Annotated in this window: 47 protein-coding genes (1 of these 47 running past the window's edge); 24 read left to right on the top strand and 23 right to left on the bottom strand. The window is 44.4% G+C overall.

Annotated features, from left to right (window positions below; all coding sequences use genetic code 11):
• Positions 1-690, bottom strand: partial view of a universal stress protein gene (locus K7A41_RS02145; RefSeq protein ID WP_265712403.1) — the 5' portion only. Its footprint begins 153 nt before the window's first position; only the first 690 of its 843 coding nucleotides appear in the window; its start codon is at positions 688-690; its stop codon lies beyond the left edge, outside the window.
• Positions 691-702: 12 nt separating this feature from the next.
• Complete coding sequence (locus K7A41_RS02140) at positions 703-1,551, bottom strand: universal stress protein (protein ID WP_265712402.1); 849 nt, start codon at positions 1,549-1,551, stop codon at positions 703-705.
• A 428-nt stretch (positions 1,552-1,979) separates the two neighbouring features.
• On the opposite strand from K7A41_RS02140, the gene alaS reads away from it, so the two are divergent.
• The 6 genes from alaS to K7A41_RS02110 all read left to right on the top strand — a co-directional run bounded on the left by alaS (position 1,980) and on the right by K7A41_RS02110 (position 10,501).
• A complete protein-coding gene (gene alaS, locus K7A41_RS02135) occupies positions 1,980-4,592 on the top strand; it encodes an alanine--tRNA ligase (RefSeq protein ID WP_265712401.1) in 2,613 nt (870 codons plus the stop codon).
• Positions 4,593-4,605: 13 nt separating this feature from the next.
• Positions 4,606-5,703, top strand: a complete 1,098-nt coding sequence (locus K7A41_RS02130) for a TlpA disulfide reductase family protein (RefSeq protein WP_265712400.1) — start codon at positions 4,606-4,608, stop codon at positions 5,701-5,703.
• 103 nt (positions 5,704-5,806) lie between these two features.
• On the top strand, positions 5,807-6,502 hold the full coding sequence (locus tag K7A41_RS02125; protein ID WP_028069852.1) for a response regulator transcription factor: 696 nt from the start codon (positions 5,807-5,809) through the stop codon (positions 6,500-6,502).
• Between the two features lie 188 nt (positions 6,503-6,690).
• Positions 6,691-8,028, top strand: a complete 1,338-nt coding sequence (locus tag K7A41_RS02120) for a dihydroorotase (protein ID WP_265712399.1) — start codon at positions 6,691-6,693, stop codon at positions 8,026-8,028.
• An 11-nt stretch (positions 8,029-8,039) separates the two neighbouring features.
• On the top strand, positions 8,040-9,101 hold the full coding sequence (locus tag K7A41_RS02115; protein WP_265712398.1) for a S66 peptidase family protein: 1,062 nt from the start codon (positions 8,040-8,042) through the stop codon (positions 9,099-9,101).
• Positions 9,098-10,501 (top strand): M14 family zinc carboxypeptidase, encoded by a 1,404-nt coding sequence (locus K7A41_RS02110; protein ID WP_265712397.1) that lies wholly within the window; start codon positions 9,098-9,100, stop codon positions 10,499-10,501. The genes K7A41_RS02115 and K7A41_RS02110 overlap by 4 nt, the downstream gene beginning before the upstream one ends.
• Positions 10,502-10,548: 47 nt before the next feature.
• On the opposite strand, the gene K7A41_RS02105 is transcribed toward K7A41_RS02110, so the two are convergent.
• From K7A41_RS02105 to K7A41_RS02090, 4 genes are all read right to left on the bottom strand, one after another.
• Entirely contained in the window at positions 10,549-12,018 is a 1,470-nt protein-coding gene (locus K7A41_RS02105) for a RagB/SusD family nutrient uptake outer membrane protein (protein WP_265712396.1), read from the bottom strand.
• Between the two features lie 18 nt (positions 12,019-12,036).
• On the bottom strand, positions 12,037-15,243 hold the full coding sequence (locus K7A41_RS02100) for a SusC/RagA family TonB-linked outer membrane protein (RefSeq protein WP_265712395.1): 3,207 nt from the start codon (positions 15,241-15,243) through the stop codon (positions 12,037-12,039).
• Between the two features lie 196 nt (positions 15,244-15,439).
• Entirely contained in the window at positions 15,440-16,501 is a 1,062-nt protein-coding gene (locus K7A41_RS02095) for a dipeptide epimerase (protein ID WP_265712394.1), read from the bottom strand.
• The gene (locus K7A41_RS02090) at positions 16,502-17,728 is read right to left on the bottom strand and encodes an NlpC/P60 family protein (protein WP_265712393.1); all 1,227 of its coding nucleotides are present in this window, start codon (positions 17,726-17,728) and stop codon (positions 16,502-16,504) included. It lies immediately after the preceding gene.
• A gap of 354 nt (positions 17,729-18,082) precedes the next feature.
• On the opposite strand from K7A41_RS02090, the gene K7A41_RS02085 reads away from it, so the two are divergent.
• Together K7A41_RS02085 and msrA are read left to right on the top strand one after the other, a co-directional pair.
• Complete coding sequence (locus K7A41_RS02085) at positions 18,083-19,063, top strand: N(4)-(beta-N-acetylglucosaminyl)-L-asparaginase (RefSeq protein ID WP_416221943.1); 981 nt, start codon at positions 18,083-18,085, stop codon at positions 19,061-19,063.
• A 106-nt stretch (positions 19,064-19,169) separates the two neighbouring features.
• Positions 19,170-19,685 (top strand): peptide-methionine (S)-S-oxide reductase MsrA, encoded by a 516-nt coding sequence (gene msrA, locus K7A41_RS02080; protein ID WP_265712391.1) that lies wholly within the window; start codon positions 19,170-19,172, stop codon positions 19,683-19,685.
• Between the two features lie 87 nt (positions 19,686-19,772).
• On the opposite strand, the gene K7A41_RS02075 is transcribed toward msrA, so the two are convergent.
• Positions 19,773-22,478, bottom strand: a complete 2,706-nt coding sequence (locus K7A41_RS02075) for a DNA gyrase/topoisomerase IV subunit A (protein WP_265712390.1) — start codon at positions 22,476-22,478, stop codon at positions 19,773-19,775.
• Between the two features lie 242 nt (positions 22,479-22,720).
• On the opposite strand from K7A41_RS02075, the gene K7A41_RS02070 reads away from it, so the two are divergent.
• A complete protein-coding gene (locus tag K7A41_RS02070; protein WP_265712389.1) occupies positions 22,721-23,110 on the top strand; it encodes a hypothetical protein in 390 nt (129 codons plus the stop codon).
• Here the strand turns inward: K7A41_RS02070 and K7A41_RS02065 are convergent.
• Positions 23,107-23,232, bottom strand: coding sequence for a hypothetical protein (locus tag K7A41_RS02065; protein ID WP_265712388.1), 126 nt, complete (start codon positions 23,230-23,232; stop codon positions 23,107-23,109). The two genes, K7A41_RS02070 and K7A41_RS02065, sit on opposite strands and share 4 nt — an antisense overlap.
• A 12-nt stretch (positions 23,233-23,244) precedes the next feature.
• Here K7A41_RS02065 and K7A41_RS02060 point away from each other — a divergent pair, with 12 nt between their 5' ends.
• Entirely contained in the window at positions 23,245-25,548 is a 2,304-nt protein-coding gene (locus tag K7A41_RS02060; protein ID WP_265712387.1) for a TonB-dependent receptor domain-containing protein, read from the top strand.
• Positions 25,549-25,565: 17 nt separating this feature from the next.
• Entirely contained in the window at positions 25,566-26,978 is a 1,413-nt protein-coding gene (locus K7A41_RS02055; RefSeq protein ID WP_265712386.1) for an exo-alpha-sialidase, read from the top strand.
• A gap of 68 nt (positions 26,979-27,046) precedes the next feature.
• On the opposite strand, the gene K7A41_RS02050 is transcribed toward K7A41_RS02055, so the two are convergent.
• The 4 genes from K7A41_RS02050 to K7A41_RS02035 form a co-directional block, all read right to left on the bottom strand.
• A complete protein-coding gene (locus K7A41_RS02050; RefSeq protein WP_265712385.1) occupies positions 27,047-27,733 on the bottom strand; it encodes an ATP-binding cassette domain-containing protein in 687 nt (228 codons plus the stop codon).
• The gene (locus tag K7A41_RS02045; protein ID WP_265712384.1) at positions 27,730-28,644 is read right to left on the bottom strand and encodes a hypothetical protein; all 915 of its coding nucleotides are present in this window, start codon (positions 28,642-28,644) and stop codon (positions 27,730-27,732) included. Before K7A41_RS02045 ends, K7A41_RS02050 begins: the two co-directional genes overlap by 4 nt.
• Before the next feature lie 121 nt (positions 28,645-28,765).
• The gene (locus K7A41_RS02040) at positions 28,766-29,935 is read right to left on the bottom strand and encodes an MFS transporter (RefSeq protein WP_265712383.1); all 1,170 of its coding nucleotides are present in this window, start codon (positions 29,933-29,935) and stop codon (positions 28,766-28,768) included.
• 191 nt (positions 29,936-30,126) lie between these two features.
• Positions 30,127-30,876, bottom strand: coding sequence for a TrmH family RNA methyltransferase (locus K7A41_RS02035; protein ID WP_265712382.1), 750 nt, complete (start codon positions 30,874-30,876; stop codon positions 30,127-30,129).
• Positions 30,877-30,884: 8 nt separating this feature from the next.
• On the opposite strand from K7A41_RS02035, the gene K7A41_RS02030 reads away from it, so the two are divergent.
• Positions 30,885-33,236, top strand: a complete 2,352-nt coding sequence (locus tag K7A41_RS02030; protein WP_265712381.1) for a BamA/TamA family outer membrane protein — start codon at positions 30,885-30,887, stop codon at positions 33,234-33,236.
• Between the two features lie 75 nt (positions 33,237-33,311).
• Here K7A41_RS02030 and K7A41_RS02025 read toward each other — a convergent pair whose 3' ends face one another.
• The 4 genes from K7A41_RS02025 to K7A41_RS02010 all read right to left on the bottom strand — a co-directional run bounded on the left by K7A41_RS02025 (position 33,312) and on the right by K7A41_RS02010 (position 36,670).
• Positions 33,312-33,839: a hypothetical protein gene (locus K7A41_RS02025; protein WP_265712380.1), complete on the bottom strand. Its 528-nt coding sequence runs from the start codon at positions 33,837-33,839 to the stop codon at positions 33,312-33,314.
• Positions 33,840-33,966: 127 nt separating this feature from the next.
• The gene (locus tag K7A41_RS02020) at positions 33,967-34,845 is read right to left on the bottom strand and encodes a hypothetical protein (protein ID WP_265712379.1); all 879 of its coding nucleotides are present in this window, start codon (positions 34,843-34,845) and stop codon (positions 33,967-33,969) included.
• 176 nt (positions 34,846-35,021) lie between these two features.
• Positions 35,022-35,978, bottom strand: coding sequence for a hypothetical protein (locus K7A41_RS02015; protein ID WP_265712378.1), 957 nt, complete (start codon positions 35,976-35,978; stop codon positions 35,022-35,024).
• A gap of 89 nt (positions 35,979-36,067) precedes the next feature.
• Positions 36,068-36,670 carry an SMI1/KNR4 family protein gene (locus K7A41_RS02010; RefSeq protein ID WP_265712377.1) on the bottom strand — a complete coding sequence of 201 codons (603 nt, stop codon included), beginning with the start codon at positions 36,668-36,670 and terminating at the stop codon, positions 36,068-36,070.
• A gap of 165 nt (positions 36,671-36,835) precedes the next feature.
• On the opposite strand from K7A41_RS02010, the gene K7A41_RS02005 reads away from it, so the two are divergent.
• The gene (locus K7A41_RS02005) at positions 36,836-37,849 is read left to right on the top strand and encodes a PDDEXK nuclease domain-containing protein (protein WP_265712376.1); all 1,014 of its coding nucleotides are present in this window, start codon (positions 36,836-36,838) and stop codon (positions 37,847-37,849) included.
• 105 nt (positions 37,850-37,954) lie between these two features.
• Complete coding sequence (locus K7A41_RS02000) at positions 37,955-38,215, top strand: hypothetical protein (RefSeq protein ID WP_028069882.1); 261 nt, start codon at positions 37,955-37,957, stop codon at positions 38,213-38,215.
• Positions 38,216-38,513: 298 nt separating this feature from the next.
• Here K7A41_RS02000 and K7A41_RS01995 read toward each other — a convergent pair whose 3' ends face one another.
• Together K7A41_RS01995 and K7A41_RS01990 are read right to left on the bottom strand one after the other, a co-directional pair.
• Positions 38,514-38,927 (bottom strand): hypothetical protein, encoded by a 414-nt coding sequence (locus K7A41_RS01995; RefSeq protein ID WP_028069883.1) that lies wholly within the window; start codon positions 38,925-38,927, stop codon positions 38,514-38,516.
• A gap of 67 nt (positions 38,928-38,994) precedes the next feature.
• The gene (locus tag K7A41_RS01990; RefSeq protein ID WP_265712375.1) at positions 38,995-39,609 is read right to left on the bottom strand and encodes a SprT-like domain-containing protein; all 615 of its coding nucleotides are present in this window, start codon (positions 39,607-39,609) and stop codon (positions 38,995-38,997) included.
• A gap of 421 nt (positions 39,610-40,030) precedes the next feature.
• On the opposite strand from K7A41_RS01990, the gene recN reads away from it, so the two are divergent.
• The gene (gene recN, locus K7A41_RS01985) at positions 40,031-41,692 is read left to right on the top strand and encodes a DNA repair protein RecN (RefSeq protein ID WP_265712374.1); all 1,662 of its coding nucleotides are present in this window, start codon (positions 40,031-40,033) and stop codon (positions 41,690-41,692) included.
• 58 nt (positions 41,693-41,750) lie between these two features.
• On the opposite strand, the gene K7A41_RS01980 is transcribed toward recN, so the two are convergent.
• A complete protein-coding gene (locus K7A41_RS01980; RefSeq protein ID WP_265712373.1) occupies positions 41,751-42,179 on the bottom strand; it encodes a hypothetical protein in 429 nt (142 codons plus the stop codon).
• A gap of 136 nt (positions 42,180-42,315) precedes the next feature.
• Positions 42,316-44,844 (bottom strand): ATP-dependent Clp protease ATP-binding subunit, encoded by a 2,529-nt coding sequence (locus tag K7A41_RS01975; protein WP_028069893.1) that lies wholly within the window; start codon positions 44,842-44,844, stop codon positions 42,316-42,318.
• Positions 44,845-45,029: 185 nt separating this feature from the next.
• Between K7A41_RS01975 and ettA the strand changes: the two genes are divergently transcribed.
• From ettA to uxuA, 9 genes are all read left to right on the top strand, one after another.
• Complete coding sequence (ettA, locus tag K7A41_RS01970; protein ID WP_265712372.1) at positions 45,030-46,712, top strand: energy-dependent translational throttle protein EttA; 1,683 nt, start codon at positions 45,030-45,032, stop codon at positions 46,710-46,712.
• 9 nt (positions 46,713-46,721) lie between these two features.
• Positions 46,722-47,912, top strand: coding sequence for a PAS domain-containing sensor histidine kinase (locus K7A41_RS01965; protein WP_028069895.1), 1,191 nt, complete (start codon positions 46,722-46,724; stop codon positions 47,910-47,912).
• A gap of 27 nt (positions 47,913-47,939) precedes the next feature.
• Positions 47,940-49,007 carry a response regulator gene (locus tag K7A41_RS01960; RefSeq protein WP_265712371.1) on the top strand — a complete coding sequence of 356 codons (1,068 nt, stop codon included), beginning with the start codon at positions 47,940-47,942 and terminating at the stop codon, positions 49,005-49,007.
• A 165-nt stretch (positions 49,008-49,172) separates the two neighbouring features.
• The gene (locus tag K7A41_RS01955) at positions 49,173-49,583 is read left to right on the top strand and encodes a lactate dehydrogenase (protein ID WP_265712370.1); all 411 of its coding nucleotides are present in this window, start codon (positions 49,173-49,175) and stop codon (positions 49,581-49,583) included.
• Positions 49,584-49,589: 6 nt separating this feature from the next.
• Positions 49,590-50,960 (top strand): oxygen-independent coproporphyrinogen III oxidase, encoded by a 1,371-nt coding sequence (gene hemN / locus K7A41_RS01950; RefSeq protein ID WP_265712369.1) that lies wholly within the window; start codon positions 49,590-49,592, stop codon positions 50,958-50,960.
• A 10-nt stretch (positions 50,961-50,970) separates the two neighbouring features.
• A complete protein-coding gene (locus K7A41_RS01945; protein ID WP_265712367.1) occupies positions 50,971-53,373 on the top strand; it encodes a heavy metal translocating P-type ATPase in 2,403 nt (800 codons plus the stop codon).
• A 5-nt stretch (positions 53,374-53,378) separates the two neighbouring features.
• Positions 53,379-53,543, top strand: a complete 165-nt coding sequence (gene ccoS / locus K7A41_RS01940; protein WP_265712366.1) for a cbb3-type cytochrome oxidase assembly protein CcoS — start codon at positions 53,379-53,381, stop codon at positions 53,541-53,543.
• A 105-nt stretch (positions 53,544-53,648) separates the two neighbouring features.
• The gene (locus tag K7A41_RS01935; RefSeq protein WP_028069901.1) at positions 53,649-54,467 is read left to right on the top strand and encodes an SDR family oxidoreductase; all 819 of its coding nucleotides are present in this window, start codon (positions 53,649-53,651) and stop codon (positions 54,465-54,467) included.
• 11 nt (positions 54,468-54,478) lie between these two features.
• The gene (gene uxuA / locus K7A41_RS01930; protein WP_265712365.1) at positions 54,479-55,639 is read left to right on the top strand and encodes a mannonate dehydratase; all 1,161 of its coding nucleotides are present in this window, start codon (positions 54,479-54,481) and stop codon (positions 55,637-55,639) included.
• Between the two features lie 130 nt (positions 55,640-55,769).
• Here uxuA and K7A41_RS01925 read toward each other — a convergent pair whose 3' ends face one another.
• The 3 genes from K7A41_RS01925 to K7A41_RS01915 all read right to left on the bottom strand — a co-directional run.
• Positions 55,770-56,792, bottom strand: coding sequence for a LacI family DNA-binding transcriptional regulator (locus tag K7A41_RS01925; RefSeq protein WP_265712364.1), 1,023 nt, complete (start codon positions 56,790-56,792; stop codon positions 55,770-55,772).
• A 346-nt stretch (positions 56,793-57,138) separates the two neighbouring features.
• Positions 57,139-57,480 carry a hypothetical protein gene (locus K7A41_RS01920; protein ID WP_265712363.1) on the bottom strand — a complete coding sequence of 114 codons (342 nt, stop codon included), beginning with the start codon at positions 57,478-57,480 and terminating at the stop codon, positions 57,139-57,141.
• A gap of 3 nt (positions 57,481-57,483) precedes the next feature.
• Positions 57,484-57,671, bottom strand: a 188-nt coding sequence (locus tag K7A41_RS01915) for a hypothetical protein (protein WP_265712362.1), incomplete at its 5' end; no start/stop codon positions are given.

Here is a 57,671-nt window from a genome sequence, read left to right as displayed (position 1 = left end):
GTTTGCAATGTTCTCCCTGGAGCCGGCAAAATAGCTTGGTGATTTGACAATGTATGAGATGTCTTCAATGCCGGTCTCTTCGATAATCTGTTCGATCCAATTTTTTAATTTTTTATCTAAAATATTGATATCCAGTTCGTTTTTGTTGATATGGATGAGTTGTAAATGAAAATCTTTGCCATATAAAGGGATGGCTTGTTTCAGCACTTCCAGTTCACCGGGTTTAAAATTTGTTAATAATGCAACATTGTCTTTTCTTAATTTTACTGCATTTTTTGGGACGGCCAAAACCGGAATTTTGGACTCTTTGATGACGTCGTAGGTGTTGCTTCCAATCAATACGGATTCCAGTCCAGTGGCTCCTTTTGTACCCATAATTACCGTCTTGAAGGTATCTTTTATCTCTTGTTTCTCCAGAGATTCGGATAAAATTCCGTTTGCAAATAGGGTAGAAATTTTAATCGACGGATATTTTTGTAGCAGTTCAGCTACGAGGTCCCGCATCTTGGCATGTGCTTCTTCCTCGGTAGGATCCACTAAATGCTTCGCATTTGCAAATTTATTGACGTGCGATGTGAACGAATGCAACAGGGTGATTTCATCATCCGTTTCTTGAGCGATCTGGGCAGCATAGGCTGCAGCGACTCGTGCATTCTCAGAAAAATCTACGGGGATTAATAATTTTGACATAGCTTTGGCGTATTATGCTTTGGTGAAAAATATTGGAACTAAGGGGTGACTAAAAAGCGCTTTTGCCACCGATCTGGTAAACAGACGTTCAAAAAATGATTTTCTGGAGCGTGTTACCAGCAATATCTTGATCTGTTCTTCATGAACCATCTCATTGATTACTTCCGGAACTGTATCCAGATCTTCAACATCACCTTGTATGGAGTCCACCTCTATCGCAATATTGGTTACCCCGATATATTTTTTGATTTTGTATTTCCACACTTCCAACTTTTCCTCAATCCGGTTTTCAGACGAATGATCATAGTGTACGTGCAACAGTTTGAGTTCGAAATCTTTTCCAATAATGTTGACAAAATCCTGTACGGTTTGTACCTCTTCTTCTTTGAAGTTGGACAGCAGCCCGACTTTATCGATAGGTACGAATGTTGCTTCTGAAGGAATCGCTAATACAGGTATTTTCGCTTTTTTGCTGATTACGTAAGTTGTACTTCCGATCAGCTGGCTGTCATCGTTGGTGATACCTTTGGTGCCCATGACGACAAAATCAAAGTTTGCAGGCGTGGCCAGTTCAGGCAGTGTTTCGGTAATCATGCCACGCTCACATTGCGTAGTTACGGTGAGCTCGGGGTGTGCAGATCGAATACGGCCAGCAAGATTGTTGATCAATACGTCGGCTTTAAATGTTGAAGTTTGCTTTCCATTGGGACTGGTTTCCTCCTCAAAGACCGCGGATGCAGAAGTATAATTATGGTAGAGATGGATGGCATAACTCTTTTGAACCGCCAGGTCTACAGCATAGTCAACTGCATTGTTGGAGTGAGCCGAAAAATCTACCGGTAGTAGAATGTTTTTTTTCATTGGAAGGAATTTTAGCTACAATATCTTACTTTAATTTTTTCCATCGTTCAGGAACTGTGTTTGCGGAAATTATGTTTCCTGCTCCTATATACTATCAAATGTAATAAAACAAATGCAATAGTCAGTGGCAATAAGTCAAATTGTTTTTATTGTTTTGCGTGTTCAATCTAACTATCTGGGGGCAAAGATCTGCAGAAAATTATAGCTATAAAATGTTGTATTTAATCAGTATCTGTGATTTCTGTCATACACTTATGCTGACAGGTCTGCCATACTGTTTTTTTTATCCTGATTTTTTCGTTTGAAAAGTCAGCCAGCCTAGACTCCAAGACGGATCAAAATCGCCATATGCACGTCAATATCTGGAATTCCACATTGCATAACCTACCAATTTTGAGTAAGTTTGCACATATTTTTAGATAGATTAAATGACAAGTAGAGAAATTCGTCAAGCCTTTTTGGACTTTTTTAAAAGCAAAGGTCATCAAATAGTACCTTCAGCACCAGTAGTTGTAAAAAACGACCCCACATTGATGTTTACCAATGCAGGGATGAACCAATTTAAGGATCTGTTTCTTGGGGAAGCTCCAATTAAATTTCCCCGTGTTGCCGACACACAGCGCTGTTTGCGGGTCTCTGGCAAGCACAATGATTTAGAAGAAGTGGGGATCGATACCTACCATCATACCCTGTTTGAAATGTTGGGCAATTGGAGCTTTGGTGATTATTTTAAAAAAGAGGCTATTGCCTGGGCTTGGGAGTTGCTTACTGAGGTGTATAAGTTGGATAAAGACCGCTTATATGTAACCATTTTTGAAGGCGATGCGACTGAGGGTTTGGAGCGCGATAGGGAAGCTTTTGATTTCTGGAAGCAATGGATTGCCGAAGACCGTATCTTGCTTGGCAATAAAAAAGACAATTTCTGGGAAATGGGAGAGACCGGTCCTTGTGGTCCGTGTTCGGAAATCCACTTCGATATGCGGAGTGAATCTGAGCGCGCCGCTGTGTCCGGACAAAGTTTGGTCAATGCGGATCATCCTCAGGTGATAGAAATCTGGAACCTCGTGTTTATGCAGTTTAATCGTCTAAAAGATGGATCGCTGCAGAGTTTGCCAGCAAAACATGTCGACACGGGAATGGGATTTGAGCGTTTGGTCAGATGCATTCAGGGCAAGACTTCCAACTACGATACAGACGTTTTTACACCGACCATAGAATTTATTTCCCAAAAGGCCGGAGTGAAATATGGTGATGATGAGAAGACAGATATCGCAATGCGCGTCGTATCGGACCATATCCGTGCGGTTAGCTTTGCTATCGCCGATGGACAATTACCTTCCAATAATAAAGCGGGCTATGTCATTCGACGTATTTTGCGTCGTGCCGTACGTTATGCCTATACATTTCTAGGATTTAAAAATCCTTTTATTCATGAGCTAGTTCCGGTATTGGCAGCGCAGTTTGCAGGCGTATTCGACGAATTGATCCAGCAACAGGATTTTGTACAAAAAGTCATTCTCGAAGAAGAGGTATCCTTTTTACGTACCTTGTCTACTGGCGTACAGCGCTTTGAGAATTACGTCGAAGATCACGATGTAATTGACGGCGACTTTGCCTTCGAACTTTATGATACGTATGGTTTTCCCATCGATCTCACCGAGTTACTGGCCCGTGAAAAGGGACTTTTGGTCGACATGGACGGTTTCAATAAGGCCCTTCAGATCCAGAAAGATCGCTCACGGGCTGCGACAGCTATTGATACCGGTGATTGGGTAGTCGTGAATGAGGATGAGGGCTTTGAATTCGTCGGATACGATACATTGACAGCAACCACCGAAATCGTAAAATATCGTAAGGTGGTCATCAAAAACAAAGAGCAGTACCAGCTGGTGTTGTCGGTAAGTCCATTCTATGCGGAAGGAGGTGGACAGGTGGGAGATTCCGGCGAGCTGGTTTCCGAAGAGACGGGCGAGAAGATTTATATCACCGATACCAAAAAGGAAAATGGCTTATTTGTCCATTTCGCGAATAAACTTCCACTCGAACTAAAGGGTACCTTTGTGGCTCAGGTAGATAAAAACAAACGCCTGGATACAGAGAATAACCATTCGGCGACACACTTGCTGCATGCGGCATTAAAACAGGTGCTTGGTAGCCATGTGAATCAAAAAGGATCGCTGGTCAACGCCGATATACTTCGTTTTGATATATCCCATTTTGCCAAGATGACTGATGAGGAAATCAAGCAGGTGGAAGATATCGTGAATGCCAGGATCCGTGAAAATATCCCCTTGAAAGAGGAACGTAATGTCCCTTATCAGCAAGCTTTGGACTCGGGCGTGACGGCGTTGTTCGGTGAGAAATACGGTGACTTTGTCCGCGTTATTACCTTCGATGACCGGTTTTCGAAGGAGCTCTGCGGTGGTACTCATGTCAAAGCTACAGGGCAGATCGGGTTTTTTAAAATTGTCGGAGAATCTGCTGTGGCCGCCGGCGTACGTCGTATTGAAGCCATCACAGGGACAAAATCGGCGGCGGTGATCCGTGAACATTTCGAACTGGTGCAGCATCTCAAAGAACTACTGAATAATCCGAAGGATTTTGTGGCTGCACTGGGAAAAGTCCTCGATGAAAATGGTGCCTTGAAAAAAGAAATAGAGAAGAGCATCACAGAAAAATCACTTGCGCTAAAATCTGATCTTGAAGCTAAGATTCAGCAGGTGGGGGATATCAATTTCTTGGCAACAATCGTTGATCTGCCGAATGCTGAAGCCGTTAAAACTCTGGCTTATGCTATAAAAGGCGGTGTTGACAATCTATTTTTGGTGATCGGCGCTGAATTTGATGGTAAGCCCAGCCTGACCGTTGTGATTTCAGATGAGCTCGCAAAAGAGAAAGGACTGAATGCAGGTCATATCGTCCGCGATCTAGCCAAAGATATTCAAGGTGGAGGCGGTGGCCAGCCGTTTTACGCTACAGCAGGCGGTAAACATGCTGCAGGGCTGAAGATAGCCATCGAACGGGCAAAAGAGTTTATATAAAAAGGAAGAATAGATGAAAAAGGCAATTTATTTAGCACTTGGTGTAGTAGGATTAATGTTTAGTTGCCAGAATAAGGAACAGTTCACCATCGAAGGAAAGATAGAAAATCCAGGCAATATCAAAGTTATCTCCTTGTATGAAGGAGATAACAAGCTGGATTCGATGTTTTTTGGCGACAATAATAAGTTCCAGTTTGTTCGTCCGGCGAGCCAGTCAAGGCTGCTCTCGCTGCGTGTTGGCAAAAATCGCTATGATCTGATCGCCACTCCGGGCGAAACCATTTCGTTTCAGGCAGATTTGCACAAAGATGTCAACGACTATCATATCGAAGGGTCCGAACTGTCCAAGACAATACAGCCATTTGCCAAAGAGCGGAATCGTCGTGACTATATTCAGGATTCGCTTCAAACCGTCTTTTCCAAGTTAACGGCCAATTCAACTGCCGATGAAATTGAAAAGTTGCGCGCAGCATATAAAGCCAAATTCGCGGATGAACTGCGGGCGTATACGGCAAAAGCCGTGGAGTTCTCCAATAAGCACAACGATCTTGCTGGGTTTTATGCCATTTCGACCTTGGACCCTGAGGTCGCTGAAGCAGAAATCATAGCGTATGCCGACAAGATTAAAGATCAGTTTACTGAAAACAGGTATGTCAGCCAGTTTAAAGAAGAAACACAGAAGCTAAAAAAGATGGCCATTGGGCAGCCGGCGCCTGAACTGGTATCGTTTACCCCATCTAACAAGGAGGTCAGGTTATCGAGCTACAAAGGCAAATATACGTTGGTAGATTTCTGGGCCTCATGGTGTATGCCTTGCCGTCAGGAAAATCCTAACCTCGTCAAGCTATATAATACCTATCATAACAAAGGTTTTGATATCCTTTCGGTGTCTTTCGATGACAACCCGGGATCATGGATGCGGGCTATTGCAGATGATAAGCTGAATTGGACACATGTATCTGATCTGAAGGCCTGGAGCTCGCCTGTTGTCGTAGAATTTCGCGTGAAAGCTTTGCCTACTTCCTATATCCTGGATCCCAACGGTGTTATTATCGCTAAAAATCTCCGTGGAGAAGAGCTCGCTGCATTTTTGGAGAAAACAATTAAGTAATCTATATGTTATTGTTAATTGAAATATTACTTAATAATTTGGTAACATTAGATTAACTAATTATTATCATTTTGTTTATATTTTAGCAAAAAAAATAAGACAAATGAGTTCTTCGAAACAAAAGATTTTAATTGTTGACGACGAGAAGGATATTCTGGATTTAATTGCATTTAATTTAAACCGGGAAGGATATCAGGTCTCCACAGCGCAAAATGGGGAAGAGGCAATACAAGTTGCCAAACAAGTGAACCCGGATCTAATCATCCTGGACGTAATGATGCCCAAGATGGATGGTATCGAAGCTTGTCGCATTATGCGTGCGATGCCTGAGTTTAAAAGTACCTTTATGGTGTTTTTAACTGCAAGAAGCGAAGAATATTCTGAAATTGCCGGTTTCCATGTGGGAGCCGATGATTATATCGCCAAACCGATTAAACCAAGGGCTTTGATGAGTCGTATCAATGCAATTCTGAGACGAAATGCATCGGAAGAATCGGATGCTGCTGCACAGGACAAAATTGAAATAGCAGATCTGGTCATTGATCGGGACTCCTTCCTAGTCTACAAAGGGGAACAAAAGATTGTACTTGCCAAGAAAGAGTTTGAACTGCTCTATTTGCTGGCATCCAAACCGAACAAGGTTTTTACCCGTGAACAGATCTTAAAGAGTATCTGGGAAGATTCGGTGGTCGTCACCAATCGGACTATTGATGTGCATATCCGAAAACTCCGCGAAAAAATAGGCGATGATTATGTCACTACAGTAAAGGGGGTCGGATATAAGTTTGATAAAGAATAACAAAAGAGGCTAAAGCCTCTTTTTTTGCATACCCCCAGCTCCTGTTCATCAGAACGCACGACCATGTTATCGCTTGATGACTCCCGCGCTTGTATTCAGTATCACCACAGCAGAGATTCACAACGCACTTGTTAAGAACAGTGCAAATCTTTACTTTTGGTGTATATAGCAAAGTAAAAAAGATTAACATGTCATCTATTCTTATAAAATCCGCGCAGCTTGTCAATGAAGGCAAAGTTGAGGCAGCGGACGTTTACATCAGCAATGGCCGGATTGAAATGATTGCGCAAGAGATTAACCATCCTGCAGATCAAGAAATTAATGCTGAAGGGCTACATCTCTTTCCAGGCTTAATTGATGATCAGGTCCATTTCCGTGAGCCGGGATTGACGCACAAAGCCGACATTTGGCACGAGAGCCGTGCTGCTGTGGCGGGCGGTACAACCTCATTTATGGAAATGCCGAATACAGTACCCAACACATTGACCCAGCACCTCCTGCAGGATAAATATGATATCGCGGCAAAAAATGCCCTGGCCAACTATTCATTTTTTATGGGAGCGGCCAACGATAACCTCGAAGAGGTCTTGAAGACTGATCCCAGGACCGTCTGTGGTATCAAAGTATTTATGGGTTCCTCCACAGGAAATATGCTGGTCGACAATGAGAAGGCCCTGGAAGGTATATTCGCAAATGCCCCCACTTTAATTGCCACTCACTGTGAGGACGAAGCAACGATCAAGGCAAACCTTGCTCTCTTCAAAGAAAAGTATGGTGAGGATGGCCTGGCAATCGAAATGCACCCGCTGATCCGCTCCGAAGAAGCCTGTTACCTGTCCTCTTCCAAAGCGGTTGCACTCGCCAGGAAGCATCAGACACGATTGCATATCCTCCATATCTCGACGGCGAAAGAAATTGAGCTGTTCAGAAACGATATTCCGCTAAAGGATAAAAAAATTACAGCCGAAGCTTGTATTCATCACCTTTGGTTTTCGGATCAGGATTACGCGTCAAAAGGAAATTTTATCAAATGGAATCCTGCTGTAAAAACAGCTCATGACCGTGACCAGATCCTTAAGGCATTGCTCGATGGTCATATCGATGTGATCGCCACGGATCACGCACCACATACCATTGCCGAAAAAACGCAGGCGTATGCTTCAGCCCCTAGCGGCGGTCCTTTGGTTCAGCATGCATTACAGGCGCTACTGGATATGGTTAAAGCCGGCAAAATGACTTTAGAACAGCTCGTTCAAAAATCAGCCCATAACACAGCGACATTGTTTCAGATCGAAGACCGCGGATATATTCGGGAGGGCTACTGGGCAGACCTCGTCCTGGTAGACCTAAATAAATCTTATACCGTGTCAAAATCCAATATACTGTCCAAATGTGGCTGGTCTCCATTTGAGGGACATACATTCAGTTCGACGATCGAGCATACCATCGTGTCGGGTAAGCTTGCCTTTTCCCATGGAAAGATCATCGAGAAAGGGGCAGGGGAGCGTTTATTATTTAACCGATAGATTATTCATCCATGGAAAAAAGAGCCTTTATAAAGTCCCTGGCCTTGGGCGCTTTGTCTATTCCAGTTTTGGGAGTGGGGAATGGGGCTCAGGCCAGAAACCAGCTTGGCAGTCATGCGGCTCTGCTGGCCAGAAAGCTGCATTTGGGCGATACCGTTGGTTTAATCACACCTGCGGGCGCACTGGACGATGAAGAATCGATCAGCATCGCGCGCGAAATCTTCGAGGCGCTGGGCTTTAATGTGAAGGAGGGCAAACATATCCGGAGCCGTTATGGCAACCTAGCGGGTACCGATGAAGAGCGTATTGCGGATATGCATGCGATGTTTGGCGATAAAAGCGTTAAAGCTATTGTCTGTATCCGTGGTGGATCTGGTACATCGAGACTGCTTGACCGGCTAGACTATGGCATGATTGCCCGCAATCCAAAGATCTTACTTGGCTATTCTGACATCACGGCGCTGATCCTCGCTTTATATGCAAAAACGGGACTCGTGAGTTTTCATGGTGCCGTGGGAATCAGTACCTGGACGAACAAGCTCGCAGAAGCGTTCAGGGCACAGTTCGTTGCCAATAATCCCGCGATATTTGAGAATCCAAAATCAAAAGGTGAAAATATCGTACAGACCAAGGACCGAATTACCACTATCTATCCGGGGACGGTAGACGCTGTATTATTGGGCGGTAACATGACCGTATTGACAGGGCTATGCGGTTCACCCTATTTGCCCGATTTTAAGGATAAAATCCTTTTTATGGAGGAAGTGGATGAAGATATGGAACGTATGGACCGGATGTTCTGCCAGCTGAAAAATGCAGGGATACTAGGGGCAATCAAGGGGTTTATTTTCGGAAAATGTACCAACTGCAAACCTTCGGGTGGTTATGGTTCGGTGACATTGGATCAGCTCTTTCATGATTATATTGTACCCTTGCGTATCCCGGCGTATGCAGGTGCGATGATCGGACATATTGCCGAGCAATTTATTTTGCCGGTAGGGGTTAAAGTCCGTATGGATGCACGTCTGGGTACCATCACTGTATTGGATCCAGCGTTAACAGATGAACAATGATATTGACAAAAGAAGATTTTATCAACGCCTTTTCTTTACACGAAGAAAAGGCGTTGACACATAGGAGATTTAAGCATCGGGATATCCTGCCCTTGGTGAAAAAGCATGCTGCGGGCAAACGGTGGACGGTGGATGAGATTGGATGTTCGGTGGAAGACCGTGCTATTTTTCGGCTGAAATATGGCGAAGGGCCTATCAAAGTGCTCCTATGGTCACAGATGCACGGCGACGAACCTACAGCGACAATGGCTCTTTTCGACCTCTTTAATTTTTTTGAGGGTGAAGGGGATGGTTTCGACAGCTGGCGGGAAGAGCTAGCTTCGAAATTGACGCTGTATTGCATTCCCATGCTCAATCCTGACGGGGCTGAACGCTTTCAGCGCAGAACAGCGATGGATGTCGACATGAACAGAGATGCACGTGCGACAGCGACAGTGGAAGCGGCGCTGCTAAAGGAACAGGCGATGACTCTCAGACCTGATTTTGCTTTTAACCTTCACAATCAGAACAACTATTATAATATCCCCGGTACAGGCACTCCAGTGACAATTTCCCTATTGGCTCCTGCCTACGATTACGAACGCAGCATCAATACGGTGCGGGGAGATGCCATGCGTGTTATTGTGGGGATCAATAGGCTCTTGCAGGAGCTTATACCGGGAGCTGTCGCCAGATATGACGATGCGCATACCCCGCGCGGTTTTGGCGATAATTTTCAAAAGTGGGGTGCACGCACCATCCTGATCGAATCGGGAGCTTATGCTGGTGATCCGGAGAAGTTGACCGTACGCAGATGTAATTTTGTAGCGCTCTTACACGCGTTCCAGGAAATTGCGGCAGCAACCTATACGCGTTATGATATCGCGGATTATGCCGCCATTCCCTTCAACGACGAAAAGCTACATGACGTACTGATCCGGAATCTGGAGATCGTGCGCAATGGTAAAACCATGCAGGTAGATGTTGCAATCCGCCAAACCGAGAAGACAGTAGGAACTGATTATTATGTGGATGGCATCATTGAAGACATTGGTGATTTACAGGACTTCTATGGTTACACGGATGTAGATGTGAGGGGCTTGCAATTTATTCCGGCAAAGGTATATACGGAGCGACGATTTTTGCTCGACGAGCTTAACTTGCCACTTGTAAGATCATTGCTTAAAACAGGTTACGCAGCAGTAATGATCTCGGATCAGTCTCAGGAAACTCTGTTTCATCCCTTACCCCTCCGTTTGCTGTCGAGCGATACTTTTAAAGTCAGCGACAACTTGCATGTGGGGATGAACGCAGATTTTTTTCTCGGGAGCCGAGATAACGTACAATATGGAGTCATCAATGGTGACTTGATTGATCTAAAAAATATTGGGGATACAAACTATAAAGGGCGGGCGATGTAAGATTTAATTTATCCCCTAAAAGCTGTATTTTAGGGGATAAATTGCAATTAATAACCCGGATTTTGTTGATCTGCAATGGCCGGGTTGGCGTTCATTTCATCCAATGAAATGGGAAGAATAGTTTTGAAGAATGTACGGTCAATAGTTTTCGGCCTGTTGGTTGTACTTATATTACCCAAGTTATCGTCAAAGCTGATGGTCTTGTTCCAACGCATCATATCGAAGAATCGATGTCCTTCACCTAACAATTCCTTACTTCGTTCGTCCGCAATCATATCCAAAGTAATGTTAGAGGAATTAGCGGGATTCAATTTTGGAGATCGTTGGCGAATGGCATTTAAGTAACTCGCCGCGAGACTTTTGTCAGCTGACGCTTTTAATAATGCTGCTTCGGCTGCGATAAGGTAAACTTCGGATAGACGGATAACTTTAATATTTACCGCTGTACTATTGGAAGTGGAGTTTTTGTCACCTGCTAGAGTAGTACTTCCACTATATTTGTAGACCGCTCCAAGATGGGATGTGCCGACTTCGTCGTAAGCCATAATCCCCCACCTAACATCCGTTTCGTCTTGTTTAAGTTTCGCCAAAAATGGATCCGCGGCAATAAAGTTACCTAATATCGCTTTACTTCCATGTTCTTTTCTACGGAAAAGGGCGCCAAGAGAGCTTGTCCCTGCATCTGCTTCATTTGGATAGATTCCCAGTTCCAAAATGGATTCTGTGCCAAACATAGTTGTCCAGGATTTCACCCAATCCGCATTACTGTACAGCGTATATACTTTCGAATCGATCACCTCCTGAGCGGCTTTGAGCGCATTGTCATAATCATTCATATAGAGATATACTCGAGCTTGAAGCGCTTTATTTGCAAAGTAGTTGAAATAACCATTTGATTTGGTTTTGGGTAATAAGGACTCCGCGGCCTTAAGGTCCTGAAGTATCTGGCTGTAATTTTGTTCGACACTAACCCTTTTTTCTTGTGCATTGTACTCAAGTACTTTGGTAACATTAGGGATACCCCATGCGGATTTATCCATATTGTAAGGCTTACCATATAAGCGTACAAGATCAAAGTTGATCAGGGCTCTGGCTGTGAGAGCCTGTCCTTTATACGTGTCGAAGGCTTCGGTAGAACCAGCAGATATGAGTTTTTCTATATTCTCGAGAAGATTGTTGATTTGAACCATCGTATGGAAGCCTTGAGACCAGATGCCCGAATAAGGATTAGATGATGCCGAATGATTGAAGACGTATAGGTAATCATAACCCCTTCCTTGAGACGCTATCGTAAAGTCACCACCTTTGGCGTCAGCATAAAGCGGAAAGTTGCGCCCATAATAAGCCACGTCCGCCATTTTACTCATTAATCCGTTCATAACTACTTTCGCATCTGCAGCAGTTTGTATGGCGGTATTGGAGTCAGCCATATTTGTAGGCGACACGTCCAGGAAATTGCTGCAGGAGCTTACTGCAAGCGATATAGAGATGCATGAAGCAATAAAAAGCTTTTTCATATTGTTATTATTTATCCATTAAAAACTAAATTCGATCCCAAAGGTATAGGTTTTTGCCAGCGGGGTTTCCCAGCCGCGCGTTCCAAATTGGTTAACCTCCGGATCCATGTACTTATATTTGGAGAACGTAAGCAGATTGCTTCCATTAAAATAAAGGCGGGCGTTTGAAATACCAGCTCTTTTCAATATCGCATTTGGTAGCCTATAGCTTAACGATATGTTCTTTAATCTGAGGTAAGATGCGTTAAATAAATGCCGGCTGCTGATTTGGTTGACATCCTCGAGATCCCGTCCGGTCACCATTGGATAGGAGCCGTCCATATTTGTTGGCGACCAGGTATTGTCAGCAAAATATTCGGCATGGATCCGTTCCCAGTAGTAGCCATCATCGGCAACATCTTTGGATGTGGCATCATAGAGTTTGCCGCCAATTTTGTAGGCAAAATTCAGACCCAGGGAAAAGTTTTGGTAATCGATGTCCGAGTTTATACCACCATATAACTTTGGATTAGCACTGCCAATGATGGTTTGCTGTGCTTTTTTATAGTCATAAGTAGCGGCCTTACCGTTAAACATAAAATCACCTGCAGTATTGTCATTGGTGTACCACACATTCCTACCATTAGTCTGATCTGTTCCCGCCCATTCAAGTCCAAAAAAAGATAATGAAGACTCGCCTTCACGGTAAACAAACCTTGCACGATTGTCGGATCCTGTTGGATCATACCAAACAATATCCTGTCCACCATACAGCTTGTTTATTTTTGATGAAATAAATGCCGCGTTGGCACTTAATGTCCATTTCCAGTTTTCATTTTTGAGGATATCCGATCCAAGTTCAATTTCTATTCCCCTGTTGTTCATTTCGCCTACGTTTCTGAGGATGGAACCAAAACCCGTGACTGATGATATGGGCACATCTTGAAGTAGGTTTTTTGAATCCCTATTAAAGTATTCGACAGTACCGAAAACTTTGTTTTGGAATAAGCCAAACTCAAGAGCTAGGTTTGTCGAATAGTTCTCTTCCCAGGCTAGATCAGGGTTCCCGATATTATTCAGTCCTCCACCCGGCTGGGTCATGTATTTGTTGGAGTAACTGGTCAAATTTCTCCAGGAGTAAAGCTGGGTAGGTAAGGTTCCGTTGATACCATACGAACCACGCAATCTTAAATTGTCAACTTGTTCGATATCTTTGACAAAAGATTCCTTTGCGATATTCCATGAGGCCGCAACCGACCAGAAGTTACCCCAGCGCGGGCCTGGAGCCAATCTGGAAGACCCGTCACGGCGGAAGGATGCAGAAGCGAAATATCGTTCATCATAATTGTATTCGGCTCTCGATAGTATGGACATCATATTATTGCCCCATGAATAGGCTGAGGCGTCGAGGATACCTGCCGTAGCTACGGTATGGAGTGATGAAGAGGGAAGATCTTTCCCTGTCGCACGAATAAAATCCGTGGTGTTTTTCTCCGCTTCAAATCCAGCTAGTAGGTTCACATGATGTGAGCCAAATTGCTTATTGTAGGTTGCTGTCGTCGAAGAAACTAATTTCTCTATCGTTGTTGAAATCTCGGAGACACGACCATTGTCAGCTGTCCCATTATAATGTTTTGCGCTATAGTAGATATGATCTTTCACATCGGTATTATCATAGGAGAAAATAGTCTTTAAGGTGAGTTCCGGCAGTAGTTTTAACGTTAGTGATTCTATGGCCGATAGTTTGCTAGTCTTTGAACTGTTCTCCCATTCCTTATTATAATATAACGGGTTATAGGCTAGGCTACCATAACGGGCAGTATACTCCTGTCCTGTCTTATAATCTGTAGGCCAATAGAGTTGCCAAAGCAGGTTGCGTGATTGGTATAGGTAGTTCGTTCCGGTATTTCGGGTATCGTTGAAACCTTCCAGTTTGGTTTTAGCGTAATTGATATTGGAACCGAATTCTAAATATTTTCCTATCTTTTGGGTGAGGTTGACCCGTCCATTAATACGGTCATAATTGTTTTCGATGGCCCGACTTTTATCCTGTGTATAGCCTAAGGATGCATAATAATTCGTCTTTTCAGTGGCCCCACTTACAGCGATGTCATTACTATTGAAAATTCCCGTTCGAAATAAGGCTTTATCCCAATTGTAGTATTTCCCGTCACGGTTTTCTATACCGTCGGTTTTTCCTGAAATATGTACATTTTCCCATTGGGACGTGCCGTCAGTACTAAATTGGTATCCGTGTATACCAAATCCATAAGATGAGGTTGGTTTACCATAATTCGCCGAATTGGGGTTCCATTCCAAAGAATTCAGCCGGTAGAGCGTATTTTTATTGGCTTGCTCAGGACTTTGCCCAGCGGCTATTCTGGAATCATATAATATGCTATAAAGTAAATTAATCTGATCCTGAACGGAGGCAGGTTCGTTGTTTTTTGTTGCCCAAGATGGACTGATCCCAATAGAAGACTTGACGTTGATCTTCGGGTCGCCGTTTTTTCCTCTTTTGGTTGTGATGATGATGACACCATTTGCAGCTCTGGAACCGTATAAAGAGGACGCTGCTGCATCTTTCAAGACAGAGATGGACTCAATGTCACTGGGATTTAACGTGCTCATGACATTGTTGGTATTCACGATAAAGTCTCCCATTTGGCCTACACTTCCCGATACGACAGGAACACCATCGATGACGTATAAGGGCTCATTGGAAGCATTCATTGAGCCAATTCCTCGAATGCGAATGGCCGAAGTTGCCCCAGCTTGTCCAGACCCGTTTGACATCTGCAATCCCGCTACTCTGCCCGTCAACGCTTTTTCAAAAGAAGTAACGGGTTGTTTGTCAATGGCATCAGCCTTCACTTGTGCTGCCGATCCGGTATAGGTGCTTTTCCTGGCTGTACCATAAGCAACTACCATCACCTCGTCCAGTGCCTGTTCGCCGCCGACGAGCGTGATACTAATGGTGTTGCGGCCATTGACCTGAACGTCCTGCGTCTGGTAGCCAACGGCGGAGATTGTCAATGTTGCGTTTGCCGCGGCATGCAGGGTGAATAAGCCCTTTTCGTTGGTGGATGTCCCTTGGCTGGAGCCCTTGACATTGACGGTCACTCCGCTGACCGGATTGCCATTGCTGTCTACTATTTTACCAGCAAGCTGAATCTGTTGTGCATGTAAAGACTGCAGGGAGCCACAGGCTAAGAGGCACAACGTTGTGAGCACGTGTTGTTTCATAAGAATTATTGTCTTTAAAGGCCATACAGAATATCCGCTAGATCTACCTCACTGCTGGGCTTCTCTGGGACATTCCTTAGTTGTATGGAGTGATTAATTTAGTTTGTTAATATTGGTAGCTTACAGGCTGCTAAGAGCGTTGTAAACAACTCAGTACAATATTTTATTTAAGATAAATATTGTACTGAATTTAAGGTTATCTTCTTACAATTCCAATTCCGGGCCGATCCGCCAGAATACACCGGCCGTCGACCACGCTCATACCGTTATAGATGTCATTGTCAATCAGTAATGCTCCGTCCAGATCCGCCCAATCCGTCAATGGAGCAAGCTGCGCTGCGGCGCTGATGGCACAGGAGGTTTCCGTCATGCAGCCGATCATTACCTTCATATCGAGGGAACGGGCCAGTTCAGCCATGCGTTTTGCTTCCCGCATGCCGGTACATTTCATCAATTTGATATTTATGCCACTATACACCCCTTTTAATCCCGGTACATCCATCAGCCGCTGGCATCCCTCGTCTGCAATGGTCGGTATGGGACTGTGTTCGGTAAGCCAGGCGTTGTCATCGATTTGTTCTTTCGGCATCGGCTGCTCTAAAAACACGACATTCCGTTCGGCGAGCCACTGTGCCATTTCAAGAGCTTCCTCCCGTGTTTTCCAGCCTTGGTTGACATCGGCACAGAGTGGCCGGTCGGTCACCTGGCGGATCGTATCGATAATCATCTTGTCCGTATCGAGGCCTAATTTTACTTTCAGAATTTTAAATTGGTCCGCTTCAGCCACCTTTTTACGGATCATGTCTTCGCTGTCGATGCCGATGGTGTAGGAGGTGGGGGGGATCAGCTCTGGGTTCAATCCCCATATTTTATAAAAAGGCTGCCCCATAATCTTGCCGAGCACATCGTGCAAAGCAATGTCAATAGCTGCTTTCGCGGCAGTATTCTTCGCCGCCACCCGGTCGACGTAATGGAGGATTTCTTCCGTTTGAAAAGGCGAACCAAATGCCGAAAGGTCGATCTGGTTTAAAAAGGAGATCACACTTTCCTGAGATTCGCCAAGATAAGGAGGCATGCTCGCTTCACCGTAACCGATAATACCGTCATATTCGAGCTCCGTCAGAACGACAGGCGTGGTGCTCCGGCTATAGGAAGCAACGGTAAATACATGCCGCAAACTGAGCGTGTATGGGCGAAACCTTAACTTGAAGGCACCGAAGTCCTTGCTGATCCATTCAGATTGATTGCTCATCATCATTTATTTCTTAGTGTAATAATTGCTTTCGGCGATTTTTTGAATGGCACTGTCCTGTACGCCCAGGTAACGGCGGGCTGCCACAACGGTGCGCGTCTGGAAGTCGTCATAGTCCGGAGCGTCTTTTAACATGCTGTTGATGCGGACCAATCCGGCTGCGTGGATGAAGGTACCGTTGCCAATATACAACGCAACGTGAGTCACACGCGCATCGGGATTACTGTTTTTACCTGCTGCAAAGAAAAGTAAGTCTGCCGGTTTAAGGTTTTTAAGTGCTTTTTCCGGGTCGAAATGCCCTTCACTATCGAGAATATCGATCTGCTGGCCAGCCAGGACCTGTTGTGAGGCATCCCGGGGAATCACAAAACCGTTCATAAAGAAGCTGGTTTTGGTAAACCCGCTACAATCGACGCCTTTGACTGAAGTGCCACCCCACAGATAGGGTAGGCCAAGCATGGACTTGGCACTGGCAATGATATTTTCCGCCGTCGGATTACGGGAATCCAGCCAGCTCTTTAAGGTCAGGCTTTCTGATTTCCGGATATATCCCTTGCGGCCGTCAGGGTAAGCAACCTCATAAAAATTGCCTTTTTGTCCAGTAAGCTTTAATATATCGCCATATACCAGATCAGATACTCGCTGACTCTTTTCATTGGGTTCGGAGTATGACCGGCCAAACTCTGTTGTATAAATGACTTTCTCTGCCTGTCTCCAGCTTGCGATTTCTGTTTCGTCCATGGCAGCGATCGATGAGCTTGGTACCCAAGCAATGTAGCCGTCAGGCGTGCGGACACGGTACTCGCCACTTTTTTTCTGTAAGAGATCCACCTGGGTACCGAGTAAGACCTGACTCGTCAGCTCGGCGGCATTGTCCGGAAAAGTTCGCATATTGGCCACCGAAAGCCGGATCACACCTACCGTTTTGCCCTCGACACTGGCATCTGGTAACAATTTGACCTGGATATGAGCAGGTATGTCTTTCGCTTTTTGCTCAAGGACAAATTGGGCATCCTTTTCTGTGGTCTCCAAGATATACTGATTTTGCCGAATATCTGCGTGTTGAATAGCGACAATTTTTGTTCGGCGGTCGGGGGCAAATTCACGTTTTACGTTTTCTTGCAGCTCTTTGATTTTGAAATAAGTTGTCGAATCTACTTGCTGTGCATGGCCATGACTCGCGCCGATAAGGCTTGCACATGCTAAAATCGCGAATTTTAGTGTGTTTCTCATGCTGATTAGTTTGTTCCTAAAGATAGATTAATTCATAATATAAATCAATGTTAATTGTCGATTTTTAAGTGATTTGGTTGTGAGGTTGCTAAAAAACGAATTTTTAGGTCTAATTTTAATTAATTTGTCTATTTGCTAAAACCATTTTGTATTATTGTCTATCCGCTGTGGATTGTCCTATCCGTACCGTAGCATACGCGATGCATCCGGGTGCTGTTGTGATCAGGGTACGATGCGGCAATGCTGGGCAAGCTTATAGGTCAAGCTTGCTAAAAAATATAAATAAGTAATAATAACGTAGATATGAATTCGAGACGTAATTTTATAAAGCAGGGGCTTTTCGCTGCCACGGCTATGGGTGCCCTGCAGGCGTTTGATGCAAAGGGGATAACAGTCGCTACGGAACGTAAGTTGAAAAATTATCCGATCGTTATATCCACCTGGGACTTTGGAATAGCTGCCAACAAAGCTGCCTGGGAAGTACTGTCAAAAGGAGGGAAAGCGCTTGATGCGGTCGAGCAGGGCGTTCGTGTACCGGAAGCCGACTTAAAGAATATGACCGTTGGCAAAGGCGGTTATCCGGATCGGGATGGACATGTGACTTTGGATGCCTGCATTATGGACGCGGACGGTAATTGTGGTGCTGTGGCAGGCCTGGAGAACATCGGGCACCCGATATCGGTCGCCCGGCTGGTGATGGAAAAAACACCTCATGTGATGCTGGTAGGCGACGGAGCTTTGCAGTTTGCCTTGGAAAACGGTTTTGAAAAAGAGAATCTTTTGACCCCTGAAGGAGAAAGAGCCTGGAAGGAATGGCTGAAAGAAAAAAAATACAAACCAGTCGTCAATATCGAGAACAAGTCATTCGCTGCCGAACGGCTGCCGGGCAACCAATATAATCACGACACCATCGGTATGCTAGCCCTGGATGCTAATGGAAATATCGCTGGAGCTTGTACAACAAGTGGTATGGCATTTAAAATGCATGGTCGGGTGGGCGATAGTCCGATTATTGGTGCAGGGCTCTATGTAGATAATGAAGTTGGGGGAGCGACATCTACTGGAGTGGGAGAGGAGGTCATTCGCAATGTGGGCAGTTTTCTCGTGGTGGAGTTGATGCGTCAGGGGTATTCGCCTGAAGATGCCTGCAAAGAAGCCGTCATGCGTATTGTCAAGAAGAAGCCCGCCATAGCCAAAGAAATACAGGTAGGATTTCTGGCGATCAATAAAAAAGGGGAATATGGTGCCTATGCCTTGCAACAGGGATTCTCTTATGCCGTATGCGATGGTAAACAGCAGGACTTGCTGATTAAAGGCAAACATTATTATAAATAATCAGCCCGGACGATTGATCGCAACATCATAAAAACAGAGGATAATCGAAGTTTGGATATCTTTGCATAAATTTGTCGCAATACTCATTACTCAATACTAATAAAATATGAAAGCAACATTTGGAGGCGGATGTTTCTGGTGTACTGAAGTGATTTTCCAGCATACCGAAGGAGTCACATCGGTATTGCCGGGATATATGGGGGGACATGTGGACAACCCGACTTACGAACAGGTTTGTACCGGCACAACAGACCATGTTGAAGTTGTTGAACTCGAATACGATGAAGATCTAGTCAATTACGAGGATCTGCTGAAAATTTTTTTCAGGACACATAATCCGACGACGTTAAACCGTCAGGGCAATGACGTAGGGACGCAGTACCGTTCGGTGGTATTCTATCATAATGAAGAACAGGAAATACTGGCCAAAAATTTCATTGACGAGCTAGAGAACGAGGGAGTATACGATGATCCTATTGTAACGGCAGTGGAACCGGCTTCTACCTTCTGGCTGGCTGAAGACTATCACCATAATTATTTTAACGACCACCCCGAAAATCCGTTCTGTTCGGTAGTAATCGCACCGAAACTTCAGAAATTTCTCAAAGAATTTAAGTCGTAAAAAAAGGTGGAGTCCAACCGTTGGACTCCACCTTTTTTACGATTCTATAGGTCTTCTTACAGTATCATTCAGTAAGTCGATTCACCTTTAAAACATTTCCATCTGTCCATTATCATCAATCTGTATATCGTCCGGATTGGTGATTTCCAATTTGATATCATCTTCCTTTTTATCTTCTGTCCGTGCGCCTTCCGGTGCGGTAACGGTGGTCGTAGGTGTGTCTCCATTGCTTTCGGCTGTCGATTTTTCTCTTTCACTGAGGTCCTCATCAGGTGTGAGCAGTGAGACCGTTTTTACAGTATGGAAGGAAAGACGGTTGCCTTGTGCCTTCATACCTTTGATATCAATAATCTCCGTTAACGGCTGTTCCAAGGTCTCTTCCGTCTGAGATTTACCTTTCAGGATGTCCAGTTGGACTACCGGCTCGGCTGCGTTGCTCAGCAAGACCAGTTTGGAGCCGGGCTCTTCATTGATAAAAGAAATTCTTTTACCAATAGGTTGTTCGTCAAATTTAAAGCGTTTGACATAGTAGGTTCCGCTTTTACCGTCTTGATGAACAGCGGTATACACATGTTCGGGGTAATATTTCTCGATGCGGATCATCTTTTCATCGAAGTGATTGCTCAGATCGAAGTTGGACAATTCATAGCTACCATCGGACATGACGACCAAAATTTTGTCATCGCCGTCAAACTCACCTAAATATTGCCCTCGCTCATCTGCGTTCAATCGTTTCATAATCGCATCGTACCAGATTTTACGGCCAGCAAGTGTCGATACACCGGCACTTTTGAAAGTGATTTTCTTAATCGGGTATTTCGAAACGATGTTTCCCTGAGATGCACGCCCTTTGATGGCAATTTCTGCAAAATCCATGTCGAAATTCAGCTTCCGTAATTTCGTGTGCGGCTTGAGCTGTACATTGACGACTTCCGCTTCGCCGTTTGGATTTGCGGTAAAATATAATATCTTGGACCCTTTGGATCCTTTGGATACATCATATTCTTTATCCCGTGTGACGCCGACCACTGCAAAACGTTTGATGTAGCTGGTACCTGTTGCACCTTCCTTGTAAATAGCATTGTATATGGTACGTTCGTCTCCTTTTTTGAAAACAGCCACATGAATGATGCCCTTACCCACAAAGACCTTGTCCTGGATTTTGGTCACCACATATTTCCCATCTTCACGGAATACGATAATATCATCAATATCCGAACAGTCGCAGACAAATTCATCTTTTTTCATGCCCGAACCGATAAATCCTTCTTCACGGTTGACATAGAGTTTGGTATTTGCCAGAGCGACCTGAGTGGCTTCTACTTTGTCGAATACCCGCAATTCAGTCTTGCGTTGGCGATCTTTGCCATACTTTTCACGGAGTTTTTCAAACCAGGCAATAGCATATTCGGTAAGCTGACGTAGGTTGCGCTTTACTTCCTTAATGTCGTTTTCGAGCGCTTTCATCATTTCGTCTGCTTTTTTAACATCGAAACGGGTTATGCTGCTCATCGGTTTGTCGATCAATTTTTTGTAGTCTTCAGGACGAATCTCGCGATAAAACTGATCGAAAAACGGTTCAAACAGGCGGTTTAATACTACGACGACAGTGTCGAAGTCACCTGCGTTTTCGTAGTCAGCATGTTTGTACATGCCTTCTTGTATGAATATCTTTAACAAACTGCTGAAGAAGATCTTTTCCTGAAGGTCATTAAGACGGATCTCCAGTTCCTGCTTCAACAGATTTTTGGTGTTTTTGGTGTTCTCGATCAAGATGTCATTGACACTCATAAATTGAGGTTTTTCTCCCTTGATTACACAGGTATTCGGTGAGATGGAAACCTCGCAGGCGGTGAATGCATAGAGCGCATCAATGGTGACATCGGGGGATATTCCCGGAGCCAAATGCACGATGATCTCCACATTCTCTGCCGTGTTGTCCTCTATCTTCTTGATCTTGATCTTTCCTTTGTCGTTTGCCGTGACTACACTTTCTATCAGTCCACCTGTAGTGGTGCCGAAAGGGATCTCGGTGATCGCCAGCGTCTTTTTGTCGCGTTCTTCGATTTTTGCACGCACGCGGATTTTGCCACCGCGTTGTCCTTCATTATAGTTGGAAACATCGGCCATACCGCCCGTTGGAAAATCCGGGAAAATATTTGGGCGTTCGCCATTCAATACCTGAATAGATCCGTCGATAAGCTCAATAAAGTTGTGTGGCATGATCTTCGTCGCTAGCCCGACTGCAATACCTTCTGCACCTTGTGCTAAAAGCAACGGAAATTTGACGGGTAATGTAACCGGTTCGCGGTTACGACCATCGTAGCTCAGCTGCCATTCCGTCGTTTCAGGATTGAAGACAACCTCATTGGCAAATTTGGAGAGTCGCCCCTCGATATACCGGGGAGCCGCTGCCGAGTCTCCAGTAATGGGATCACCCCAGTTACCCTGGCAGTCAATTAGCAGGTCTTTTTGGCCCAGCTGCACCATCGCATCGCCAATAGATGCGTCACCATGAGGGTGATATTTCATGGTGTTACCGATCACATTGGCGGCCTTATTATATCTCCCATCGTCCATTTCTTTCAGAGAATGGAGTATCCGGCGCTGTACCGGCTTAAAGCCGTCATTTATATGGGGTACTGCTCTGTCCAGGATGACATAGGACGCATAATCTAAAAACCAGTTTTCGTAAAGCCCTGATAAAGGTATCGTCTGACTGCCACTTTCTGTTCTTTCTGATCCTAATTCTTCCGGATTATCTTCCGTTGGGAAGTTTGTTTCGTCACTCATTTACTCAGCAATAGATTAAATTGTACAATACAGAAATATTCAAATTTTATTTTATTCGAACGTGTAAAAATACAAAACCATTTTGTTTTATCCCAGTGAATCTGTGAAAAGTTAAAAAAATTAGCTTTCACAACTAACTATATTAGCTTTTTTCGATTAGGGAGCTTATATGCAGATCAGTATATGCGATATTTTTATTTTTACAGCCATAATCGGAAAAATTATTAATAGTTTTGTGGCAGGTGTTAAAGACGTTAATCACATACCAGAAGATAGGCATCCCGCTTCTGTTGATGGCATTGCTGCTGCAGGCATTCAACAAGACTTTGCTTGTGGGCGATTATTATCTCCATACGGACCGATATGCGAAAAACTGTGAAAACACGTTGAAGACCTGGATGCATTGCGACGGAAAGTGCCAGCTTTCCAAATTAATAAAAAAGCAGCAGGAAGACGAGAAAAAGCAACAGGAAAAAAGAAATGATCGGGGAAGTGAATATTACTGCTTTGTTTCGTACAGCTTTGGCGCTCCGTTTATTCCGGTTGATGAAGATGAAAAGCTCTTTAGCGCGCTTCCCGAAGTAAAAACAATAGAACAACCACGTTCCATTTTTAAACCACCCATCAGCTAGATTTCATTTGTGGCATCTCTATTGTTGCGCGCATTCGCGGGCAGGAATTCCGTGCCGGTTGTTTTTTCGAAAGGCATATCTGCCTGGCTTAAATAACAAAGGAAAGTATCTTTTTCTTTCACATACTATTTTTAATGAAATCACTAAAAGGCTATTTACTATGTGCCGTCGCCGTTATTGTTTGCGAATGGGCGACTGCACAGCAATATAACGTTAAGGGACGTGTTTATGATCTGCTGACACAAGTTCCATTACAGGGGGTATCGATCAAAATTTCGCAGCAGGAAATCATAACGTCTGACCATCTAGGGTATTTCCAGTTTAGCACAGACCGTACAGAAGGGATGTTGGGCATCTCCATGCTTGGCTATAAACAACAATCTGTGCCGTACGACGTAGGGGACAAGGAACTTAATATTCAGCTCGAGGCCGATGAGGTGCATCTGAATGAAGTCCGCGTTGGAGCTTTTCTGAGCAATAAATCCATAAAAGAAACCGCAGGAGCGATTGCCATTATTACCGACAATCAGATCCGTCAAGGCAGTGGAGTATCACTTCAGGGAGCGTTAAACAGTATCCCTGGCGTCCGGATGGACCAGAGTACTCTGTCAGAAGCCCGAATTTCCATTCGTGGAAATGGTGTGAGGGCCCAATACGGAATCCGCAATGTCAAAATATATGTCAACGACATACCGGTCACGGAGGCAGACGGGACTTCACGAATTGAAGCACTTGATGTAAATGATCTGGGCAATGCAGAAATTATCAAAGGCCCGGCCTCCAGTATATACGGCGGCGGTACGGGTGGCGTGATTAATTTTCAGTTGATGCGTTCGCCTTATCAGGAGCAGAGTCTCGAGGTTTCGGCCTTAGCGGGGTCCTACGGGCTCAGGCGCTTGGCGACAGCCTATCGTTCGGGAGGAGATAAAATGAATAGCTATGTTTCTTATGGCTGGCAACAATATAATGGCTACCGGGATCATAGCGAAGACAAGCGACGTTTCTTTACGGGTAACTTCCAGTTTTTCCCGTCTCCCAAACGTACAGTCACTGTTTTGCTCAATAGAACTTCCCAGGACTCCCAGATACCGGGTTCACTTACACAGGCACAAGTCGACGACAACCCGAAGCAGGCAAATGCCAGTAACCTGGATAAGCAAGCCGCACGTTACCAAAATTGGACCCGCATAGGTTTGGGGCAACAGTATCTCTTCAATGACCGTTTTTCAAATTCCACCAGTATTTTCACCTATTTCTACGATCTGGATCATCCATTGCCATACGCTTATTTAAGAAATTACTATCAGAGTTATGGCGGTAGAACCAGGTTTACCTATGATGCTGGAATAAAGCTTTTTCCCACAACCTTTACCGTGGGGGTCGAGTTCAACCGAGCACTTACCAAAGGGGTTCAGTATGTAAACGAACATGGTACCGAAGGGGCAATCAGCGGGAATAGCGATTATAAGAATGGCTTATATTCTTTGTTCTATCAATCGACTACCGCCATCGGTAAAAAGACTGCATTGACCCTGGGGGTAAGTTATACTGGTATCAGCTACAAGGTGAAGGATTACCTGATCTCCACACGAAGTGGTACCAAGCGTTTTAATCCGCAGGCCTCACCAAGAATAGCTTTAAGCCACAACTTTGGCCATGCGCTCTCCCTGCATGGAAGTATTAGCGCAGGGTTCTCTCCGCCTTCAAGCTCCGAGATACAAAATGAAGACCGGTCCATCAATACACGGATACAGGCCGAAAAGGGCACCAACTACGAACTGAATGCGAAAGGCAGTTTCTTTGACTCGCGGCTGTCGTATGAACTTGACCTCTTTAAGATGAACATGAAGGGTGAACTTATCGCACAGTCCATCCAGCAGGGAATCACGGTTTATAATAATTCTGGCCGGACAGACCACAAAGGAGCCGAACTGTCGATCGCTTACTTGCCGGTCAGAGCAAGCGATGGGCATGTGGTGACGCTGTTGCGTCCCTATGTTGCATTGACTTATTCAGACTTTAAATTCGTGGATTATAAGATACTCGGACCCCAAAATGAGGTAACCGCTGCGTACGATGGAAACGATCTTACAGGCATAGCGCCATGGGTAGCCAACGCAGGCCTACAGATGGAAACTAGATTGGGAATCTACTTTTTCGGAAGTTATTACTTTAACGACAGACTGCCTGTTAACGACGCCAATACGGTATTCAACGCTGCTTATCAGCTGCTCAACGCGAAAATCGGATGGAAAAAAGAATTTGCGAAGCATTTTGTAGTCAACGTGTATGGCGGGATGGACAATATCACCAATAGAAACTATAGTTCGCTGATTTCTCTGAATGCAAGCGGCTGGAATGGTGGACCGGCACCCTACTTTAACCCTTCGCCGCGAAGGAATGGATACGGAGGATTCAATTTAAAATACAGTTTTTAGTTATATATTTTTTTATCATGAAAAAGTTCCTTCTTTTATATACGGTCATCGCGAGCCTACTGCAGGCCTGTAATACGGGTGAGCACGAGAACACGGCACGGCACCCCGTTCTGATTTCGAAAGCTAATGCTGGAGCATCTTGTGTGTTTTTGACAAAGGACCATAGAGACCTGCCGGTTATCAGCTGGGTCGAACAGGATAGCCTAAAAAATAAACACTTTTATTTTTCAAGTTGGGATACAGTTACCGGCCGGTTTGGCGCAGCGGTCACCGTGCCCATCGAACCGAATACCAGCATACATGAGGAGGGAATGCCTAAAATCGCATTTAAGGCCGAGGGGACTATTGTTGCAATATACGAGACCTCTGTGCCTTCTTCCAAAAGTAAATGGGGCTTGAGCGATATTCAATATACGATGTCCTATAACGGTGGCATAACCTGGACGGAACGAAAATCAATTCAGTCAAATCCTGCCTTACTGGGATCCCGGTCCTTTGCAGACATCATACGTCTCGATGACGGGGAGGTAGCGGTGTCCTGGCTGGATACCGATCCTGTAAGATCTGAACTAGGCAGGCCTGTGAAATTTGCAAAAACCAGCGGACAGAGCGGTTTTAGAGAAGCTGTATTGGTGGATTCTGCAGCTTGCCAGTGTTGTCGTACCGCGATGAGCACAAATGGGCAAGGACAGGTCAATGTGGTCTTTCGGGATCTTCTACCGGGATCTGTCAGGGATATCTCCATCAGTGTCTCTTCAGATAACGGATTGAACTTCGGTAAGCCCCAACCTTTTAGTGGAGACCATTGGGTTGTGGATGGCTGTCCGCATAATGGCCCGTCCGTTGTATTCCGTAAGGATACAAAATATGTCACCTGGTATACAGGTGCCAAGCAGGGCGGGGTTTATTACGCGGCGCTGGATGGCAACAACAAAACGCTGGTGAAACGTGAGCTCAGCCGTGCAGGACGATTTGTGCAGCTCACCATGATGCCTAATGGAGACCGCGTGGCCGCATTCGATGTTACTTGTGAAGAAGGCGGGAAGACATTTAAGAAAATCATGCTCAATAAAATCCAAGATAAGGAATTTCTGGAAAAAGAAGTCTCCTTACCGTCATCACATGCTTCTTATCCGGTTATAACAACGTTGGGAAAAGATCAGGTAGTGGTGGCCTGGACAGATGATAGCAAGGTATACTATACACTTGAAAACAGCGCTGCGATCAATCGTGTTGTTCAGGAAGATGCAGCAGGGCATTCGGCCACAGGCGAAACAGGTACATCCGCAGCGCTTGCGACGTCAAAAGACCCCGTGTGCGGAATGATGGTCAGCGCAACAGCCGAATCGGAACAGGTGGTGAAGGATGGCCAGATCATCAGATTTTGCAGTCCTGCCTGTAAACGAACATTCTTAAGTAAGGTACATTAGCGTGCAGTACCGCAAAGGCGCATCTCGAAAAGCAACAATCTTCTTGAAAGGATGGTTGCTTTTCTTGTTTAGAAATCCTGCTGCCACAGTTTGTCAATGTCTTTCTTCAAGATCCGCTCTTTCATCTCCTCTTCAAAGTGATCAAACGCGTCGCTGCTCACCGATTGACTGATGCCGCCGGCTTCCAATAACAATATGTCATCGCAGGTATCCTTTAAAGTCGAAAAGATATGTGACGAAATCAATATGGTCTTTCCCATCCCTTTCAGCCGCAGGATGATTTCCGTCAGGATGACGCTGCTTTGTAAGTCTATGCCATTGAAAGGCTCGTCCAGAATGTAGCAACTGTTATCCTGTAGCAGAGTGGCCGTCAAGGCAAGCTTTTTCTTCATACCGGTCGAATAAGAACTGGCATATTCCCGTAGTGGTAGGTCGAAGATATTTCTTTCGTTGAGATTTCTGATTTTCTTTCCACGGGCATCCGTCAACAGATAGATATATTCCTCGCCTGTTAGTTTTGAAAGGAAATAAGGATCGGCAGTTAGGTACCCGAGATTATTTTTAAGGGGCCGTAGATCCGACTTAATGCCGCCCTCGGCACTTTCTAGCCCTGCAATACAGCGAAAGAGTGTTGTCTTTCCTGCACCGTTCTCGCCGACAATGCCATATGCCTTACCGCTGGCAAAGGTATAACTGATCTGCCGGAGAACACGATGCTGTCCAAAAGATTTGCTGAGGTTGTTAAGTTCGATCATAAATGATTTTTTAGGTTGCTGATTGCTTTGATATAATAAAACGGCAATAATGCTAATATCAAAGGATAAAAACTAAAGCATAATATCAGGACGAATACCTCTGGGAAATTGATCTCCCTTGGAAAAGCAACATACTTGAGTGTGATGGCAAAAGGAAGCAGAAGGAGTATGCCAGCTAAAACGATGCCGGCGTTAAACCAGTCCGCGGGAAAGAACAGCACAAAAATCAGCAGGAGCGGAAGCGTTAATATCAGACAATGCAGGATGCCCCTTCCCAATTTTCGCATCAGAAAACCTTTTGCTGTATGGTGGTCATTCCAGAGGTAGAAAATAGGTTCGGGCAGTTGATAGTAGCAAATGCAGGTGAGGGCAATACAGGCAACACAGAACAAGACAAGGTTGGGATTGGCTACATAAAATCCAATGCCGGCAAGTACATAGAGAACGAGCAGCAGCAGATAACTCCGTCTGAATCCAATAATAAATTCAAAAGGTTGTTTGGTGAATGGGGTCGGAATGGATCTGCCGAAGGTCCTAAAGGACAAAAAGGCAAAAACAATGGACAGTACCGCTAATAAACATACATACCACCATTGATCATGGAGCAGAAGAATGACCAGTGAGGGCGAGATCAGCAGGCTGTTTTCCCATAATCTGATTTTGTGAAAATCTATCTTACGAAATGTATTTTTGAGAAAATCATTTCTGTTTTTTTCTGTCAGGAGGAAAAGCATCTGAAAGTTGCCAAGCACGATAGCATAGCAGCCGAATATCGGGTATTGAGCCAGAGCGTGGTAGACTGCATAACCTAATGCGAGCAACAGGAGGAAAGCGGCCACAACAGGCAGGCCTGTATCCTTGATATGACGGGATAGTAACCTATACTGGAGTTTTAAATAGTTGCTTACCATGCTAGCAAAAGTAAAAAATCAAAGTTAAAAACAGGCGGCTATCAGGCCGAATTGTTTTCCGCACCTGGGCCAATCTTCAAATCTTTTACGTAAGCTGGTGCACAGTGCCGGTCCGCGTTGATTAAGCCTTGTGCCTTCTCTGCCACATGGCCATATACAGCAACGCAATGAGTAGGACGGCCGCGTTCGCATACATAATTAAGGGGATGCGGAGAATAACATCGCCATAGTAAAGTCCTGCGAGCAGGGCGCCGAGTCCGATGCCTGCCTCCAGCGAAATATACATGGTTGCCACCGCTTTGCCGCGGTGTTCGGGCAGGCTGAGATCGATGGTCCAGGCATTGACTGCGGGCGAAAGTATCCCGGTACCAATACCGTAAATACTGGCACCTGTCATTAGGCCGATGAAACTGTCACCCACACCAATGACGGCCAGGGAGATCGCAATGATGACCAGGCCCACGATAATGACTTTGGGCCTGCCATAGCGGTCGGACACTTTACCCGATACAAATCGGATCATCACCGAAGCGATCGTGAATGCTAAGAAGAACAGCCCCTTGTTTTTGAGCCCGAGGTGCTCGCTCCAGTCGGGTATCAGCGTTAAGATGACACCGTAAGCGGTATACGATAAAAAGGTAACGATACCTGCAGGGAGGGCGCGCCATTCAATAATGTCCTTGCGGTCGATCTTAAGCATGGAGAGGGTAAACTTTTCCTTTTTAATTAAAGTCTCTTTCATATTGATGACGATGACAATCGATAACAGCGCCATCAGCGAGGAGCAATAGAACATAACGTTGATACCAAAAGCTTCGAAAATAGCACTGCCTATCGCAGGTCCCACTGCCGTCCCGATGCTGAATGCCAGACCGTGCATGCCAAGCGCTTCACCCCACCTTTTCTGGGGAACAAGGTCGGCCACATAAGCGGAGGTCGATGTCGGCTTGAAGCCCGTGGAGAATCCGTGGATCAGGCGAAGAAACAGAAAGCCCGCCACCGAGGTGAGAACAGGATATAAAAAACCACAGATAAAGCATACACATGAGCCGATGGCCATGACCGGGACACGTCCCCAGCGGTCTGTCAATTTACCGCTAAAGGGTCTTGAAATTCCAGCGGTCAAGGTGAACAATGCAATGATCAGACCTTTATATTCTGCACCGCCCAGACTGCTGAGATAATTGGGCAGTTCGGGGATGATCATATTGAAACTCGACGAAAATAAGAGGGAGCTTAAGCAGAGTAATATAAATTGAAGTGTATAGATGGATTTCTGTTCAGCTGGCATGATATACTGTTCTGATGTATGATCGTCCGAAAGTGTAGGAATAGTAGCTATTCATACACGCTTTCGGACGGATGGTCAAAGGTACAGTTTTGCTGTGATAATTTTCGCTTTTGCTGGAAATTCAGATGACCCGTCGTGGGACACGGCGCCCCGGATCTCCCCCTCATTATAGCGCGAAAAAAGGCCTTTGTTCAGGATAGTTTTTGTCGCGCGATTTCACTGCAGAATACCGTTGTCGCCACAGCGACATTTAGGGATTCGGCCTGTCCGATCCGTGGTATCGTGACGGCATGGTCTACCAGGTTCTCGATAGCGGCGCTGATGCCATTCCCCTCATTGCCCATCACGATGAGCCCTTCATTTCCCCAGTCCATTTGGTAGATAGACTGGCCGCGAAGCAGCGCACCATATACCGGCAGTTGTGTTTCGGCAATGAGTTTTTGTATGTCCGTATAGTGTATCTGGATTCTGGCAAGCGAGCCCATGGTTGCCTGTACCACCTTGGGGTTGTACGCATCCACTGTTCCTACCGAGCAGATGATATGGCTGATGCCAAACCATTCGGCCGTACGGATGATCGTACCCAAGTTGCCGGGGTCCTGTACATCATCCAGGACAATAGTAAAGCTGTTTTTTAGATCCACGATATCCAGACGCTGCGCTGCCGGGAGTTTGACCAGCGCGAGAACACCCTGCGGTGATTTTAGCGTACTAATCTTTTGAAATTCAGCCTCGGGGAGTGCATATGATTTTATATTATGCGAGATTTTACCCACTTTTGTGTTTGCGTCGCCTGTATAGAAAATAGATTCGACCTGATAGCTGGAGGACACAAATTCTGCAACGGACTTTATGCCTTCAACGATGAATAGGCCATGCTGCTTTCTATACTTTTTATTTTGTAGAGACGTTATTAGACTGATTTGCGCTTTTGACAACATTTTTATTGATGATTAAGTATCCTCGTTTTATCGGAATTGCAAGTATACTGCTTTTGACGCTATTTTTTGCATCTTGCCGGTCTTCAAAATATATCGATGACGACCAGGCTCTGGTTACAAAAGTACAGATTTCTGGCGTTGAGCCAGCATTGAAGGAATCCGCTGAAATGTATATTTCCAATCAGATCAGGCCCAACTCGCGTGTCAATCTATTTATCTATAACACGTTCAATACCAAAAACGGACGCTATAAGACCAAAAACATCCGGAATGTGGGCGAACCCCCACATTTGCTGGATTCTGCCATGGTGGATCTGTCTGCCAATCAGATTAAACGCTTTTTGTTCACCAAGGGGTATTTTAATCCCAAAGTCGATCCGGAAATCCGTGTTGTCAAAAAAAAGGCCCGCATTGATTTTCAAGTAGCTGCTGGTAATGCTTACCAGATCAGAAATATCAGCCGCAAGTTTGATGACAACGACGTGAAAGCCTTGTTTGAGCGTGATATACTGCCTTCCAGCGATGTGAAGCCAAATACACAGTACGATGCCGCCAAGTTGCTGGATGAGCGGGAGAAGATGTACGTCGTGATGCGCAATAATGGCTATTACGACTATCTGCGGCAGTACATGCGTGTGGGGATTGATTCGGCGGTCAACGGTAGCCTGATTGATCTAAAAATTAACGTCGAAAATCCCAGTGATTCTACGATACATAAAAGGTATCAGATTGATAGTGTTTATATGACTATTAGGAATTATGGTTCCATCTCCAAGAAAGGCCCACGCCAGATTTTGGACACAGCCAAGCGTCTGCTCTTTATTGATGAAACCAATAGTTTCAGGTATAAACCACTGGAACGTTATATGTATCTGCGCGCAGGACAATATTATTCACTTGCTGAAGAGAATAAGTCTTATGATCGTCTCTATGAGATGAATGGTTTCCGGTCGGTGAAAATACAATTTGTGAAAAAGGACTCCAACAAGCTCAATGTGCATTATGATTTTGTGCCCCGTCCTCGGATGGGCAACCAGATTGAAGGCGAGTATACATTCAGTTCGGGCATGAGTGGTTTTAACATCGGAAATACCTTTTCACAGCGCAATATTTTTGGCGGATCGGAGCAGTTGGAAGTTAAGCTGCGCTACGGAGTACTGTTTGATCCGCGTCTGTCGGGCGGACTTTCCAGCAAGATCTTTAATAATGATTTTCAGGCGGGCGTCAATCTGGTCATCCCTCGTCTGATGGTTCCGTTTCACATCAATCCTGGTGGTAAATATGGTCTGCCCAAGACGACCTATTCGATGACTTTGCAGCTCTTTGACCAAGATAGGACCTATTCAAACCGTTACTTTATCACCTCCTTGAACTATTCGTGGTACGAAACCGAAAATAAGTACCATAGTTTTACGCCTATCGTACTGGAGTACCGGGACGGAAGACTGGATTCCAATTTTCGGAAAAAACTCGAGCAGGAGGGCTACCAGTTGTATGTGCGTAGCAACGACCGCCAGTATTTTGGTTTGGGAACGCAGTATAACTTTATTCTCAATGGCAAGAAGCTCAACAGTAAGGACGACTTTCAGTATTTTCGGGGGACGATAGATGTCAGTGGCAACGTGCTGGACCTGATTAGCAGTTTAGCTAAGCTGTCGACCAATGCTGATGGTGAAAAAAAGATCTTTGGTGTGCCTTTCCTTCAATATGCGAAGACCGAGCTTGATTACCGTCTGTACCGAAACCTGGGCGGCAACAGGCAATTTGTTTTTCGTTTTAATCCGGGGATTGCGATCCCTTACGGAAACAATTCGAAGCTATTGATCTTTGAAAAGAGCTTTTACAGCGGGGGGATGAACGGCATACGGGCCTGGCAGGCACGTACGTTAGGGCCGGGATCGTACAATAGACAAAACCTCAGTGAGGATCTTAGGCTCAATTTACGGAATCTGGATCAGCTGGGTGAAATAAAACTGGAGGCAAATGCCGAATATCGCTTCCGGCTGCTCAATAATTTTCTGGGCGCTAAGATGAACGGGGCGACCTTTGTCGATATGGGTAATGTGTGGCGGCTGAAAAAAGATGAAGAACTAAATCCCGGTGGTGAATTTAAGTTCAACAAATTTTTGGGGCAAGTGGCTATAGGTACCGGTTTTGGACTCCGTTTTGATTCCGACTACTTCGTCATCCGCCTGGATGCAGGTCTCAAGGTCAAGGACCCACAGTTTTCGGGTAGCGACCAGTGGGTGATCAAGCATTTCTTTGATTCCAAAGAGTTCAAGCAACAGTACTATGATACGCATAGGCCCGACCGATATAATTTCATCCAGTATAATTTTGGGATCGGTATGCCATTTTAGTGGGAGCAATTTTAGGGACAACTGGGCCTAGAGTAGTGAGGGCTTGATATTGTTTCGTTGGTTTCAGAGCAGCAGCTATCCGATAAGGTTTTTCAGGCTGGAAAAGATGGACTCAAAAATTTTGCTCAGGTCTAATCCCTGCGAATGGTTGAAGATAAAAAAAACGATTGCTAAAGCTATGGCGGTCATAATGACTTTTTTAAACATATAGGCGATACCCAGCACTATTGCCGGAATAATCAAAAACATCAGGCCGCTGATCGCGAAAGGGGACAACCCACTGTCACTTTTGAAGATATAAAATAGTCGGCCCTTGGATCCTTGCTGATTTTTGTGACTGAAGAAAACAAATGTCGACGACTCGATTTTCTGGTTGGGTACCGCAACACCATCGTGAAATTGCAGTGCCTGTGAAAAGCCATTGATCGTAAATGTATAGTTGCCATTGATCGTCTCGTTGGTATGGCCTAAAGAATCCAGGGCCACGATAGCAAGCTTGCCATTTTTGGATAGGTTTTCTTTGACGACGAAATTCTGGATATTTTGTTGCTGCGCAGCTGCCCAGAAAGGGATCAATAATAGAAAAAATATAATCTTTTTCATCCTATAAATTGTCTAGCGGATTTAACCTCATCCGAATAAACGAGCAGCTTAACCCCTAACACATCCATTCAAAATGAGATTGCAATTTTAGGAATTTTAATCTTGTTTCGGAAATGTTGTGCCAATTTTACTTGTGGGACATGTCTTTGATCAATTGTAATGTCACCGTCTGGTCCAGTATGCCCTTTGGATCATCAATCGTTATGTTTCCCAAGATATCTTTTTTTATCGAAGCTCGATTTCCCTTGTTATCGCTGGCTTCATAATTCCCAAATATATCCTTTCTTACGGAAACATGGCTCCCTTTGTTATCTTCAATTGTTTTGCCTCCCAATATGTCGGTTCTAATGGTTGTACGTTTGCCATTGTTACTTTCAATGGTGAGGTCACCCAAAATATTTCTGGATACTTTACTTGAATGGCCTTTGTCGTCACGGATATCCAAGCCCCCAAAGATGTCTTTCGATATTGTTGTATTGTTTCCCTTGGTATCTCGAACATCCAAACCTCCGAAAATATTTTTTGATACAGTAGTAAGGTTGCCGTGGCTGTCACGGATCTTCAAATTATTGAGGATATTTATGGAAGCAGTGGATGGACTCGCGTCCTGATCAGGAATATCAAAATCCCCACTTATATTTTTTCTGATCGTTTTTTCCTGTCCATTGTTATATTTTACGACTATATTGCCGGAATAATCTTGTTTTATCGATGTTTTAAGCCCGTTATTATCCGTTTTTGTATATCCGTCCCAGTGGTCTTTACGGTATTTGATACTTCTACCCCAGTTGTCTGAAACGATTACATCTCCCCAGCTATCAGTTTGTATTTTAATGGAGCCTTCATCTAAGCCTTCCGAAGCAGCTAATTTTGTAATATACTTTCGTATATCGTCAGAAAGTGTATCAGTCAACATTATATTGGGTTGCTTAATAGAAAGTTTGTTTTTGGCAATTACTGTAGACATGGACAGTACAAAACTGAATAGGATATATATGCGTACCATATGACTGTGATTTATGGTAAGATACGAATTTTTGCTTTTATTTTCTCCATCTTTTGATGAAGCTGAAAACTTTCTGTAACCATACTAGAATGAGTCACTTAAAATACCCAGATAGCTAATACCTCTATTCTGATAAAGCCCGGAGTGACGGATAGTATGGAAAAATGCGGTGTATGCTAATCGTTGTATTGTATTCTCGTAATTTCAACATGCTTGAGTTTTTCTTTTCCGAGTTGTAGTGCTCCTTCTCTTTTAGCTTCTATGAAATAAGGAATGCCAGGATTGTACCAATATTCCAGATGTTTGTTATCGTACATATCGAATCTCGATGTATTGGTTATTTCATTCATTTCATTTGCCTGAAGTCCCAGCTGAGGTAGCAGATCTAGTAGAAAAGCTTTGGCATCAGCTGGATTTATGGTCGTTTCTTGAGAAATGACACAAAAGCTGTTGTCTAAGTCTACGTCCTGCACAACAACCTTTATATCTGCGGGTATCGAAGTTTGGCCAAAAGGATTAGCCATTTCACCCTTCCACTGTAATGTGTCTTTTACGGGGTACATTGTGCCAAAAGGTGTATGAAATAGGATAATATCCTTCGCTACCATTTGTTCGACCATTTCCTCTGAACTGAATATCTTGTAAAGTGCCTGATTCATTTTTTCTGACTCTTGTGCCGACATTTTATTGGATTTTTTAGAGTGGTTTGACAGCGTATTGAAAATATTCAACATGCTGTTTTTAATGTCGTCAAAGTTTTCGATTGCTACATATTGGCCGATATCATCTGTCTTATAGATAACATTCATGACCATATCTTTTGCGATACTTTTTATCAATTCTGAAGTTGAACTGTCGGCAAATGAAAACTGTGACCAATCGATGTCATAAGCCCACTTGATCCTATAACCATCGGGCAACGAGTCCAGTACAGTAAAGCTGGCCTGAAAAGCTGCAGAATCATTTCGTATAAGCCGATCTTCCTGCCATTGTTGGTTTATTTTTGTGATTGTAAAGTCGTACGAATCACCAGCTGCCCAGTAGGCGGCAAAGGGGATAGTATCCACCTGTGCATAGGCTCCCGTCCTCATTAGGAAGAGAACGAGGAAGGTAAAGATGTATTTGATTTTCATTTTATCTAAGGTGTTTGAATACGGCTTTTGGTGCTAATTTATGGTTATTTTCTTGTTCCCCAATTATGTCTGGCTATTTGCTTGGTAATCTACTCCAGATAATCTTCGATAATGAAGTCAAATTGATTGTCGATCAATTTTTGAAGATATTCATCAAAGTTGTCTGCGATCACACGAAACTCATCGGGGTCATGCAGGAAGCGTACGATTTGGCCAGCTTTGCCTCTCTCCGAGGGACTGAAATCAATGAATAACTGTGAAGTTCCACCGTTATTCATACAATCAGAGAAATGAAGCCAATTTAAATGGACGCCATTATCCGTGATTTTCGGGTCGATCTCCACATGATCGTATTCTCGATTGATATAATCCCGATAGTAGGTTGTGGCCACCCCTTGATTCTCTATCATTTGCTCCGATGAAAGCAGATAATATGGGTACTCAAAGACATCGGATCCCAGGAAATACAAAGCAATTTTCTCGTCATTGTAGGTTCTCCAATAAGTGCCATCCACATAGAGGAGCAGGTCGATTAACGCGTCGGGTAGGGCTGGATAAATCTGCTTGAGTCTGTAGATATTCTCGTCGCTTGCGCCATGTTTGATTTTTTCAAAGTTGTCCCATATCTTTTTACCGCCATTCTCGTAGTACGCATTTCTGAGGGCGGAAATATAATTTACAGCTGTTTTCATTCGACTTGTTGTTAGTCGGTGAAGTTAAATAAACTTTCTGAAATAGCTTTTATATCCCAACGGTCATTATTTGATTTTTTACTAAAATATTTAGTATTTTTCATTGGTTTTGTTTATTTTTGTTTGATGCAAGTGCGGTAGTACACGAATTAAAAATAAGCAGATATGGTATCAGATAAAACGTTAGTGTCCGATATAAAAGCGATTATTGCGCGGTCCAAAGAGAATGCGATCCGTGCTGTCGATCATCAGCGTACGTTGATGTATTGGCATATTGGAAAGCGTATTTTCGAAGAGGAGCAGCAAGGAAAGGATAGGGCCGATTACGGTAGATATCTGACAGAATACATTGCTGAAGCATTGGAGCCTGAGTACGGGAGCGGCTTCTCTAAGCGACAAATTGAATTGTTTCGGCAGTTCTATCGGGTTTTCCCAATTGCGAACGCACTGCGTTCGCAATTGAGCTGGACACAATATAAGCTTTTGATGCGGCTTGATTCGGCAGCACAGCGTGAGTTTTATATTGCAGAAACGATTAAAAATAATTGGACATCGCGACAACTGGAACGGCAGGTCTTTAGCAATCTATACGAGCGCTTGCTACTTAGCAATGATAAGGAAAGTGTATTGGCTGTTGCAAAAAAGGAAAAGGTGCCTTCCGATGCTAGAGAAATTATCAAAGACCCGATGGTACTCGAATTTTTAGGCCTGAAGCGGGAGAGCGCCTACTATGAAAAAGATCTTGAAAGCGCGATTATTGCTCATCTTCAAGAATTCTTGTTGGAGTTAGGAAATGGCTTTTCCTTTGTTGCCCGGCAAAAACGTATCCACATTGAAGGGGATGAGTTTTTTGTTGATTTAGTCTTTTACAACCGACTATTGCAAAGTTTTGTGATCATAGAGATCAAGACACATAAATTAACCCATCAGGACATTGGTCAGTTACAGATGTATGTAAATTACTATGACCGTGTGGAAAGACTTCCACACGAGCATCCAACAATCGGCATTTTACTCTGCGCAAGTAAAAACGATGCAGTTGTGAAATTTACGCTTCCTGAAGGACAAAAGCAGATTGTCGCGAGTCAATACGAGCTTTACCTGCCTACTGAGCAGCAGCTGCTCGATGAAGTGAATAGAGAGTTGGACAGTTTTGAAAGCAAAGGGCGGGAAGATTAGACGAATCGTAACTTTATATCATTTACCAGATACCCGCTTTTTTCAATTTTATTTTTCATACATAGATTATTTTGTACATTTGTATCGAATAAAATCGAAATAGAAATGGCAGATACTGTACAACCAAGAGCTCCAAAGACAACAGATAATAACGCGAATCAAACTCATTACTACAAAACATTGGTAGTGGCTATCGCTTTAGGTTTAATAGGTACATTTATCCGTTTTGTACCGGATGTATGTCCAGCATTGGGACAACAAACATTTTTGTTCTCTGCAATCGCGAATATTGCGATGATCGTAGGATCTCTTATTGCTTTCAAAACCGTTTTCGGTATTTTGGGATTTGGAAAAAACCGCGACTAACGAACAGTTATTTAAGATATGAAAGCCTCACTTCCTGAGGCTTTTCTTTTGTGATTTACCTTTAGCAATACACTTAGCGATAAGACGCTACTGCTATTACATGTACAATAAGCTAAGAAAACCAACTGTAGGCCGTTCCTACGAATAAATGGCGTTTCGAGACACCATCATCCTGTTTTAATGGACATGGATCAATAGGAGCATAGCCAACTCATCGATGTACTAGAAGAAAAATACAGATCAATACATAAAAAAAGGCATCAATTTTTTTGATGCCTTTTTTTATGTATTGATTTGATTATGCAAAGAATGACCATGTACCCCAAGGAATACGTGCAAGCATCAGGATAAGACCAATGATGTAGAAGATTACAACAGTCTGATTTGCTTTTCTGGCATTTTCCATCTTTTTGGCTTTGGAGTAACCGATGGTGATCAGCACGATGGCAATAATCATCGTCAGCGGGTGCTCGATGATTTTAAGACGCAAATCCGCGTTTTTCATCACGCCGCCAGAAATCATGGATGGATATTTCAGATAGAAGTATAGGATCAGTCCTACTAATAACTGAATATGCGATACGATAAAACCTAACAAGGCAATCTTACGATTGTATGGTTTGTTGCCTAGGTAGTTCGTTAAGGTGATCACAATAGATATCACCAGGGCTAGCAATAAGACAATTGCTATTGTCGAGTGTAAGTGTAACATAAAACCTCTCTTTAATTGTTTCCTAAGTTAGCAAAGATAAAAATATAATGGTTGTATTTGTTAAAAATCATCGTTCGAGCGGAAATACTTCGGCTATCGGGTTAAAAAGATATATACGTCTAGTGCTCAGTTCCATGCATTTGTAGCGTTTGCGGATCTTGCCAATCCGTTGAAAAGAACGTCCGTTTTTCAGGGCAAAGTAATGGCCGTCCTCCAGGGACTCTACGGTGAGCGCGCTCGACTTTGCCGTATCATAAGCCTTTAACGTCCGGAAAAGATGAAGGTCAGTGCAGCTGGAGGCCGCCGGATTCTCCATATAATTGAGTATCGCCTGTTTAATATCGGCTGGAAAAATAGATAGTTTTAAAAACGGATCCATCAATTGTTTAAAATGATTCTTCCATTCGGTACCGTGGGGCTTGACACGGTGTTGATGCTTATTCCAGGTCTGCAGGTGTGCAAACTCATGAATAGTCGTTATCAGAAAGGAATAGCGGTTCAGATCATGATTGACCGAAATGCGGTGTGGGCTGCCCCTAAATGGAGCGCGGTAGTCGCCCAGTTTGCTGCTGCGTGAACGGGAGATTTTAAATAAGCAGCCCGTATCGTTTATCCAGTTGGATATAATCGGGGCAGCTTCTTCGGGCATATATTTTTTTAGGGTAGCACTGTAATCTTGCATGTCATAAAAATAAGGATTTATTCAGCTTTGCCTCATAAGCTGACAACATTATTTTGTCATGAGCAAACATTATTCTGTCAAAATGGTATTTTTATAGAGCAATAAGGGTGATGCATAGCCGATAAGAGGCACTATGCTCATGGTAGACGGGGTATTCCAATTTTGGTTTGTAGCGATATCAAGGTGATTTTCCCTTGCTCCGAATAGATAACTTTCATGACCTGAAGAGTTGTTTAACTATAAATGTTAGTTTAATTTGGAAAAATGATATTATTTTTAGTATTTAGTAGTCGGTTAATGGCTGACCCACCAAATAAATCGTCTATTATCACTAAAAAAACATTGAAATAGGCTGATTTTTAATTAAATTGGTTACATAAGCGGCGACGGGAGTTACAAAAAGAAATAGACCTTCAACAATATGCTAGATACCTTACATATTAAAAACTATGCCCTTATCAACGAACTGGAGATACAGTTTGATAAGGGGCTGAATATGATAACCGGGGAAACTGGAGCAGGTAAATCCATTATTATGGGTGCGCTCTCCCTGGTTTTGGGCAATAGGGCAGAGGGAAAGCATTTTTTTGATCAATCAAAAAAATGTGTGATTGAAGGCGAATTCAACATCGGCGCTTATCGGCTATCCGACTTTTTTGAGCGGAACGATCTGGATTATGCTGATCAGACTATTATCCGTAGGGAAATAACTCCCGATGGAAAATCGCGGGCATTTGTCAACGATTCCCCAGTCACATTAGTGGTTCTTAAGCAATTGGGCGAACAGCTCATTGATGTGCATTCGCAGCATGCGACTTTACAGATCAATACAGAGGAATTTCAATTTTTGGTGCTCGACAGTGTAGCTGGTACTTTTGGATTAAAGCAAATCTTCAAAGAAAGCTTCCAGGCTTATAAAAAAGCCAAAAGGGAGCTGGATGAACTCAAAGAAGCCGTCAAGAAGGCCGCTATAGAACAGGATTACTTCCAGTTTCAGTTTGATGAACTGGATGCAGCCAAACTGCTGGCTGATGAACAGGAGAGCTTGGAGCAGCAGCAGCGACAGCTCGAAAATGCGGAGGAAATCAAACGGGCTCTTCATACTGCTTCGAGCCTGTTGGAGAATCAGGAAGTTGCAGTATTAGGCCAGTTAAAAGAATCGCTGAATCAGGTGGAAAATATTGCAACATTTACACCGGAAGCAGCAGATCTTGCTGCCCGCCTGAAAAGTGCATGGATCGAATTGAAAGATATCGCAGGTGAGCTGACTTCTCTGGCAGATGATACGCAACTGGACGAGGGAACACTGTCGGAGATCAACGAACGTTTAAGTTTGTTGTATTCTCTGCAGAAAAAACATCACGTCGATTCGGTGGAAGAATTAATTCAGTTGCGGGATGATCTGGAATCAAAACTACTAGCCATCAGTTCGTCGGACGAACAGCTTGAACGTCTGGAAGCAGAGGTGGAGTTCAAACTTGAGGAAGCCCGCAAGAATGCTCAAGAATTGTCGGATAGGCGAAGATTGGTGTTGGATCAGATTGCGCAGGATGTGCAAGGTACATTGTCGAATGTAGGTATGTCTAATGCAGCTCTTAAGATTGTACTGGAGCCGCTTAAAGACGGCGATATGCGCGAGTCTGGGCTGGATACCGTCCAGTTCTTATTTTCGGCAAATAAAGGGCAGGCTTTGCAGTCCATCCATCGCGTAGCCTCCGGCGGGGAGCTTTCGCGTGTGATGCTGGCAATAAAATCGCTCGTGGCGAAGACTTCTGCCTTACCGACGATTGTCTTTGATGAGATCGATACTGGTATCTCCGGGGAAGTAGCCTTACGTGTAGGGGAGGTGATGGAAAATCTAGCTCAAAATATGCAGGTGATCGCAATTTCGCACTTGCCGCAAATCGCTTCGAAGGGCACAGCACATTTCAAGGTATACAAGGAGGATAAAGCTAATCGTACGATATCCAATATTGTCCGGCTAGATCAAGAGGGTAGGGTCAGAGAAATCGCTCAGATGCTCAGCGGGGCAAATCCTACGGATGCTGCACTCGAGCATGCGGAATTGTTATTGAAAGTTTAAGTCTGGTTAACATTAGAAAAAGAGTTTGCTGTCTAAACAGCAAACTCTTTTTCTAATGTTATTGTCCGCCATTATCAGCGTCCGTTAAAGTAACTTTCATTATCATTTCACCAGGGACAGCAGGAGTTCCGATACCAACATAATCAGCATATACAATTACTTGACCTATTTTGTAATCTACTCTATAATCATATGCACCAATGGCGGAAGGAATATTGCGAAAATAATCCGGTCTATCATTATTGAAAGAAATTGCAACATTTACGTGCCCTGTTTCAAAGTATTGCCTGTCTAATTCTGGAAATGGGACCTCTATCACGAAAGTATTGGTTCCGCTAATTCTTTTCCAGTCTCCGAAACTATCATTTGGTATGTCAAAGGTATAGCTCACCCCTGGTAGATAATTTGTAATATACTCCTTTTTACAAGAAGAGAATGAAACCAACGTTGCGGTTCCAATTAATGCTGCGAATAAAAGTCTTTTCATATTGTGTGTATTATTTGTGACGTTTTTTATTATATGACGATAAAATACTGCGATAGTTTAACGCTAACTTGGTATATAACAAAAAATGCACCAGTATGGTGCATTTTTTAAAATTATTTCGAATACAGCAGGCCAATTATTTCTCTGCCGTATCTTTTGAAGACTTCGGATCCGAGCTAGATACCTCTATATCTTTGGTTTCTGGGTTAATGCTTACGGTCAATACTGAACCGGCCTGCACGTTGCCTTTAAGGATCTCTTCAGCAATTGGATCTTCGAGATATTTTTGAATTGCCCGTTTTAGTGGACGTGCCCCAAAATTACTGTCGTAACCTTTATCCGCAATGAAATCCTTGGCTTCATCCGTCAAGTTGATCACATAGCCCAAGTCTGCGATGCGTTTGAACAGCGATTTTAATTCAATGTCAATGATCTTGAAGATATTCTCCTTAGTCAATGAGTTGAACACAATCACATCATCAATTCGGTTCAGAAACTCGGGCGCGAAAGCGCGTTTCAACGCTGTCTCAATCACACCTCGGGAATGCGCATCCGACTGCTGTGCTTTGGCTGCGGTAGTGAAACCGACTCCCTGACCAAATTCCTTCAACTGACGTGCACCAATGTTGGAGGTCATGATGATAATGGTGTTGCGGAAATCGACCTTACGGCCCAGACTATCCGTTAATTGTCCTTCATCCAATACCTGTAGCAATAGGTTGAACACGTCGGGGTGAGCTTTCTCAATCTCATCCAAAAGCACAACAGCATAAGGTTTGCGGCGTACTTTCTCAGTCAGCTGACCACCTTCTTCATAACCTACATATCCCGGAGGCGCTCCCACCAAACGGGAAACAGCAAACTTCTCCATGTACTCACTCATATCGATCTGGATCAAGGCGTCCTCCGTGTCAAACATGAAGCGCGCCAGCTCCTTCGCTAATTCAGTTTTACCTACACCAGTAGGGCCTAAGAAGATAAAGGAACCGATCGGTTTTTTCGGATCTTTCAGCCCAGCACGTGTGCGCTGGATAGCCTTCACTAATTTACCCACAGCATCGTCCTGACCGATGATCCGTCCTTTCATCAGCTCCGCCATGTTCAACAGCTTCTGGCTGTCCGTCTGGCTGACACGTTGCACTGGAATGCCAGTCATCATCGCGACCACCTCAGCTACATTTTCTTCCGATACAGTATAGCGTTTGGACTTGGTCTCCTCTTCCCATGCAATCTTCTCTTTTTCCAGTTCCTCGATCAGCTTTTTCTCCGTATCGCGCAATTTGGCTGCTTCCTCATATTTCTGGCTGCGCACCACCTTATTTTTCTCCAATTTGACTTCCTCGATTTTGTTCTCGATGTCAATGATGGACTGCGGTACATGAATATTGTTCAAGTGTACACGTGACCCGGCCTCGTCCAATGCGTCAATCGCTTTGTCCGGTAAAAAGCGGTCGGTAATATACCGTGTGGTCAGCGACACACAGGCCTCAATCGCTTCTGGTGTATAGGTCACGTTGTGGTGATCCTCATATTTCTCTTTGATGCGGTTCAGGATTTCCACAGTTTCGTCATGTGTCGCAGGCTCGATAGTCACCCGTTGGAAACGACGATCCAATGCGCCGTCTTTTTCAATGTACTGACGGTACTCATCTAATGTCGTAGCACCGATGCACTGAATCTCACCCCTTGCTAAGGCTGGTTTGAACATGTTGGACGCATCCAATGAGCCTGATGCTCCACCTGCGCCGACAATGGTATGGATCTCATCGATAAACAAGATCACATCTGGTGACTTCTCCAGCTCATTCATGACGGCTTTCATGCGTTCCTCAAATTGTCCACGATACTTTGTGCCTGCTACCAAGGAAGCGAGATCCAAAGTGACTACCCGTTTGTTGAATAGCACACGGGATACTTTACGTTGTACGATACGCAGCGCCAGTCCCTCCGCTATCGCTGATTTACCGACTCCCGGCTCCCCGATCAAAAGCGGGTTGTTTTTCTTGCGTCGTGATAGAATTTGAGACACACGCTCGATTTCTTTCTCGCGGCCGACAATAGGATCCAGTCTGCCTTCCTCTGCAGCTTTGGTCAGATCGCGACCAAAGTTGTCAAGTACCGGCGTCTTGGATTTGATATCCGAAACCTTCTTGGGCTGGATATATTGATCATCTTCCGCAAAATCGTCATCGCCACCAGTAGGAGAACCAGGAGCTTCATCCTTGATGCTTGTCCTGTTCTGCTCTACTTCAGACTTGAAGATGTCGTAAGTGACATTATATTGCTGTAATATCTGTGAAGCAATATTGTCTTCATCCCGCAGGATTGCCAATAATAAATGCTCCGTTCCAATAATATCTGACTTGAAAATCTTCGCTTCTAAATACGTAATTTTTAAAACTTTTTCAGCTTGTTTTGTTAATGGCATATTGCCAATCGGTGCGCGTGATACAGATGCCCCCTTCACTGCGTCCTCCACAGATTGACGTAGGGCTGTAGTGTCAATGCCTATGTTTTTCAGGATTTTGATCGCCATTCCATCGCCTTCACGAATCAATCCTAGCAACAAGTGCTCCGTTCCGATATAGTCGTGACGCAATCTCAAAGCTTCCTCTCTACTGTACGATATGACATCCTTTACGCGCGGTGAAAATTTTGCTTCCATTGAATACCTTTCTGTTTTATATTAAGGATATATAAATGTAGTAAATTCTACATTTCAAACCTTAAAATTATTTTAAATAATGTCATCAACAATTAAGCCATGACCATAATACGTCCAAAATGTCAGTATAAAAGATTACATTTGTATGTTAATATAACAAGAGTTTTCCATTTTTTTTAAATTTTATGTCAGACGAGAAGATTATTTTTTCGATGGCTGGTGTCAACAAAATCCATCCGCCCCAAAAACAAGTTCTAAAAAATATCTATTTATCTTTTTTCTATGGTGCCAAGATCGGCGTGATCGGTCTCAATGGCTCGGGTAAGTCTTCTTTATTGAAAATTATTGCGGGACTCGACAAGTCTTATCAAGGTGAAGTGGTGTTCTCTCCGGGTTATTCTGTGGGGTATTTGGCTCAAGAACCTGAATTGGATCCTGAAAAGACGGTTCTCGAAATCGTGCAGGAAGGTGTCGCTGAAATTACTGCCATCTTAAAGGAATACGAAGAAATCAACGAAAAATTCGGACTGCCGGAAGTCTATGAAAATCCGGACGAAATGGATAAGCTATTGGCCAGACAAGGAGAATTGCAGGACAGAATCGATGCGACAAATGCCTGGGAAATTGATTCAAAACTGGAACGGGCCATGGATGCGCTGCGCTGCCCTGAACCGCATGCTAAAATTGTCAATTTGTCAGGTGGCGAGCGCAGGCGTGTAGCATTATGTCGCCTTTTGCTGCAGGAACCAGATGTCTTGCTGCTCGACGAGCCAACCAACCACCTGGATGCTGAGTCTATCGACTGGCTGGAACAACATTTAAAACAATATAAAGGAACCGTCATCGCCGTTACGCACGACCGCTACTTCCTCGATAATGTGGCTGGTTGGATTCTTGAACTGGACCGCGGCGAGGGTATCCCTTGGAAAGGTAATTACTCTTCATGGCTCGATCAGAAGGCGAAGCGTCTGGCACAGGAAGAAAAACAGGAAACCAAACGTCAAAAGACCCTCGAACGTGAGCTGGAATGGGTGCGCATGGCGCCTAAAGCCCGTCATGCCAAATCGAAAGCGCGTTTGCATAACTATGAGAAACTGGCTTCCGAAGAAACGAAAGAGCGGGAAGAAAAACTGGAATTGTTCATTCCCCCCGGTCCGCGCCTGGGTAACTCTGTCATCGAAGCGACCAATATTTCCAAGGCGTATGGCGACCGTATTTTATTTGAAAATCTCAGTTTTATGCTGCCGCCAGCAGGTATTGTGGGTATCATCGGTCCGAATGGCGCGGGTAAGACGACCTTGTTCCGTCTTATCACCGGACAGGAGACACCGGACTCCGGCTCGTTTAAGGTGGGTGAAACAGTTAAATTGGGGTACGTGGATCAGATGCATCATGACCTTGATCCTGAAAAGTCGGTTTGGGAAAATATTACAGGCGGAAACGACAACATGTTGTTGGGCAACCGTATGGTAAATTCCAGAGCATATGTGTCTAAATTCAATTTTAATGGCGCCGATCAGCAAAAGAAAGTAGGCGTGCTCTCCGGTGGTGAACGCAACCGCGTACATCTGGCCATTACATTGAAAGAAGGGTCTAATGTACTTCTACTCGACGAACCTACCAATGATATCGATGTGAATACCTTACGGGCTTTGGAAGAAGGATTGGAGAATTTTGGTGGATGTGCTGTGGTCATCTCCCACGACAGGTGGTTTCTGGACCGTATCTGTACCCATATTCTCGCTTTTGAGGGCGACTCCCAAGTGTACTTCTTCGAGGGTAACTATTCGGAATATGAAGAAAATCGGAAAAAACGCCTCGGTGATGTCACACCGCACCGTATTAAATACAAAAAACTCGTAAAGTAGGAGACGTTTATGGAAAGCGGAAGACTTTTGGCCGCCATAATAGACCATGCAATTGATGGTATCATTACAATAGACAACAGGGGGAATGTGGAAAGCATTAACCCTGCTGCTCTTGAGTTGTTCGGTTACGAAGCCGACGAAGTGATCGGGCACAATGTCTCTATGCTGATGCCCGAACCTGATCGCAGTAATCACGACGGTTACATCCATAATTATCAGACCACAGGCCAAAAAAAAATTATCGGCATTGGGCGCGAGGTCATGGGGCTCAAGAAGAATGGCGAGACCTTTCCCTTCCGGTTGGCCGTAAGCGAGGTGTGGCTAAAAGACAAGAACATATTCACAGGATTTATTCACGATCTGTCCCGCGAAAAAGCCGCTGAAGATATGCTCAAACAGCATGCAGCGGAACTGGAACATAAGGTTAGTGAACGTACCCGGGACCTGATATCGCTGGTTTCCGAACTCGAAAAAGCAAAAGCCGAAGTCTCAAAATCACTGGAGAAGGAAATCGAACTGAACCAGCTCAAATCACGGTTTGTTTCTATGGCTTCGCACGAATTTCGTACGCCGTTAAGTTCGGTACAGCTGTCCGCTTCGCTGATTGAGAAGTATTCGGAACGTCCCGACGAAAGGGCCAACATTATCAAGCATACCAACAAGATCAAAGGAGCGGTGCAGTTGCTGACAAGTATTCTTAACGATTTTCTGTCCCTCGAAAAGCTGGAAGCTGGTATTGTAGCTGTAAACAAACAATATATTAATCTAGTTGAACTGGCGGAGGAAATTACCGAAGAAATGCAGTTGATCTGCAAGAAAAACCAGCATATTGTCTATCAACATACGGGGGAGTCGGGACATTTTTCCCTTGATCCAAACCTGCTGAAAAATGCGCTTGTCAACCTGATATCCAACGCAATCAAGTATTCGGGAGAGGATACATTGATCGAATTTACGACCTGCATCGATGGCAACGGATGTACGATATCGGTCAAAGATAACGGTATCGGTATTCCGGAAGAAGACCAGGTACATTTATTTGAACCATTTTTCAGGGCACATAATACGGGAAATATACCGGGCACAGGTTTAGGATTGAATATCGTCAAACGGTATATAGAACTCATGGAAGGAAATATGGAGTTTGAGTCGGAAGTACATAAAGGGACATCATTTCGTGTCAGTTTTAAACAAGATTAAGATCTGAGCAAAAAATATTGCATTCGAATGGAAAATAAAAAGACAATTCTGATCATTGAAGATAATAGTGATATCCGTGAGGGAACGAGCGAAATTCTGGAGCTTACGGGGCGCTATCAAGTGATCACCGCTGAAAACGGCCGGATAGGAGTCGATCTGGCAACCAAACATATTCCTGATCTGATTCTCTGTGATATCATGATGCCCGAACTGGATGGCTATGGTGTGCTATTCATGCTGAGTAAAATTGAACGTACCGCCAGAATTCCGTTTATTTTTTTAACCGCCAAGGCCGAGCGGGCGGACATGCGCAAAGCCATGGAAATGGGTGCCGACGATTACTTGACCAAGCCTTTTGATGATGTCGAACTGATGAATGCTATTGAAGTGCGACTTAAAAAACATGAACAGCTGTCGGCCGAATCAGCACAAGAGTTTGACCTGGGGTTAAGCGCGGATGAACAGGTGCTCGTGTTGGACGAATTGATTGCCAATTCTCGGGTCAAGACAGTGAAAAAGAAGCAGACGATCTATGAAAAAGACGACTCACCTACGTATATCTATTTTGTGAAATCTGGGCAAGTTCGCAGCTTCAGATCCTATAAGGATGGCCGTGAGCTGTCGACAGGCATTTATATTAGTGGAAACTATTTCGGATACGCGTCCGTACTTCTGAATGAGAATTACGAGGACTATGCCGAAGCGGTGGAAGCTAGCGAGATTGTGCTGATTCCCAAGGATAGCTTTCTGGAACTATTATGGAAAAAACCAGCTATTGCCAGCAAGTTTATCAAGCTGTTGTCCGTAGATCTTCGTGAGAAAGAAGAACAGCTGCTGGGATTTGCGTACCATTCCGTTCGCAAGCGGGTGGCGAATGCATTGATCAGTGTAGCCGAAAAAAGCGGTATCAACATCCATGAGGTCAATGCCTGTGCCATTGATGTCACCCGGGATGGTCTGGCGTCCATTGCTGGAACTGCGAATGAAACTGTTTCGCGTATGCTCTCCGATTTTAAAGAAGAGAAGCTGATTACCAAGGAAAAAGGAAAGATTTATATCAATTCCATCAAAAACCTGCGCGATGTGAAACAGTAGGGACTGCGGCGCTCGCCGCAGTACATCTCCTCCCTTCACGCTCACCTTATTACAAATAGTGATTTATATCATTTTAAGCTGTGGTTGTCTATCATCTTTTTGATGATAGACTTCGACTACTTTTGTCTTGGGATAGCCTTATTGAAGGCAATTGTAGAATTCAGCATGAAAGTAGTTGTATATAGTGTAAAATCATTCGAAACAGAATTCTGGGCGCTGGCAAATGCCAAACAGCATGATCTTACCTTGATTTCAAATGAATTAAATGAAGAGACGCAGCATTATGCCCGCGGAAAGGACGCTGTGGTAGTTACCCCTGAAGATATTCTGGACGCCACCATGCTACTTAATCTAAAGCAGCTGGGGATCAACAAAATCATGACAAGAAGCATGGATACCGCCCATATCGATCTGGTGAAGGCGGGAGAACTAAATATTCAGATTGCCAATGCACCATTTGAAGACCAGAGTCCCAAGGGACTGGCCGAACAAACCGTGCGGAATCTTAACCTTTGGGGCATAGAGAAATGCGTTGGCAAAGCATGCTGCTGCCTGAACGACTGTGCAAAAAAATAACTGACAATGAATAGATCAGAAGTTATCAGGGCGGAATTGGTTCGGAAATATAATGTGGCCGCTCCGCGATATACCAGTTATCCGACTGTCCCGTTTTGGGATCAGTCCACATTTACCACTGAAGCTTGGCGTGAACAGGTATATCATACTTTTCAGCGATCGAAAGAAAAAGGGATCAGCCTGTATATTCACCTGCCGTTCTGTGAAAGCCTCTGTACCTACTGCGGGTGCAACACGAGGATTACTAAAAATCATCAGGTAGAGCTGCCTTATATTGCCTCTCTTTTAAAGGAATGGGAGATGTACCTTGCGATTTTCAATGGCGAGCGACCACTGCTTTCGGAAATTCATCTGGGCGGGGGCACTCCGACTTTCTTCCGGCCGGAAAATCTGAAAGTGTTGATCGAAGGTTTATTGAATCATGCGGATGTGGCGCCGGACAGTTCCTTTTCATTTGAGGCACATCCGGCGAATACAGATATAGCTCATCTGCAGACCTTGTATGATCTGGGCTTCCGTCGGCTGAGCTTAGGGATACAGGATTTTGATCCACTAGTGCAATTTGTTATCAACAGACACCAAACCTTGGAAGAGGTTGAAACCGTAATGGTTAACGCCAGAAATATCGGCTTTGATTCCATTAATTTCGATCTGATCTATGGATTGCCGAAACAGACACTGAACTCTGTTGAAGATACGATCCTCCAGTCTATGAAGCTTTCTCCAGACCGCATTTCCTTTTATAGCTATGCGCATGTACCATGGATAAAGCCTGGGCAACGTCATTACACAGAAGCAGACCTGCCTAGTGGTGCATCGAAGCTCGCACTCTACAATCTAGGCAAAAAACTGATCCTGGAACAGGGTTATGAGGATATCGGCATGGACCATTTTGCAAAAAAAGAAGATGAGCTTTTTCTTGCGTTTCAGCAGGAAAGACTGCATCGCAACTTTATGGGGTACTCCGATCGCTTCAGTCCCTTGCTGATCGGTATAGGTGTGTCTTCTATCAGCGACGCTTGGGGAGCTTTTGCACAGAATGTCAAAACCGTTGAAGAATATCACCAACTTGTTGAATCGAGGCAGCTGCCAGTTGTGAAAGGTCATATGCTCAACGAGCAGGACCTGTTAGTAAGGCGCTATATATTGGATATGATGTGTAAAGGAAGAGTGCAGCTACAGCCGGAAGCAGCGCTGAGTGAGCGGATTAAAGCGGATTTGTCCCAACTTGCTGTGGACGGGCTGGTGGTCATCGACGATCATCATGTTCAGTGTACAGCTACCGGCCGTTCATTTTTACGTAATATCTGCATGGCTTTTGACCAGCGTTTGCGCAACGCTCAGACACAGAAACAGCTTTTTAGTCAGGCAATTTAATCGTAGGGATATGTCAGATATTAAGCAAGATGTACAGTTGGAGGAAAAATGTTTCCATTGTGGCGATAAAATCGAAGAAAGGGGATATCACCTCGATAACCACGATTTTTGCTGTCTGGGATGCCAGACCGTTTATCAGGTCCTGCACGAGAGCGGGATGCAGCAGTACTACCGTTATAATCAGCACCCTGGAAAATCGAACCGCACAGAAAAAGAAGATTTTTCCTATCTGGACGAGCCTCAGATCGCTGAAAAGCTAATAGACTTTAAGGATGACAAAATCACGATCATTACTTTTTATATACCGGCAATTCATTGTAGTTCCTGTATATGGCTGCTCGAAAACTTGTACAGACTCACCCCACATGTGCTGCAATCCCGTGTGGACTTTATGAAGAAGCAGGCCAGCATTACATTCAGCCACGGTCAGCTTCCGCTGAAAGAACTGGTTTATCTGCTGAGCAATATCGGCTATGATCCAAAGATCACTCTTCAGGATGTGGTCAAGGAGGGGAATAAACGCAATTTGAACCCCTTGGTTGCCAAAATAGCTGTTGCAGGGTTTTGTTTCGGTAATTCCATGCTGTTTAGCTTCCCGGACTATTTCGGCATGGGAGCGTTTGAAAAAGAGTATGCCAGCTTTTTTGGCTACGTCAATTTAATGTTTGGCCTACCGGTCTTGCTCTACTGTGCCTCCGATTATTTTAAATCCGCAATTTTTAGCCTGAAACAGAAACGGCTAAACCTCGACGTGCCTCTGGCTCTGGGCATTCTGGTTCTGTTCATGCGCTCGGCATTTGAAGTGATTACACAGACAGGAGCTGGGTTTACGGATACACTCTGCAGCTTGGTGTTTTTTATCCTGATCGGCAAATGGGTGCAGCAGCGGACCTATTACCACATATCCTTTGAACGCGATTATCGCAGTTACTTTCCTGTAGCGGTAACGGTCTTGACTGAATCTGGCGATAAGCCCGTGCAATTGGCGGATGTGCGTATCGGTGACCGTATTCTGGTGCGCAATAACGAAATTATACCTGCGGATGCCATGTTGCTCAAAGGCGAGGCTGCTATCGATTTTAGCTTTGTGACTGGCGAATCCAGTCCCATACATAAAATTCTGGGCGAAATTATCTATGCTGGAGGACGGCAGATCGGGGAAGCTATTGAACTTGAGGTTGTTAAGCCGGTTTCGCAATCCTATTTGACCAGATTGTGGAATAACGAAAACTATAAAGATTACGATAGGCATTTCCAGACCTTCGTCAACTTTATCAGCAAATATTTTACTGTTGTTTTATTGGCAATTGCTTTTTTTGCCGCAGCAAGCTGGGCTATTGATGGTAATGCCAATAAGGCTTGGGGAGCTTTTACGGCGGTATTGATTATCGCCTGTCCATGTGCGTTGGCGCTAAGCTCCCCATTTACACTTTCTGCAGCCTTGAGTATCTTCGACCGGAATAAGTTTTATGTGAAGAATACCGCCGCCATCGAACAAATGGCATCAATTGATACGCTCGTGTTTGATAAAACCGGAACAATTTCTTCTCCTAAAGCAGCTTCGATTTATTTTGAAGGCAGGTTGTCGGCAACAGAAAAAAAAATGCTCAGTGCTGTTTGCCGAAATTCGAGTCATCCATTGAGCCGTGAAATCGTCAAGTGGCTGGGATCCGCGCATGGCCTATCGAATTCCCTGGTGGCGGATTTTAAGGAATTTCCGGGTAGGGGAATGCTCGCCAATGTGGGAGGGCAGCAGGTGCGAATCGGGAGCGCCACATTTATGGGAATTGGAAATATAAAGTCTGATGGTTCGGTTGTCTTTATCCGCATAGGGGAGGACCTTAAAGGCTATTTTACAGTGGAGCAGTCCTGGCGTGAGGGCTTATCGACATTAGTTGAAGATTTAAGGGAAGATTACGGTCTTCATTTGATATCTGGTGACAATGACAGACGCCTCGACGCGCTGAAGCTTATTTTCCCATCAGATGCCACTCTGTTGTTTAACCGGTCGCCGATGGAAAAGCTTGACGCAATTCAGCAATTTCAGGGTGCTGGGAAACATGTCTGTATGGTGGGAGACGGACTGAACGATGCGGGAGCGTTGCGCAAGGCAGATCTGGGGATCGCCGTGAGTGATGATATCAATAACTTTTCACCGGGTTGCGATGCGATACTCGACGGCGACTCTTTTGCTAAGCTGCCCCGTTTTTTTGCATTCAGCAAAGATGCGGTGAAAGTGATACATATGAGCTTCGGCATATCGCTTTTATATAATATCATTGGGCTGAGCTTTGCTGTGCAGGGAACTATGTCGCCACTCTTTGCGGCGATCTTGATGCCTATCAGTACGGTTACAATCATATCCTTTACCAGCCTTATGACAAGATGCTATGCAAAACGGCATAAACTATAATAATTATGGAAATCATGTATATCTTGATTGGCTGCAGTGTCTTTCTGGCTCTGGTCTTTCTTTGTGCCTTTTTTTGGGCAAACGAAACCGGACAGCATAATGACACCTACACGCCTTCGGTACGGATTCTGTTTGATGATGACAGAGCGGATGAAGCGAATCCGGAATGACGTACGATAACTAAAACGTTATCGTAATTAAATCAATTGCTTTTTTTTGTAATTAAGGTTATTATCAATAAAATTGGGAATAAATACCAATTTGAAATAAAAAACATGAATAATAATCCATTTTCATTAAAAGATAAGGTTGTCGTCATTACTGGGGGGACAGGCATTCTGGGCGAAGCGTTCGTCGAGGCTTTAGCCGAAGCGGGAGCAAAAGTTGCGATCCTGGGCCGCAATGCGCAGGCTGGAGCCGAACGTGTTCAACAGGTTGAAGATCTGGGAGGGCATGCCATATTTGTCGAAGTTGACATCATGGACGAACTGGACGTTAACCGGGCGAAGGATGAAATTCTCAAAAAATGGGGGCGGATCGACGGTCTTGTGAATGCAGTAGGAGGAAATATTCCCGGGGCGACCATTGGAGCGGATCAGGACCTGTTTGCCAGCAATATTCAGGATACGATTAAAGCCATTGAGCTAAATCTTTATGGTACGATGATACCTACACATGTCATTGGTAGAGTAATTGCTGAAAGCGGTAAGGGAGTGATCGTCAATATCTCTTCTCTAGCAGCGAGCCGTCCCTTCACGCGCGTGCTTGGCTACACCGTTGCCAAACATGGAATTGACGGCTATACCAAATGGATGGCTACGGAGCTCGCACAGCGATACGGTGATCAGGTCCGTGTCAATGCCATTGCACCAGGAGTGTTCCTGACGAAACAAAACAAAACTTTGCTGACAAACCCTGACGGTACGTATAGTGACCGTACCAAGCGGATCCTCAGTGGCACGCCTTACAACCGCTTGGGTGACCCGCGTGAGCTAAAGGGAACTTTGGTTTATCTTTTGAGCGATGCGTCGGCCTTTGTGACCGGCGAGACCGTTTTTGTCGACGGAGGATTTAATGCATGGTGTGGCGTTTAATTATACTTTAAATGAATAAATTAGAACAAACCTGGCGTTGGTATGGCCCCAATGATCCAGTAACCTTACAAGATGTTAAGCAAGCAGGGGCAACCGGCATTGTCTCCGCTCTTCATCATATTCCGCATGGTGAGGTATGGCCATTAGCAGATATCCAAGAACGTAAAAGAATTATCGAAGAGGCCGGACTTACCTGGTCCGTAGTCGAAAGCGTCACTGTACATGAGGAAATCAAAACAAAGGGGCCCAAAGTCGATGAGTATATCCAGAAATATCGCGAGACCTTGAGCAATCTTGCAGAATGCGGTATCAAGACAATCTGTTACAACTTTATGCCGGTACTCGACTGGACGCGTACACAGCTTGATCTGCTTATGACAGACGGATCTAAGGCGCTTTATTTTGACTGGATTGATCTGGCTGTTTTTGATATTTTTATATTAAAGCGTGAAGGTGCTGATAGAGAATATTCAGAAGATATTGTCAAACAGGCGGCCGGGCGATTTGATCAAATTTCAGAACAGCAAAAACAGGACTTGGCCAATGTTGTGTTGATGGGCATTCCCGGGGAGAAGAGTGTGGAACTCGATGCGCTGAGAGCGAGCATCGATACCTATAAACACATAGGGAAAGAAGGATTACGTGAAAATCTGGTTTATTTTTTAAACGGAATTGCGGCGACCTGTGAGTCGAACGGTATTCATATGACAATTCATCCGGATGACCCGCCGTATCCTATTTTGGGGCTGCCGCGTATTGCGAGCAATGGCGAAGATTTTAACTACTTTTTGAATGCGGTTCCGCAACAATTTAACGGCGTTTGTTTTTGTACGGGCTCTTTGGGGGCTAGTCAGACAAATGATCTACCGGCAATTTTGGAAGAGATTAAGCATCGGGTGAATTTTGTTCACCTGCGCAACGTGAAGAAAGATGCTATCGGTAGCTTTTACGAAGCGGATCATCTGGACGGCGATGTTAATATGTACAAGATCATGAGAATTCTTGTCGCTGAAAATCAGCAACGTTCCAAAGCGATTCCGTTTAGGCCAGATCATGGACACCAGATGCTGGATGATCTGCATAAAGTGACGAACCCGGGGTACTCTGCGATCGGCCGGTTAAGAGGCTTGGCTGAATTACGCGGTTTAGAATACGGAATAATAGGCGAGTAGGAGGAAGCTTATCAAGTCGGATGGCTAATATCCTCTGCTGGACAACAAAAAACGGCCTGGAGAAATGATGTTTTGACATCTATCTTCGGCTGTTTTTTTGTTGCTGTATCGATCGGCTATTGGTACAACCTTATAAGGATGATTTTCGGATAATAAGCTGTGTAGGCAGCTCAATCGTTTCAAATTCATGGACGGGCCTCGTTCGGTTGATGGTTTCGATCAGTTTTTTTGTCGCCAATTCCCCTATTTCTGTTGCTGGCTGTACGACTGTTGACAGAGCTGGGTTCAACGAAGCTGCGATTTGCGTGTTTGAAAACCCGATGACAGCTATTTGTGCAGGTACCTCGATCTGAAGTTCGGCTAAGATGCCCAATGTTCTTGTGGTGATGACATCGGTTGCACCAAAAATCGCGTCTATATTTTTATGTTCGATATATTCTTTGGTTAAGATTTCTTTTATTGTACGGTCTAACTCAGCTGTATTATTAAAACTGCACTCAATATAATGCTTTTCGTCAAATGGAATGGCTGCGTCGGCTAGAGCGGCTTTGAAACCATTGAGCCGTTCCTGTGCAACCCCCAGGTTTTTTCCGGTGATGTGTAATATACGGCGTTTCCCCCGTTGGATAAGATGCTGCGTCGCGCTATAAGCGCCCTGAAAATTGTTGACCCCGACCTTGAAGGTGTCCAATGCATGGTTGATACGGTCGAAGATTATCACCGGTATTTTGGCTTTTATCAGTGCTTTAAGTTCTTCGATGTTTGAATCGAAACTGACAGGAGCAATCATTAAACCATCGATGCCTCTCATTTTTAACACATCAATACAATTCTTTTCGATACGTTCGTCCTCACGGCTTTGCATAAAAATGATGTCATAGATCGTTTGTTGTGACGCAATCTGTATTCCATCGAGGATTTGTGATACGAAAGTATTACTGATATTGGAAACGATAACGCCGATTGTGTTCGATTTTCCGATTTTTAGGCTTCGTGCTAATTTATTTGGATGGAAATTATGCTTTTTTGCATATTCTTGAACCATTTTTTTTGTTGCTTCGCTGATTTCATAGCTGTCTGACAGTGCTTTGGAAACAGTCGAAACGGAGATGTTCAATTCTAAGGCAATATCTTTCAGGGTGGTTCTGCTCATCGCTATCGGTTATTGAGAAGATAAATCTACATAAAAAAATAGATAAACAAGTTTTTTTAATAAGTATCAAAGAATTATTACCTGATCTTTTGCACATCGGGAGCGGCAAGAGCGCCAGGATGTAGAATTGGTTTGGTGTTTTTACTATTGTCCGATTTAGGGTCTGGATAACGTATGTTCAACTTGTTACCAACTTTATTAATAAACTCGGATTTCTAGACATCTTAAAAGGGTATAAGCGGGGATTAACAAGGGTATACCCCTATAATACCCCTGTTACCCCCCTGTTAATCCGGTGTTATCTCCCGGTTAGTTTCAAATTTGATCATAATTTGATGAAAGTTAGTCAGGAGTACGAACGGTAGGCACATCTTGACGCACCATTAAGCGGCTTCCAGGTCCTCACTTTGCTTCCGCACAGGTTTCCTTCTGTCGGCCTGCGGATTCGCTTATTGTCTGTCCGGAGTGCGTGTGTCGGTACTGCCCCATGTTTTCTCCGGCTGCGGTGCACCGGGGATCCACTGCTGCTCCGTGCGCTATCCGCATCCGGGGCAGGATGACCGTGGAGTGAGAACAGGTCCGGGGGGCGCTGAGAGCGTGCAGGACACGGACTCAACACGGACTCAGCACGGAAACAGGGCGGAGCCACCATGCTGATGGCATGCTGCTGTCCTGCAGTGAGAGTCAAGCATTATCGGAGTATTGCCGGCTCTGGTAATCCGTCTTCAGAATCTGTTTCCTGGGCTCCGGGGGGCGTCGCTGTTGGCCATGGTCTGCGGAAGCTGTCCGGTCTATCACCGTCCGGCGGATCATGCCGATGTACCATAGGTTTGCTGTCTCCAATGCTGCAGTCCGAACGGGCATACTTCCGTTCCCCTT

It is taken from the genome of Sphingobacterium sp. InxBP1 (genome assembly GCF_026191775.1).
In the GTDB taxonomy this organism is placed as follows: domain Bacteria; phylum Bacteroidota; class Bacteroidia; order Sphingobacteriales; family Sphingobacteriaceae; genus Sphingobacterium; species Sphingobacterium thalpophilum.
Note: the sequence above shows the minus strand (reverse complement) of the source record. Positions and strands in the feature narration are given on the sequence as shown.

Coding starts and splice junctions, on each gene's coding strand:
- K7A41_RS02140 (WP_265712402.1), bottom strand. CDS start 1,551: ATGAAAAAAAACATTCTACTACCGGTAGATTTTTCGGCTCACTCCAAC.
- alaS (WP_265712401.1), top strand. CDS start 1,980: ATGACAAGTAGAGAAATTCGTCAAGCCTTTTTGGACTTTTTTAAAAGC.
- K7A41_RS02130 (WP_265712400.1), top strand. CDS start 4,606: ATGAAAAAGGCAATTTATTTAGCACTTGGTGTAGTAGGATTAATGTTT.
- K7A41_RS02125 (WP_028069852.1), top strand. CDS start 5,807: ATGAGTTCTTCGAAACAAAAGATTTTAATTGTTGACGACGAGAAGGAT.
- K7A41_RS02120 (WP_265712399.1), top strand. CDS start 6,691: ATGTCATCTATTCTTATAAAATCCGCGCAGCTTGTCAATGAAGGCAAA.
- K7A41_RS02115 (WP_265712398.1), top strand. CDS start 8,040: ATGGAAAAAAGAGCCTTTATAAAGTCCCTGGCCTTGGGCGCTTTGTCT.
- K7A41_RS02110 (WP_265712397.1), top strand. CDS start 9,098: ATGATATTGACAAAAGAAGATTTTATCAACGCCTTTTCTTTACACGAA.
- K7A41_RS02105 (WP_265712396.1), bottom strand. CDS start 12,018: ATGAAAAAGCTTTTTATTGCTTCATGCATCTCTATATCGCTTGCAGTA.
- K7A41_RS02100 (WP_265712395.1), bottom strand. CDS start 15,243: ATGAAACAACACGTGCTCACAACGTTGTGCCTCTTAGCCTGTGGCTCC.
- K7A41_RS02095 (WP_265712394.1), bottom strand. CDS start 16,501: ATGATGATGAGCAATCAATCTGAATGGATCAGCAAGGACTTCGGTGCC.
- K7A41_RS02090 (WP_265712393.1), bottom strand. CDS start 17,728: ATGAGAAACACACTAAAATTCGCGATTTTAGCATGTGCAAGCCTTATC.
- K7A41_RS02085 (WP_416221943.1), top strand. CDS start 18,083: ATGGGTGCCCTGCAGGCGTTTGATGCAAAGGGGATAACAGTCGCTACG.
- msrA (WP_265712391.1), top strand. CDS start 19,170: ATGAAAGCAACATTTGGAGGCGGATGTTTCTGGTGTACTGAAGTGATT.
- K7A41_RS02075 (WP_265712390.1), bottom strand. CDS start 22,478: ATGAGTGACGAAACAAACTTCCCAACGGAAGATAATCCGGAAGAATTA.
- K7A41_RS02060 (WP_265712387.1), top strand. CDS start 23,245: ATGAAATCACTAAAAGGCTATTTACTATGTGCCGTCGCCGTTATTGTT.
- K7A41_RS02055 (WP_265712386.1), top strand. CDS start 25,566: ATGAAAAAGTTCCTTCTTTTATATACGGTCATCGCGAGCCTACTGCAG.
- K7A41_RS02050 (WP_265712385.1), bottom strand. CDS start 27,733: ATGATCGAACTTAACAACCTCAGCAAATCTTTTGGACAGCATCGTGTT.
- K7A41_RS02045 (WP_265712384.1), bottom strand. CDS start 28,644: ATGGTAAGCAACTATTTAAAACTCCAGTATAGGTTACTATCCCGTCAT.
- K7A41_RS02040 (WP_265712383.1), bottom strand. CDS start 29,935: ATGCCAGCTGAACAGAAATCCATCTATACACTTCAATTTATATTACTC.
- K7A41_RS02035 (WP_265712382.1), bottom strand. CDS start 30,876: ATGTTGTCAAAAGCGCAAATCAGTCTAATAACGTCTCTACAAAATAAA.
- K7A41_RS02030 (WP_265712381.1), top strand. CDS start 30,885: ATGATTAAGTATCCTCGTTTTATCGGAATTGCAAGTATACTGCTTTTG.
- K7A41_RS02025 (WP_265712380.1), bottom strand. CDS start 33,839: ATGAAAAAGATTATATTTTTTCTATTATTGATCCCTTTCTGGGCAGCT.
- K7A41_RS02020 (WP_265712379.1), bottom strand. CDS start 34,845: ATGGTACGCATATATATCCTATTCAGTTTTGTACTGTCCATGTCTACA.
- K7A41_RS02015 (WP_265712378.1), bottom strand. CDS start 35,978: ATGAAAATCAAATACATCTTTACCTTCCTCGTTCTCTTCCTAATGAGG.
- K7A41_RS02010 (WP_265712377.1), bottom strand. CDS start 36,670: ATGAAAACAGCTGTAAATTATATTTCCGCCCTCAGAAATGCGTACTAC.
- K7A41_RS02005 (WP_265712376.1), top strand. CDS start 36,836: ATGGTATCAGATAAAACGTTAGTGTCCGATATAAAAGCGATTATTGCG.
- K7A41_RS02000 (WP_028069882.1), top strand. CDS start 37,955: ATGGCAGATACTGTACAACCAAGAGCTCCAAAGACAACAGATAATAAC.
- K7A41_RS01995 (WP_028069883.1), bottom strand. CDS start 38,927: ATGTTACACTTACACTCGACAATAGCAATTGTCTTATTGCTAGCCCTG.
- K7A41_RS01990 (WP_265712375.1), bottom strand. CDS start 39,609: ATGCAAGATTACAGTGCTACCCTAAAAAAATATATGCCCGAAGAAGCT.
- recN (WP_265712374.1), top strand. CDS start 40,031: ATGCTAGATACCTTACATATTAAAAACTATGCCCTTATCAACGAACTG.
- K7A41_RS01980 (WP_265712373.1), bottom strand. CDS start 42,179: ATGAAAAGACTTTTATTCGCAGCATTAATTGGAACCGCAACGTTGGTT.
- K7A41_RS01975 (WP_028069893.1), bottom strand. CDS start 44,844: ATGGAAGCAAAATTTTCACCGCGCGTAAAGGATGTCATATCGTACAGT.
- ettA (WP_265712372.1), top strand. CDS start 45,030: ATGTCAGACGAGAAGATTATTTTTTCGATGGCTGGTGTCAACAAAATC.
- K7A41_RS01965 (WP_028069895.1), top strand. CDS start 46,722: ATGGAAAGCGGAAGACTTTTGGCCGCCATAATAGACCATGCAATTGAT.
- K7A41_RS01960 (WP_265712371.1), top strand. CDS start 47,940: ATGGAAAATAAAAAGACAATTCTGATCATTGAAGATAATAGTGATATC.
- K7A41_RS01955 (WP_265712370.1), top strand. CDS start 49,173: ATGAAAGTAGTTGTATATAGTGTAAAATCATTCGAAACAGAATTCTGG.
- hemN (WP_265712369.1), top strand. CDS start 49,590: ATGAATAGATCAGAAGTTATCAGGGCGGAATTGGTTCGGAAATATAAT.
- K7A41_RS01945 (WP_265712367.1), top strand. CDS start 50,971: ATGTCAGATATTAAGCAAGATGTACAGTTGGAGGAAAAATGTTTCCAT.
- ccoS (WP_265712366.1), top strand. CDS start 53,379: ATGGAAATCATGTATATCTTGATTGGCTGCAGTGTCTTTCTGGCTCTG.
- K7A41_RS01935 (WP_028069901.1), top strand. CDS start 53,649: ATGAATAATAATCCATTTTCATTAAAAGATAAGGTTGTCGTCATTACT.
- uxuA (WP_265712365.1), top strand. CDS start 54,479: ATGAATAAATTAGAACAAACCTGGCGTTGGTATGGCCCCAATGATCCA.
- K7A41_RS01925 (WP_265712364.1), bottom strand. CDS start 56,792: ATGAGCAGAACCACCCTGAAAGATATTGCCTTAGAATTGAACATCTCC.